The organism is Ureibacillus sp. MALMAid1270 (assembly GCF_049202975.1).
GTDB lineage: Bacteria > Bacillota > Bacilli > Bacillales_A > Planococcaceae > Ureibacillus.
The window spans coordinates 1-57671 of record NZ_JBMIRP010000030.1 but is presented as its reverse complement, the minus strand read 5'-3'; the positions used below and the strand labels follow the sequence as shown (position 1 = coordinate 57671).

General features: G+C 35.1%; 56 protein-coding genes, 2 other RNA genes, 2 pseudogenes and 1 riboswitch (1 of these 61 running past the window's edge). Of the genes and pseudogenes, 45 read left to right on the top strand and 15 right to left on the bottom strand.

From position 1 onward, the window contains the following. The 10 genes from ACOQFO_RS03395 to ACOQFO_RS03350 all read left to right on the top strand — a co-directional run. A protein-coding gene (locus tag ACOQFO_RS03395) for a hypothetical protein (RefSeq protein WP_421688298.1) crosses the window boundary here: on the top strand, positions 1 to 90 show its 3' portion. The gene continues 33 nt to the left of window position 1, outside the view; 90 of the gene's 123 nt are visible here — the last part of the coding sequence; its start codon lies off the left edge, out of view; it ends in the stop codon at positions 88 to 90. Positions 91 to 267: 177 nt separating this feature from the next. Continuing rightward, the gene (locus ACOQFO_RS03390; protein WP_421688341.1) at positions 268 to 456 is read left to right on the top strand and encodes a LysR family transcriptional regulator substrate-binding protein; all 189 of its coding nucleotides are present in this window, start codon (positions 268 to 270) and stop codon (positions 454 to 456) included. A 78-nt stretch (positions 457 to 534) separates the two neighbouring features. Continuing rightward, positions 535 to 1245 (top strand): S1 family peptidase, encoded by a 711-nt coding sequence (locus tag ACOQFO_RS03385; protein WP_421688297.1) that lies wholly within the window; start codon positions 535 to 537, stop codon positions 1243 to 1245. Between the two features lie 246 nt (positions 1246 to 1491). Beyond that, entirely contained in the window at positions 1492 to 2208 is a 717-nt protein-coding gene (locus ACOQFO_RS03380) for a TraX family protein (RefSeq protein WP_421688296.1), read from the top strand. Between the two features lie 13 nt (positions 2209 to 2221). Then, on the top strand, positions 2222 to 3415 hold the full coding sequence (locus ACOQFO_RS03375) for a M15 family metallopeptidase (RefSeq protein ID WP_421688295.1): 1194 nt from the start codon (positions 2222 to 2224) through the stop codon (positions 3413 to 3415). 163 nt (positions 3416 to 3578) lie between these two features. Then, positions 3579 to 3758, top strand: a riboswitch (cobalamin riboswitch). Positions 3759 to 3918: 160 nt separating this feature from the next. Continuing rightward, a complete protein-coding gene (gene metE / locus ACOQFO_RS03370) occupies positions 3919 to 6216 on the top strand; it encodes a 5-methyltetrahydropteroyltriglutamate--homocysteine S-methyltransferase (protein WP_421688294.1) in 2298 nt (765 codons plus the stop codon). 622 nt (positions 6217 to 6838) lie between these two features. After that, a complete protein-coding gene (locus tag ACOQFO_RS03365) occupies positions 6839 to 8020 on the top strand; it encodes a NupC/NupG family nucleoside CNT transporter (protein WP_421688293.1) in 1182 nt (393 codons plus the stop codon). Positions 8021 to 8206: 186 nt separating this feature from the next. Next, positions 8207 to 8374, top strand: coding sequence for an aspartyl-phosphate phosphatase Spo0E family protein (locus tag ACOQFO_RS03360; protein ID WP_421688292.1), 168 nt, complete (start codon positions 8207 to 8209; stop codon positions 8372 to 8374). Positions 8375 to 8551: 177 nt separating this feature from the next. Continuing rightward, positions 8552 to 9136 carry a YdcF family protein gene (locus ACOQFO_RS03355; RefSeq protein WP_421688291.1) on the top strand — a complete coding sequence of 195 codons (585 nt, stop codon included), beginning with the start codon at positions 8552 to 8554 and terminating at the stop codon, positions 9134 to 9136. 228 nt (positions 9137 to 9364) lie between these two features. Continuing rightward, positions 9365 to 9805, top strand: a complete 441-nt coding sequence (locus ACOQFO_RS03350; RefSeq protein WP_421688290.1) for a CoxG family protein — start codon at positions 9365 to 9367, stop codon at positions 9803 to 9805. Positions 9806 to 9912: 107 nt separating this feature from the next. On the opposite strand, the gene ACOQFO_RS03345 is transcribed toward ACOQFO_RS03350, so the two are convergent. Further along, complete coding sequence (locus ACOQFO_RS03345; RefSeq protein WP_421688289.1) at positions 9913 to 11106, bottom strand: MFS transporter; 1194 nt, start codon at positions 11104 to 11106, stop codon at positions 9913 to 9915. 229 nt (positions 11107 to 11335) lie between these two features. Between ACOQFO_RS03345 and ACOQFO_RS03340 the strand changes: the two genes are divergently transcribed. The 5 genes from ACOQFO_RS03340 to ACOQFO_RS03320 all read left to right on the top strand — a co-directional run bounded on the left by ACOQFO_RS03340 (position 11336) and on the right by ACOQFO_RS03320 (position 14141). Then, a complete protein-coding gene (locus tag ACOQFO_RS03340; RefSeq protein WP_421688288.1) occupies positions 11336 to 12538 on the top strand; it encodes an iron-containing alcohol dehydrogenase in 1203 nt (400 codons plus the stop codon). A gap of 130 nt (positions 12539 to 12668) precedes the next feature. Continuing rightward, entirely contained in the window at positions 12669 to 12881 is a 213-nt protein-coding gene (locus tag ACOQFO_RS03335; RefSeq protein WP_421688287.1) for a hypothetical protein, read from the top strand. Between the two features lie 57 nt (positions 12882 to 12938). Continuing rightward, positions 12939 to 13550 (top strand): cysteine peptidase family C39 domain-containing protein, encoded by a 612-nt coding sequence (locus tag ACOQFO_RS03330; protein ID WP_421688286.1) that lies wholly within the window; start codon positions 12939 to 12941, stop codon positions 13548 to 13550. Between the two features lie 41 nt (positions 13551 to 13591). Beyond that, positions 13592 to 13942, top strand: a complete 351-nt coding sequence (locus ACOQFO_RS03325) for a DUF1428 family protein (RefSeq protein ID WP_421688285.1) — start codon at positions 13592 to 13594, stop codon at positions 13940 to 13942. 70 nt (positions 13943 to 14012) lie between these two features. Further along, positions 14013 to 14141, top strand: coding sequence for a hypothetical protein (locus ACOQFO_RS03320; protein WP_421688284.1), 129 nt, complete (start codon positions 14013 to 14015; stop codon positions 14139 to 14141). A gap of 134 nt (positions 14142 to 14275) precedes the next feature. Here the strand turns inward: ACOQFO_RS03320 and ACOQFO_RS03315 are convergent, their stop codons facing one another. Next, positions 14276 to 15490 carry an MFS transporter gene (locus tag ACOQFO_RS03315; protein WP_421688283.1) on the bottom strand — a complete coding sequence of 405 codons (1215 nt, stop codon included), beginning with the start codon at positions 15488 to 15490 and terminating at the stop codon, positions 14276 to 14278. A gap of 216 nt (positions 15491 to 15706) precedes the next feature. Between ACOQFO_RS03315 and ACOQFO_RS03310 the strand changes: the two genes are divergently transcribed. The 4 genes and pseudogenes from ACOQFO_RS03310 to ACOQFO_RS03295 form a co-directional block, all read left to right on the top strand. Next, positions 15707 to 16222: an NUDIX domain-containing protein gene (locus ACOQFO_RS03310; RefSeq protein ID WP_421688282.1), complete on the top strand. Its 516-nt coding sequence runs from the start codon at positions 15707 to 15709 to the stop codon at positions 16220 to 16222. 142 nt (positions 16223 to 16364) lie between these two features. After that, positions 16365 to 18593, top strand: a complete 2229-nt coding sequence (locus ACOQFO_RS03305; protein WP_421688281.1) for a peptidoglycan D,D-transpeptidase FtsI family protein — start codon at positions 16365 to 16367, stop codon at positions 18591 to 18593. 81 nt (positions 18594 to 18674) lie between these two features. Continuing rightward, positions 18675 to 19025: a VOC family protein gene (locus ACOQFO_RS03300; protein WP_421688280.1), complete on the top strand. Its 351-nt coding sequence runs from the start codon at positions 18675 to 18677 to the stop codon at positions 19023 to 19025. 318 nt (positions 19026 to 19343) lie between these two features. Then, positions 19344 to 19587, top strand: a pseudogene (locus ACOQFO_RS03295) (DinB family protein); the annotation flags it as partial. Between the two features lie 53 nt (positions 19588 to 19640). Here ACOQFO_RS03295 and ACOQFO_RS03290 read toward each other — a convergent pair. Together ACOQFO_RS03290 and ACOQFO_RS03285 are read right to left on the bottom strand one after the other, a co-directional pair. After that, entirely contained in the window at positions 19641 to 20459 is an 819-nt protein-coding gene (locus tag ACOQFO_RS03290) for an endonuclease I family protein (RefSeq protein WP_421688279.1), read from the bottom strand. Then, the gene (locus ACOQFO_RS03285) at positions 20459 to 21421 is read right to left on the bottom strand and encodes a S8 family peptidase (RefSeq protein ID WP_421688278.1); all 963 of its coding nucleotides are present in this window, start codon (positions 21419 to 21421) and stop codon (positions 20459 to 20461) included. The genes ACOQFO_RS03290 and ACOQFO_RS03285 overlap by 1 nt, the downstream gene beginning before the upstream one ends. Before the next feature lie 256 nt (positions 21422 to 21677). Between ACOQFO_RS03285 and ACOQFO_RS03280 the strand changes: the two genes are divergently transcribed. The 8 genes from ACOQFO_RS03280 (at position 21678) to ACOQFO_RS03245 (ending at position 26506) form a co-directional block, all read left to right on the top strand. Next, positions 21678 to 22118 (top strand): GyrI-like domain-containing protein, encoded by a 441-nt coding sequence (locus ACOQFO_RS03280; RefSeq protein ID WP_421688277.1) that lies wholly within the window; start codon positions 21678 to 21680, stop codon positions 22116 to 22118. A gap of 181 nt (positions 22119 to 22299) precedes the next feature. Beyond that, complete coding sequence (locus tag ACOQFO_RS03275) at positions 22300 to 23010, top strand: dihydropteridine reductase (RefSeq protein ID WP_421688276.1); 711 nt, start codon at positions 22300 to 22302, stop codon at positions 23008 to 23010. A gap of 140 nt (positions 23011 to 23150) precedes the next feature. Next, positions 23151 to 23816 (top strand): HAD family hydrolase, encoded by a 666-nt coding sequence (locus ACOQFO_RS03270; protein WP_421688275.1) that lies wholly within the window; start codon positions 23151 to 23153, stop codon positions 23814 to 23816. 61 nt (positions 23817 to 23877) lie between these two features. Further along, complete coding sequence (locus ACOQFO_RS03265; RefSeq protein ID WP_421688274.1) at positions 23878 to 24321, top strand: DUF4871 domain-containing protein; 444 nt, start codon at positions 23878 to 23880, stop codon at positions 24319 to 24321. A 176-nt stretch (positions 24322 to 24497) separates the two neighbouring features. Further along, positions 24498 to 24737: a helix-turn-helix transcriptional regulator gene (locus ACOQFO_RS03260; RefSeq protein ID WP_421688273.1), complete on the top strand. Its 240-nt coding sequence runs from the start codon at positions 24498 to 24500 to the stop codon at positions 24735 to 24737. After that, entirely contained in the window at positions 24727 to 25077 is a 351-nt protein-coding gene (locus ACOQFO_RS03255; protein WP_421688340.1) for a DUF2178 domain-containing protein, read from the top strand. The genes ACOQFO_RS03260 and ACOQFO_RS03255 overlap by 11 nt, the downstream gene beginning before the upstream one ends. 226 nt (positions 25078 to 25303) lie before the next feature. After that, complete coding sequence (locus ACOQFO_RS03250) at positions 25304 to 25828, top strand: Pr6Pr family membrane protein (protein ID WP_421688272.1); 525 nt, start codon at positions 25304 to 25306, stop codon at positions 25826 to 25828. A gap of 174 nt (positions 25829 to 26002) precedes the next feature. Continuing rightward, positions 26003 to 26506, top strand: coding sequence for a PAS domain S-box protein (locus ACOQFO_RS03245; protein ID WP_421688271.1), 504 nt, complete (start codon positions 26003 to 26005; stop codon positions 26504 to 26506). A gap of 18 nt (positions 26507 to 26524) precedes the next feature. Here ACOQFO_RS03245 and ACOQFO_RS03240 read toward each other — a convergent pair whose 3' ends face one another. Further along, complete coding sequence (locus ACOQFO_RS03240) at positions 26525 to 26857, bottom strand: BRCT domain-containing protein (protein ID WP_421688270.1); 333 nt, start codon at positions 26855 to 26857, stop codon at positions 26525 to 26527. A gap of 244 nt (positions 26858 to 27101) precedes the next feature. On the opposite strand from ACOQFO_RS03240, the gene ACOQFO_RS03235 reads away from it, so the two are divergent. The 6 genes from ACOQFO_RS03235 (at position 27102) to ACOQFO_RS03210 (ending at position 31791) form a co-directional block, all read left to right on the top strand. Beyond that, complete coding sequence (locus ACOQFO_RS03235; protein WP_421688269.1) at positions 27102 to 27872, top strand: hypothetical protein; 771 nt, start codon at positions 27102 to 27104, stop codon at positions 27870 to 27872. Further along, a complete protein-coding gene (locus ACOQFO_RS03230; RefSeq protein WP_421688268.1) occupies positions 27869 to 28234 on the top strand; it encodes a GntR family transcriptional regulator in 366 nt (121 codons plus the stop codon). Before ACOQFO_RS03235 ends, ACOQFO_RS03230 begins: the two co-directional genes overlap by 4 nt. Position 28235: 1 nt before the next feature. Then, the gene (locus ACOQFO_RS03225) at positions 28236 to 28934 is read left to right on the top strand and encodes an ABC transporter ATP-binding protein (RefSeq protein ID WP_421688267.1); all 699 of its coding nucleotides are present in this window, start codon (positions 28236 to 28238) and stop codon (positions 28932 to 28934) included. Continuing rightward, positions 28935 to 29837, top strand: coding sequence for an ABC transporter ATP-binding protein (locus tag ACOQFO_RS03220; RefSeq protein ID WP_421688266.1), 903 nt, complete (start codon positions 28935 to 28937; stop codon positions 29835 to 29837). Next, the gene (locus tag ACOQFO_RS03215) at positions 29824 to 30762 is read left to right on the top strand and encodes an ABC transporter permease subunit (protein WP_421688265.1); all 939 of its coding nucleotides are present in this window, start codon (positions 29824 to 29826) and stop codon (positions 30760 to 30762) included. The genes ACOQFO_RS03220 and ACOQFO_RS03215 overlap by 14 nt, the downstream gene beginning before the upstream one ends. 750 nt (positions 30763 to 31512) lie before the next feature. Continuing rightward, positions 31513 to 31791 (top strand): EAL domain-containing protein, encoded by a 279-nt coding sequence (locus ACOQFO_RS03210; protein ID WP_421688264.1) that lies wholly within the window; start codon positions 31513 to 31515, stop codon positions 31789 to 31791. 238 nt (positions 31792 to 32029) lie between these two features. Here the strand turns inward: ACOQFO_RS03210 and brnQ are convergent, their stop codons facing one another. From brnQ to ACOQFO_RS03195, 3 genes are all read right to left on the bottom strand, one after another. After that, the gene (gene brnQ / locus ACOQFO_RS03205) at positions 32030 to 33346 is read right to left on the bottom strand and encodes a branched-chain amino acid transport system II carrier protein (protein ID WP_421688263.1); all 1317 of its coding nucleotides are present in this window, start codon (positions 33344 to 33346) and stop codon (positions 32030 to 32032) included. Positions 33347 to 33457: 111 nt separating this feature from the next. Then, a complete protein-coding gene (locus ACOQFO_RS03200; RefSeq protein WP_421688262.1) occupies positions 33458 to 33709 on the bottom strand; it encodes a hypothetical protein in 252 nt (83 codons plus the stop codon). Between the two features lie 68 nt (positions 33710 to 33777). Further along, a complete protein-coding gene (locus ACOQFO_RS03195) occupies positions 33778 to 34092 on the bottom strand; it encodes a hypothetical protein (RefSeq protein ID WP_421688261.1) in 315 nt (104 codons plus the stop codon). Between the two features lie 241 nt (positions 34093 to 34333). Here ACOQFO_RS03195 and ssrS (ACOQFO_RS03190) point away from each other — a divergent pair. Next, a non-coding RNA gene (gene ssrS, locus ACOQFO_RS03190) (6S RNA) lies at positions 34334 to 34525 on the top strand. 210 nt (positions 34526 to 34735) lie between these two features. Here the strand turns inward: ssrS (ACOQFO_RS03190) and ACOQFO_RS03185 are convergent. Then, on the bottom strand, positions 34736 to 36145 hold the full coding sequence (locus tag ACOQFO_RS03185) for a peptide MFS transporter (protein ID WP_421688260.1): 1410 nt from the start codon (positions 36143 to 36145) through the stop codon (positions 34736 to 34738). Between the two features lie 441 nt (positions 36146 to 36586). Here ACOQFO_RS03185 and ssrS (ACOQFO_RS03180) point away from each other — a divergent pair. The 3 genes from ssrS (ACOQFO_RS03180) to ACOQFO_RS03170 all read left to right on the top strand — a co-directional run bounded on the left by ssrS (ACOQFO_RS03180) (position 36587) and on the right by ACOQFO_RS03170 (position 40433). Further along, a non-coding RNA gene (gene ssrS / locus ACOQFO_RS03180) (6S RNA) lies at positions 36587 to 36777 on the top strand. Positions 36778 to 36907: 130 nt separating this feature from the next. Beyond that, on the top strand, positions 36908 to 37549 hold the full coding sequence (ytaF, locus tag ACOQFO_RS03175; RefSeq protein ID WP_421688259.1) for a sporulation membrane protein YtaF: 642 nt from the start codon (positions 36908 to 36910) through the stop codon (positions 37547 to 37549). Between the two features lie 286 nt (positions 37550 to 37835). Beyond that, entirely contained in the window at positions 37836 to 40433 is a 2598-nt protein-coding gene (locus ACOQFO_RS03170; protein ID WP_421688258.1) for a cation-translocating P-type ATPase, read from the top strand. Between the two features lie 71 nt (positions 40434 to 40504). Here ACOQFO_RS03170 and ACOQFO_RS03165 read toward each other — a convergent pair whose 3' ends face one another. Continuing rightward, positions 40505 to 41080 (bottom strand): GNAT family N-acetyltransferase, encoded by a 576-nt coding sequence (locus ACOQFO_RS03165; protein ID WP_421688257.1) that lies wholly within the window; start codon positions 41078 to 41080, stop codon positions 40505 to 40507. 94 nt (positions 41081 to 41174) lie between these two features. On the opposite strand from ACOQFO_RS03165, the gene ACOQFO_RS03160 reads away from it, so the two are divergent. Beyond that, on the top strand, positions 41175 to 42530 hold the full coding sequence (locus ACOQFO_RS03160) for a PLP-dependent aminotransferase family protein (protein ID WP_421688256.1): 1356 nt from the start codon (positions 41175 to 41177) through the stop codon (positions 42528 to 42530). A gap of 376 nt (positions 42531 to 42906) precedes the next feature. Next, positions 42907 to 43671 carry a metallophosphoesterase family protein gene (locus tag ACOQFO_RS03155; protein ID WP_421688255.1) on the top strand — a complete coding sequence of 255 codons (765 nt, stop codon included), beginning with the start codon at positions 42907 to 42909 and terminating at the stop codon, positions 43669 to 43671. A 52-nt stretch (positions 43672 to 43723) separates the two neighbouring features. Here ACOQFO_RS03155 and ACOQFO_RS03150 read toward each other — a convergent pair whose 3' ends face one another. Both ACOQFO_RS03150 and ACOQFO_RS03145 read right to left on the bottom strand, forming a co-directional pair. Next, positions 43724 to 44836 (bottom strand): hypothetical protein, encoded by a 1113-nt coding sequence (locus ACOQFO_RS03150; protein WP_421688254.1) that lies wholly within the window; start codon positions 44834 to 44836, stop codon positions 43724 to 43726. Between the two features lie 15 nt (positions 44837 to 44851). Beyond that, on the bottom strand, positions 44852 to 46198 hold the full coding sequence (locus tag ACOQFO_RS03145) for an SPFH domain-containing protein (RefSeq protein WP_421688253.1): 1347 nt from the start codon (positions 46196 to 46198) through the stop codon (positions 44852 to 44854). A gap of 395 nt (positions 46199 to 46593) precedes the next feature. Between ACOQFO_RS03145 and ACOQFO_RS03140 the strand changes: the two genes are divergently transcribed. Beyond that, entirely contained in the window at positions 46594 to 47310 is a 717-nt protein-coding gene (locus ACOQFO_RS03140; RefSeq protein WP_421688252.1) for a hypothetical protein, read from the top strand. A gap of 231 nt (positions 47311 to 47541) precedes the next feature. Beyond that, entirely contained in the window at positions 47542 to 48429 is an 888-nt protein-coding gene (locus ACOQFO_RS03135) for a 5'-3' exonuclease (RefSeq protein ID WP_421688251.1), read from the top strand. 568 nt (positions 48430 to 48997) lie between these two features. On the opposite strand, the gene ACOQFO_RS03130 is transcribed toward ACOQFO_RS03135, so the two are convergent. After that, positions 48998 to 49516: a C39 family peptidase gene (locus tag ACOQFO_RS03130; RefSeq protein WP_421688250.1), complete on the bottom strand. Its 519-nt coding sequence runs from the start codon at positions 49514 to 49516 to the stop codon at positions 48998 to 49000. Between the two features lie 120 nt (positions 49517 to 49636). Here ACOQFO_RS03130 and ACOQFO_RS03125 point away from each other — a divergent pair. After that, positions 49637 to 50338: pseudogene (locus ACOQFO_RS03125) on the top strand (YjjG family noncanonical pyrimidine nucleotidase). Between the two features lie 206 nt (positions 50339 to 50544). On the opposite strand, the gene ACOQFO_RS03120 reads toward ACOQFO_RS03125, so the two are convergent. Both ACOQFO_RS03120 and ACOQFO_RS03115 read right to left on the bottom strand, forming a co-directional pair. Beyond that, on the bottom strand, positions 50545 to 50748 hold the full coding sequence (locus ACOQFO_RS03120; protein WP_421688249.1) for a 2-hydroxymuconate tautomerase family protein: 204 nt from the start codon (positions 50746 to 50748) through the stop codon (positions 50545 to 50547). Between the two features lie 187 nt (positions 50749 to 50935). Continuing rightward, positions 50936 to 51250, bottom strand: coding sequence for a thioredoxin family protein (locus ACOQFO_RS03115; protein WP_421688248.1), 315 nt, complete (start codon positions 51248 to 51250; stop codon positions 50936 to 50938). 443 nt (positions 51251 to 51693) lie between these two features. On the opposite strand from ACOQFO_RS03115, the gene ACOQFO_RS03110 reads away from it, so the two are divergent. The 3 genes from ACOQFO_RS03110 (at position 51694) to ACOQFO_RS03100 (ending at position 57323) form a co-directional block, all read left to right on the top strand. Then, the gene (locus ACOQFO_RS03110) at positions 51694 to 54078 is read left to right on the top strand and encodes a 3-hydroxyacyl-CoA dehydrogenase/enoyl-CoA hydratase family protein (protein WP_421688247.1); all 2385 of its coding nucleotides are present in this window, start codon (positions 51694 to 51696) and stop codon (positions 54076 to 54078) included. 67 nt (positions 54079 to 54145) lie between these two features. Further along, the gene (locus ACOQFO_RS03105) at positions 54146 to 55318 is read left to right on the top strand and encodes an acetyl-CoA C-acetyltransferase (RefSeq protein ID WP_421688246.1); all 1173 of its coding nucleotides are present in this window, start codon (positions 54146 to 54148) and stop codon (positions 55316 to 55318) included. 223 nt (positions 55319 to 55541) lie between these two features. Next, positions 55542 to 57323 carry an acyl-CoA dehydrogenase family protein gene (locus ACOQFO_RS03100; RefSeq protein ID WP_421688245.1) on the top strand — a complete coding sequence of 594 codons (1782 nt, stop codon included), beginning with the start codon at positions 55542 to 55544 and terminating at the stop codon, positions 57321 to 57323. Positions 57324 to 57671: the final 348 nt, after the last annotated feature.

Here is a 57671-nt window from a genome sequence, read left to right as displayed (position 1 = left end):
AAGAAAATCAATTGGGATGAAGAGTTTAAAAATGTAAAGATTATACCTAATGTTGAGGTTGAGATTGTTAAAGCAGGTAGTATCTATTAAGAGATACCGCCTGTTTTTATTAAGTAGTTTGTTCATATGTTCTCATTAGATTTTTAGTTGTGCTTTAGAACCATCCGCTGTTTGATGAAAACTTTTCCTCATAAGAATTTTCTTAAAATTAAACTGTGCAGCCAAGACACCTATTAAAATAAGAATTGCTCCTAAGAAGAACCTTTCATCAAATCGAAAAAAGGGAGTGATAATGACCTTATACGAGTATTAAAAGAAACCCATATTACCCCTAATATTAAATTTGAACTGTCAGATGACCAAGCTATTATTTCAATGGTGGAGAATGGGATGGGAATTAGTATCCTTCCAGAAATGGTTTTCCTCACAATAGGAAGGCGGTTTTTTTATATATAGGTGAACGATTTACGAGAGACGTACATACTTTCATATACTACAAAATCAGGAGGAGATGATAACCGAGGGGGATTACCGATGGATTTTTCAAAACAATTCGATAAGATCAAGGACTCAGTGGTAAATATCTGTGTTCTTAATAATACAGAAGAGAAGAAAATAGTATCGTCTGGAACAGGTGTATTGATTGGTGATGGTACTAAAATCATAACATGTGCTCATTGCATTAAGCCTAAACTTGTAAATACAGCAAGATTTTCAGGTCAAGGTAATGCTCAAAAATGTAATGTTATTTTCAATGATTCCAAAACAGATATTGCAATTTTGGAAGTTAGTAAGTCCCTTGGTAAAGGGGTTGATATAAGAGATTCATCAACGGTGAAGATTGGGCAGGAGGCATTTGTAGTTGGATTTCCTTTGAATATAAAAAAGATCACTGCACTTTCAGCCAATATTGCAGGATTTGAACCGTTGAATGATTTTAAATTAATTCGACTTGATTCATCTATTAACTTCGGAAATTCTGGTGGTCCATTATTTAATGCGGATGGAGAATTAGTTGGCATAGTAAATGCCAAACATGGACCGCTTTCTTATATGTTAACAGAACTGAAACAGGCTAAGCCAAAAGTTGAATTATTGGATCATGATAACCTTGTTGGTCTTATCCTATATTTAATCAATCAAATGGAAAGAAATTTGAATCTTGGTATTGGGTATGCGATTCCTATCAATACAGTTGGCGAGCGTGTGGAAATAGTCAATTCACTGATAAAAAGGGGTAAATGATTTTAATTTCTTCGTCCTAGTATTGTGCAGTAACTCTTGATAACCATAATGAAAACCCCTGCTGATTAGGGGTTTTTAATTTTGGTTTTATTTTGTGAGGAAATAAAAAAATAACCCAACGAAAAGTAAACATTAGGTAACAAAAATAATTTTTCATAATAATTTTTAGAGTCTCATAAAAGAGGCCACACTAATAAAAAATCTTATCGTTATAAAAAAGTATTTAGAGAAGTTAGGGAGATTCAAATGCTACTCACAAACACAACTGTCATACAAAGAGAAATGACTTCAAACCAACTAAAATATATCGCAATTATCCTTATGTTTTTTGATCATATGTTTGCGATGTTTCTTGATCAGAGTAGTTTGGAAGGGGCACTATCTCGCATACCAGGAAGAGTTGTAGCACCGATTATGTGTTATTTAATTGCTGAAGGATATTTTTACACTTCGAATGTACATAAATACATTAAAAGGTTACTGATTTTCGCTGCAATATCACATTTTCCATACGTTATCTATTTCCATATCACATGGTGGCGCGGAACGAGTGTCTTTTGGTCGTTAGCTTTAGGGTTAATCGCATTAACAATTGCGAAAAACGAAAAGTATCCACTTTATTTAAGAGTACTTGGAATAATTGCTTGCTGTATTCTAGCTGTTCCTGCTGATTGGTATTATATCGGGGTACTATGGATATTGTTCTTTGGATTATTTAGGGGAGATATCGGTAAGCAATTGCTTAGTTTTTCGGTTATAGGTGTGCTTCATGTTGCTCATTCCATTTATGATTATGGTTGGTTGTGGGCAAATCAATTAGCAATATTTTTAGCGATCCCTTTACTACTATTGTATAAAGGAAAACAAGGTAAGAAATCCAAAATTTTAAAATGGGGATTCTATATCTTTTATCCGTTGCATCTATTATTATTATATTATATCTATATAATGATTTTTGCTTAACGGAGGAGGATATATGACAAGATTATTTAGTAGAAAATATTCTATTTTTTTCCCACTTCTGTTGGCATTTATTTTTCTACTATCAGCCTGTTCAGCTTCGTCTTCTAGCAATGAAGTAGAAGATAATGAAGATTTAAATAATGAAATAGCAACTCCTGAAGAAAAAATTCCGACTGTTGTACAACCTCCCACTCCTAAACCAGAACTATACGAGGGAGATCTGGAATTGCCAGTAATCGGTGCAACAGGATTTACTTCTGTTCAGTTAGAGTTAAAAGAATCTGCAAGTCAAGATTCTAAAACTGTTCAGCTACTTGAACCAGGTACTGCTTTTGAAATCATCCAAGAGGATGGTGATTGGTGGTTCATACAAAATGAAACTTCAAATGGATGGGTATTGCATAAGTATTGTTTTATTAATTTGCCAGATGTAATCCCGTCCATTATTTATGATAATACCAATACGTATTCTGCTAAATATGTATCTTCAGGAAAGTCAATTCCTAATATTACAGGACAACCTCTTTACCAAGGTAAAACTTTCAATAAGAGACTTGGAAAAGAAGAATTCATAGTCCCTGTATTATATTCCATGTCTAAAAAGATTCATCTCGCACAGCAATACGCATTAGCGGATGGGAACTCTTTGCTTATCTACGAAGGATATCGACCTTATGCTGCTCAACAAGCCATTGTAAATGAATTATCTAAACTAGCTACGATTGATTTTGAGGTTGCTGCTGGAATTAGTACGGCTCCATGGTCGATCAATTGGTTTATTGCAACAAATGTTTCGAATCATCAAGTTGGTTATGCAATCGATGTAAGCTTAGCAAAGGTAAACTCAATTGAGTCGGTTGTGATTGGAAATTATGCAGTTAATGAAATCACTAACTATACAGAGTATACAATGCCGACACCAATTCACGAGTTGAGCTTCGCCTCAGCTACATTCAAATACCCTGTTTCAGCCATTTCTCCAACAGCTTGGAAAAATGTTAAGTTATCTGACAAAATGAACGAAGCAGCCATCAATCTTCAAACTTATAATACAAAAGCCGGGCTTACACCGTTAGCATCTGAATGGTGGCATTTTAATGATTTAGATGCGTTGAATGAAGTGAAGGATAATAGTAGCGATGGAGGATATGTTTTAACGGAAATTTATAGTGAAATTCCGTCTACTAATCAAAATTCGAAGGAATAGATTTAGCTCATATCTTAATGAAAAGAAACCAATTTGAAATTTGGTTTCTTTTTTATATACCAGTTGTAAAATGCCAAAATCCTTCAAGAATTATTTACAATACTAGAAAAAATAATAAGAATTAATTGAACATTTCAATTTTTTATGTATAATGAAATGAATTACATAACGTGTCGAAATAGGTGCTTATGAAAATAAGCTTAAAAGGGAAGCTTGGTGAAAATCCAACACTGTCCCGCAACTGTAAATTCGGAGCAATTCAAAAGAAGCCACTGTGAGAATGGGAAGGCATTGAATTGCGTTGATGAAAAGTCAGGAGACCTGCCTATTTAAGTGCACACCAAATACCTACGAGGAAATAGGTGGTGTCTGTGCGAGTGGAGACGTAAAAATAATTTTTTTACGCTTTTTACAATTGTGCATAGATAAGTCCAAGGCTATTTCTGAAGTTCAGAAATAGCTTTTTTATTTGGGTTATGTAATACAAAAGGAGGCTTATCGAAATGGAAGTAATTAGTACAGTGGTTGGTTACCCATATATTGGGGAACAACGACAATGGAAAAAAATTGTAGAAAGTTTTTGGAAAGGTGACCTTTCAGAAGTTCAGTTTCATCAGCAAATGAAGGAACTACGATTACACAATCTGAAACGTCAGCAAGAATTAGGAATCGATTATATTACGGTTGGTGATTTTACACTATATGATCGTATGCTCGACTTAGCTTTTATGTTTGGTATTATTCCTGAGCGATATCAATCATTAAATAATGAAACAGCACTAACTCGTTATTATGCAATGGCACGTGGCGCAAAAAATGTAGTCGCTTGTGAAATGACAAAATGGTTTAATACAAATTATCACTATATCGTTCCTGAATTTGATGGAAAACAATTGAAACTAAAAGAAAATATATTACTAGAATATTTTTTAGAAGCGAAAAATGAACTAAATATTATTGCGAAGCCTACTTTAATAGGCCCTTATACATTTATGGATTTATCAAAAGGTTATGATGATCAAACTAAAGCAATCTTTATTCTACAATTACTGCCACTTTATGCAGAAGTGATACAACAATTAGTAGATGCGGGTGCTGAGTGGATTCAACTTGAAGAGCCTTCTTTAACAAAATCCCTTCCAGATGATGAGGTTCGATTAGTTGAGCAAATCTATAGTAAACTAGCAGAGAGTGTTCCATCTGCAAAAATTATGCTACAAACTTATTTCGAAGCATTGACATCCTATGAACGATTATCAAATTTACCAGTTGCAGGAATTGGTTTAGATTTTGTCCACGGGAAAAAAGAAAATAAGGAAGCGATTCGGAAACATGGGTTTCCAAATAACAAAGTATTAGCAATCGGTTGTATAAATGGTCGTGATATTTGGTCTAGTAATCTGGCAGAAGTCGTGTCAGAGATTGAAAGTGTAGTGTATTTAAGCAAGGCGCAATCAGTTTGGATTGAATCGTCATGTAGCTTACAACATGTACCAATTACTACTAGAAATGAGCAAAAGTTAGAACCTGTTTTATTAAATGCTCTTTCATTTGCGGATGAGAAAATAAGTGAGATTGTTCATGTAACTCACTACATTAAACATGGTAAATGGATCAAAGAAAAGGCTGTTTCTGAAAGTATGGAGATTATTGAAGCACTTGCAACGCATCCAATCAGAAACAATAAACGAGTGCAAGAAATAATGCAATCTATTACGGCGAATGATTTTTCAAGAGCACTACCATACGATCAACGCAGATTGATTCAACAACAGGTATTAGGTTTACCACTTTTTCCTACCACGACAATTGGTAGTTTCCCACAATCATCTGAAGTGAAAAAAACACGTGCAGCTTGGCGTAAAAAGCAAATTTCAGATACGGAATATGAGGCATTTATTGAAAAGGAAACAGCCCGTTGGATTAAATTACAAGAAGAAATTGGGCTAGATATTTTTGTACATGGCGAATTTGAACGTACTGATATGGTAGAGTTCTTCGGCGAGAAATTAACAGGTTTTGCTTTTACACAAAATGCATGGGTCGTTTCGTATGGTTCTCGATGTGTAAAGCCTCCTATCATTTACGGAGATGTTGAATGGACAAGCCCTATGACCTTAAAAGAAGTACTCTTTGCTCAAAAACTAACAGATGCTCACGTTAAAGGTATGTTAACAGGACCTGTAACTATTTTAAACTGGTCATTTGTTAGAAATGATGTGCCAAGAGAAGTTGTTGCAAATCAAATTGCCATAGCATTACGTCAAGAAATTTTAGAATTAGAACGTTCTGGGATTGCAATTATTCAAGTAGATGAACCTGCACTTCGAGAAGGCCTGCCGCTTCGTAAAGAAAATTGGTCGGACTATTTAACGTGGGCGGTTAATGCATTTAAGTTAGCGACATCTAGCGTAAAAAATGAAACACAAATTCATACACATATGTGTTATGTGGAGTTTAATGATTTTATTGAACCGATTGAATCCCTTGATGCAGATGTCATCTCATTAGAAACATCAAGAAGTCATGGCGAATTGATCTATTCCCTTCAACAACATCCTTATGAATTAGGCATTGGTTTAGGAGTATACGATATTCATAGTCCACGTGTACCGGATGTTTCTGAAATGATGGAAATATTAAATGCAAGTTTACAAGTTATTCCAAAAGAGCGATTTTGGATTAATCCAGATTGTGGGTTAAAAACACGTCAAGAGCCTGAAACAGTCGCTGCTTTAACGAACATGGTCAAGGCTGCAAAATTACTACGCCATGAAGTTTTGAGTAATAATGTAAATTAAATTGCACTCTCTTTTTCAACAAATAGGTTAATTAATTGATATTGCCTAGTATTTTCTAATAACATTAATAGGCGTCACGAAATGGTAATCTTCATTAGTCTTTCGGACGCCATTCTTTATTTAACTAGAATATTCAGAAATGAGGAACATCACAGCTCGAAGGAGAAATATTTCCATTCGATGGTATCACTGGTGGGAAAACAGGATTGACGGAAAAATTATTATTTTAATTATCGTATTATTAGCTTCTGTTGGTATTGTCTAGCAATTGAATAGGAAATATGGTTTAAGTTAACCCTTTTACTATAAATGCTTAGTTAATCTGTATAGATTCAATTAAGCATTTTTTATTTTCCCAAATCGAGAAAACGCATTAGTGAATCCATGAAATTCTAGTGAGGTTATTAGTTTTTAATAAAACAAATTTGGGCGTAAGATTCTATTTTATGGTTAAACTTCAAAATAGAAATATTCTTTTGAATAAACTGTTTATTTGTTTTCCGCTAATATTCGCAAAATATTCATTGCAATTGTAGTGAAAAGAGGTTACTATGCGTAAGCGGTATGTTAGTAGTAACTTCCATTGTAAGCGCGCACATATTAATTCATCAGGAGGTTACATATGCAATATGTTATATCAATTTTAGGAATTTTAGTTGTATTATTTTTAGCTTGGATCGCTAGTTCCGATCGAAAAAAGATAAAAATTAAACCAGTTATAATAATGATTATCATTCAAATCCTGTTATCATTGTTATTATTAAATACAGAAATTGGTTTATTAATAACGAAAGGAATTGCAGCTGTTTTCTCTAAGCTTCTCGAATTAGCAGCTGAAGGGGTTAATTTCGTATTTGGTGGTATTGCAAATGAAGGCGAAAGTCCATTCTTCTTAAATGTATTGCTTCCAATTGTTTTTATTTCTGCATTAATTGGCATTCTTCAATATATCAAAGTACTACCGTTTCTTATGAAGTGGATTGGTTATATTTTAAGTAAAGTGAATGGAATGGGAAAACTTGAATCTTATAATGCAGTTGCTTCGCTAATGGTCGGTCAATCAGAAGTTTTCATCACGTTGAAAAAACAACTTGGTCACCTTTCGAAACAACGTTTGTATACTTTATGCGCTTCAGCAATGTCAACTGTATCAATGTCCATCGTTGGTGCGTATATGACAATGCTAGAACCAAAATATATTGTTACCGCTTTAGTGTTAAACCTATTTGGCGGATTTATCATCGCTACACTTATTAATCCGTACGATGTAGGTGCTAAAGAAGATATATTAGAAATTGAAGAACATGAAAAGCAATCCTTCTTTGAAATGCTCGGTGAGTATATCATGGACGGATTTAAGGTTGCCATTGTCGTAGGTGCAATGTTAATCGGTTATACAGCTTTAATTGCAGGTTTCAACTATGTCTTCGAGTTAGTGTTAAATATTTCTTTCCAAGAGCTTTTAGGTTATATTTTTGCTCCAATTGCTTTCATTATGGGGATTCCAATGTCTGAGGCAGTGAGTGCCGGAGGAATTATGGCTACTAAATTAGTGACAAATGAATTTGTTGCCATGTTGGATTTATCTGGAGGAAATTATGAATTTAGCGAACGAACACTGGGCATACTTTCTGTATTCTTAGTTTCCTTTGCCAACTTCGCATCGATTGGTATTATAGCTGGAGCAGTCAAAGGTCTTAATGAAAAGCAAGGGAACATAGTCGCGCGTTTTGGATTGAAACTACTATATGGTGCCACTCTTGTAAGTGTATTATCATCGATTATTGTAAGTTTAGTTATTTAATTTAAGGACCACTAAAACGTTTTATTAAAACGATTTTGGTGGTCTTTTTATTTATAGTTAACTCTCTATATTAAATAGGAGCACCTTCCTATCAAGTATGTAAAAAATAGGAAGGGTAGGTGATACATTACTATTTTGCTTTTCATTAATATGAAATTACATTAATTAGATAGGTTGGTGTAATTCATGACAAGATTAAAATTTGATATAGAATTATTAAAAGACATAGAATCAACAAGAAAATCAATGATCCAAGTTGGAGCAGCCTTTGGTTTAACACACCCAGAAACAATCAAATTAAGTCAGCAATTAGATCAATTACTGAATAGATTAGATAATGATAGAATGTTTTAATAATACGAATAGACGATAGAAATAGATTTGATATAAAAACATTTATATTTGTGCATGAAGACTCCAAGATATTAGAAATGTTCCCATACCTCTTTCAAAGGAATTTTGAACCAAATAATGTAAATATTACGAACCCTTTCCACTTTGTTTGCGTTACAATAGTGAAGAGGTGAGTTTATGAAAAGGTTAATGAAATTCTGGTTAACTGGCATAATTCTAATTGTTGTCATAAGCGTTTTCCTATATTACTGGCTAGGTACTGAAATAGAAAAAGGAGGATCACCTATAGCGGATGGGTCGAATGATTATTTAATAATACTGGGAGCCAAAGTGAAACCAAATGGGGATCCATCACTCTCTCTAAAAAGTCGGTTAGATGTCGCGAGTGATTACTTGAAGAAACATAAACATGTTCAAGTGATTGTATCAGGTGGACAAGGGGGCGACGAGCCAGCAACTGAAGCTTCTGTGATGGCCAGTTATTTAATGGCTGCAGGAATAGATCCATTGCGTATTCAGCTTGAGGAAAAATCCACTTCTACATATGAGAACTTGCTATATTCAAAGGAATTTCTTCCTGAAGGTGTAACCAAAGTGACCATTATTTCTAACGATTTTCATCTCACTCGAGCGAAATATTTAGCAAATGTTGTCGGTTTGAAAGTCGATGTATTAGGTGCACCGACACCGAAAAGCGTGAGGACTAAATCTCTAATTCGTGAACGACTTGCTTTGTTGAAGACTTACATATTTGGAAAATGATGTAATGAAGATGTAAATATCAAGATTTAGTGAAGCGACCAAATCAAAACTTTGGTCGTTTTTTATTTAGAGTTAATTAGTATTGAATCGAAATCAATTCATTTGAATATTAATATAAAAATTGCTTATTTGCATATTTAGAGTGATAAATCTATGAAAATCTCTCCATTTTATGCAATAATAATATCCTATAGAATTTATTGTTATTGCTTTGAAAGTAGGGATATTATGGCGACAGGGACGCATACGGTAGAAATTCCAGTAGAAGTACAAGCAGTTTGGGATTATGTGAGTGATCTTGAGAAATGGGCAACGGCAGTGCCAGCTTATAAAGAACATGAAATTATTAATGACAAGCAGTCGATTTGGACATTTGAAGGTAATGTGAAAGGGATTAAGAAAACAATCCAAGCTCAAGTAGACATTACTGAATGGAACGAACCTTCTAATATTAAATTTGAGTTAAAGGGAATATCTGATAACTTTACAGGTAGTGGTCAGTTTACTGCTGAAGAAGTAAATGGAAAAACAACAATGACTTGTACAGTAGAAGTTAATGCAGGCGGTATTTCGGGAGCATTATTAACACCAGTTATTAAATGGGCTGTTCCAAAAGTTGCATCTCGCTTAACAGAATCCATTGCACGTAAAATCTTGGTATTTTCATAGTAGTTTAGAAAAAAGAAGAGTAGCTATCCAATTTTGGACGGCTACTTTTTTAGTTATGAGAAAGATTTAGAATCTATTTTTCATTCAGTATTTATTCATTTTCTGAATTATCCTCTATTTATTTCATACCCTTTATATTTCAACATAGCAATAATCCCTAAAATAGGACCAATCGCAAGAATTGTAAATACCCACTCCCATCCAATGATACTTTGAAGGAAAGGTACTAGATTGATAGAGGCAATGGTGATGAGGAAGCCAATGCACATTTGGAAAGTTAGCGCGGTACCTACATATTCTTCATCGGCAATTTCTGAAACGGCTGCAGAAAATTGCGCGGAATCAGAGATGATCGACATTCCCCAAATCATTGCAACCGCTAATGTTAGCAAAATCGAATGACCAAATGTAAAACCGATCCCAATTGCACAACTAGCGCTTATAAACATTGAAAGAATTGTTGAATTAGCTCTACCCATTTTATCTGAAATGAAACCACCAATTACACATCCAATCGCTCCTGCAATTCCAATTGCGACAAATGAAGACAGGGTAATGTGCCAATAGGGAGTTTCTGGTGAAGAGGTTTTGAAACTCGCTGCTAAAAAGACAGGGAGCCATGTCCACATCGCATACAATTCCCACATATGGCCGAAGTAGCCGTAGTTCGCAAGCATGACTGGTTTATTTGAAATGACTTCTTTTATTAATTTAAATGAGAAAGGTAGTTTTTTTAATTGTACTGGCGCATCTTTTACGCAAAAAGTAATGATGAGTGCGGACAATAAAGCGAGTAGTGAACTACATATAATCACCATTTTCCAATCTAATGAAGAAACGAGCGTCACTACAACATGTGGAAATGCGGAACCTATCGTTATGGCCGCAATTAAGATTCCCATTGCAAAACCACGTTGTTTCGGAAACCAATGTGATAACATCTTGACCCCAATAGGATAAACACCTGCAAGTGTGAATCCAGTGAGAATTCTAAGAAGAATCCCTAGTAATGCAGTATCAATAAAAATTAGCAAAATATTAAATACTGCACCGAGAAAAGCTGAAAATGCTAATATTCTTCGTGGATTAAACCGATCGGCAATTCCGAGAGAAGAACTTACTAATGCACCAATAACAAAGCCAATTGGAACTGAAGCAGATAGCCAACCTTCTGCACTTGGACTAAGGTTCCAAATAATTCGTAACTCAGGAGCAATAAACGAAGCACTAAACCACAAACATAATGCGAGTAATTCTGCTAAACCAATCCAACTTAACGCTCTCCATGAACCTTGCATCATCCGATCCCCGCCTCAACGAAACTGAATTTGTATATTATACCGAATAGATGAAAAGAAAAGACTAAGTATTTAATGTAGTTTGGGTAGTGAAATTTCTATTGGTATCCCTGAAATCTCTAATAAAAAAGTTGAATCATAATATATTAACGAGATTAATATATTAGAAAATGAAGGTCTGTCCATAAATCCAAATTAATTCATCTTAAACAAGAGAAGTGAGGGGAACTCTATGAAAACCTATTCTGAATTTAGTATACCGAATTCTGTTTTTTACGGTCAAAATTCATTATCTCAGCTTGGGGAACAAGCGAAGTCTTATGGAAAGAAAGTGCTTTTAATTAGTGACCGTGTTATTGAGAAAATTGGTCATGTTAAGACATGCCAGAACACTTTAGAAGATTTAGATCTTGCTTACGTTTCTTATCTAGATGTGAACACAGAACCTACTGATGAACATGTAGGCGAAGCTCTTCAACTTTGTTTACAAGAGCAGTGCGATGTGATTGTGGCCATTGGTGGAGGAAGTTGTATTGATGCTGCTAAGGCGGTGGCTGTGCTAGCTACGAATGGTGGATATATTGGAGATTATATGGGTGGGAAAACCCCAATTCAACATGCACCAATTCCACTTATTGCTATCCCAACCACAGCTGGAACTGGATCTGAAGTTACGAACGTAACCGTCATTACAAACACGAGTGAAGATATCAAAATGATGATTAAACATAATGCATTTTTGCCAAAAGTAGCCATCGTAGATCCAATGCTTACGACTTCATCACCAAAGTCAGTTACTGCAGCAACAGGAATCGATGCACTTTGCCATGCTATTGAAGCTTATATATCACGCAGGTCACAACCACTTACAGATACACTGGCTCTTTCCGCAATTGAAGCAATCCTAAAAAATCTAAGGGTTGTATATGAAGATGGGGAAAATATCAAAGCTAGAGAGAAAATGGCGATAGCTTCTATGCAGGCTGGGATTGCCTTCAGTAATGCTTCCGTCACACTCGTTCACGGAATGTCCAGACCAATTGGGGCTCTGTTCCATGTACCTCACGGAATATCCAATGCCATGTTGCTTCCAGGAGTACTTGAATTTACAAAAGAATCTGCAATTGAAAAATTAGCAACAATCGGACTTATCATTTCACCAGATTCCTCCTCACTACCTAACACAGAATTAGCACAAATCGCAATTGATGGAATCAAACAGCTCTGCAGTGATCTAAATATCCCTAACTTGAAAATTTGGGGAATACACGAAGAAAAATTCCAACAAGTAATTGATAAAATGGCAACCGATGCAATTGCAAGTGGTAGCCCTGGAAACAATCCCAAAGTGCCAACGAAACAAGAAATTATTGATTTATACAACTATTGTTATCATTACGATTTCACAACACAAGCAAGTTCGCTTATAAACTAAATGAAACTCGTTAAAAATAGAGTAAACAGGTAATCTGTATTACTCTTTTTTAATTCCAAAGGATTTTCGTGGCCAATATAGAATCTATTAAATTAACGAACAAGTTTCTGAAAATGGGAGAAGATGTCAATTGGATCCTAAAAAAGTGAAAAGACAGCTCATTATTGGGTGTATAACGACAGGGGCCATGATAATTTTAGCAAGTATTCAAGCCATCTTTGCACCATATATCTTTATAAGAGCAATGTCAGTATTAGTTATCATTGTTAATTCAGCAGCTCTTGGTGCATTTATAAGGGAAATGTTTATTATTAAAGAGAAAAAAATGAAAAGCTCTGAATAGTTTTGGAGGATCAACAAAGTAAATAAGTGTTCAGCCCGGACTAAGAGGGGGAATAGTATGGTAATAGTAAATACGGTCATTTTATTTCTTATTATATCAACTATTGTCAATGCTTATTTAATGACATTACCTATACCTGTATTAAGAAAAAGAGAGTATCCTGAGAGCTATTTTATACAACAAAAGAATCGAATTGATTTTCAAGACAAATTGGAATGTGCAGCATTTTCAACTGCGTATCTGTTACGGCATTTTGGCATAGAGGCAGAGGGAGAAGCGTTATATAAGCATTTTCCTAGTAAAACGAAAAAAGGGACTGTATATCCAAAAGGGATCCGTACGTTGTTAAGAGAAAAGGGATTTAAAACACACTATTATAAAGGGAATATCGATACATTAAAGTATGAAGTGAGTAAAGGAACCCCAGTAATTGTTTTTATTAAAGTACAAGAGGAGGATCATGATTTACATTTTGTCCCTGTCGTAGGTTATGACGAGGAGTATATTTACCTTTCAGAATCATTAAGGCATTTAGTAAATTGTGAAGATGATCAAGGATATAATCGAAAAGTTCCAATCCCTGAATTTAAGAAACTATGGAATATAAAAAATATTCATATGATTCTTTATAGCAATACTTACATAGCCGTTGAAGCAACAAAGAGCTAGTATTAGTAACGAACTTTATTAAAAGAAGGCGGGAGAATGTTATGTACAATGTATTATTTTTATACCCAGTACTAAAACAGAATAAGGATCGGTTTGTGGAGATTAACAAAAAGGCTTCGTTTATTTACAAAGAATATGGTGCTATTGAAGATGAAACTTTCCAAAGTACTTTCATTCATGCTATCTATGGTTGTAAAGGTATGGATACTTCAGTTGAGCTGCAAGAAAATGAAACGTTGATGTGCTCAGTTTCTACATTTAATGATAAACATCATCACGATATTGTTATGGAAAAAGTGGACTCAGACCATCGTATTGAAGAATTATTTAATGAAATGATTAAAGTGATTGATATTAGTCGAGTCGTTCGGGGTGAATTTGAAAAGGTTTAATATGAATAGCATCTTAACGGATGCTTTTTTATGACCAAATTTGGATGGTAACTAAGTCCGGGGGAGTGAATTGGCTGATAACAGAGTAGAGTTGGCTGAAAACTCAGTCCGAGAGAGTGAGTTGGCTGAAAACAGATCTAATTTGGCTGATAATAGAGCAGAATTGGCTGATAACCAGCCGAAGTTGGCTGATATCTGAGTCCGAGAGAGTGACTTGGCTGATAATAGATCTAATTTGGCTGATAACAGAGCAGAATTGGCTGATAACTCAAACCCAAAAATAAAGGTAAGTTAATGCAACGAACATTAACCTACCTTTTTTGTCATTCTTACTTAAGATAATTTTTCATACATAGTTTTGTTCAATCCATTTTTCCAAGATATAAACACTGTAAATGCAGCTACAACCATAATTCCGCTTAAAATAAGAAAGCAAATGATAATCAAATCTGAAGAAATCATTTTCGTAAAAAGCGCAAGGGCAAGGATCCTCAATAATAATCCTACTGTTCTAAACAAACCATCTACCCTACCTATGATTTCGTTTGGAATATGGTCCATCATGAATGAATTTCTGGCAACTCGAGTTCCACTATTTCCAAGTGCAAAAAAGAACATTAGAGATAAATAGATTGGTAGAGAAACAAAGACAATCAATGAAATGGCAAGAGAAAATAAAATGACCCCTATAATCACCGTTAATTCATTTCCGAATTTTTGAGCTACTACTGGAATAGCTAACCCTGCCGTAATTGCACCAATAGCATATATCATACTTTCAATCGCGTATATTTCTCCCGAAACTTTCAATACATCTGATAAATAAACTGGAAACAAATAATTTGTAATCATCACTCCGAGAAAGGGAAATGTAGAAAATAGAAGGAAAATGAACAATGCTGGATGATCCTTCATATACGAAATGCCTTCCCATCCACCTTTACGAGTATTGATTTTATTCGTATTGTTGGTTTTCTTGTAAGGAAGACGTGCATAAAAATAAGCTGCTGCTGCGTATGAGAACACGTTCAGTAGTAAAATTGACTGTAACTCCCAATGAACAAGCAGGTAACTTGCCACCGCCCCAGCAATCATACTTGAGAGTTGTCCCTGAACCTCCATCGTCCCGTTCAACGATTTGTATTGATTTCTGTTAAAGATTTCTTGATTTATAGCAAACATAGTTGGGTAAAAAATTGTGTAATAAAGACTCCCAATCACATAAATAGCCGTGTAGTGCCAGATCGTATACGTTAGTCCTACAAATCCTAATATAGAAAATAATAAGATGGCCACAAGACAAATAATTTCACTAGTTAATAATAAATTCTTTCGAGAAACACGATCAACTAAAGTTCCAATATAAGGTGTGACGATAAAATTGATTAATGTCATACCAATTGTAATAAAACCAAATAAAACATTGCCGTTCTCACTTGTTACTAACAGCCAAGGAATGGCAATCATCGTAATGCCGGAACCGATGGATGAAGCAATGTTCGCCATCAGGATTAATCGGAAACGCGAATCTGTTATTATTTCTTTCATAATCGAAATCCTTTCTACATGTTTAATGTAACGTGCTTTTCTACTAACAGAATTGTATCGCACCACATGTAGAAAGGGCTCAGTCAGAAGTAGGAACATCACTTCGTAAAAAAGACTGAGGTATTTATATAATGTTGAAAGCATGAGATTGGAAGTCATCATATAATTTGGAGAGTTAGGGTTGAGGAATTGGAATAATGGAGATGAAATCAATTTATGCAGACCATTTATGTTGACTGGGGTGGAAAGGTGAAACTTACTTGGATGCCTCGATTAGAATTAAGAGAGTCTTTAATTGTGACAAGTGTTCATGCTGTGTGCATTAAAGATGGAAAAGTATTATTAGTACAAATAAAAGATCGAGGGTTTAATTATCCGGGTGGGCATGTTGAGGCTGGAGAAAGCATGGAAGAAGCTATATTACGAGAAACATATGAAGAAGGTTATGTTAAGGGAACAGTTCAATACATAGGATCAATAGAAGTGAGCCATGTAGAAAATCTTTCCTTTAATCCAAAAGGAAAGTATCCATTAATTGCATATCAGGCCTTTTTTAGAATGGATGTTACAGAATGCTTACCATTTCTCAGTGAAAATGAATCATCGTCTCGAATTTGGCTAGATCCCTCTGAAGTACCATTTATCATTAACGACCATGAACTCGCAAAGTTAATCTTATCCGAGGCATTAACCTTAAATTCATCTGAAACCTTAGGGTCCACGTCTAAATAACTAATTTTAGAAAAAAAGGGTACCTATTTGGAAAATATAGTTATAATGTGAAATAATATACTTAAATTAATAAGACAGATTAATAGACTTCGAAGTAAACGATTAAGAAAAGTATGACTTTAGTGAAGGGGAAAGGGTTTAGATGACAAAGTTATCAAAAAATAATCGTGCTTCAAGTGTGAAGGCAAAATATCGTTCCAATTTATCTTTTCGTATGAATGTCTTGTTTTTTTCCATCTTTGTTTTATTCTCTTTATTAATATTCCGATTAGGATACCTACAAATCGTTAAAGGTGAGCATTATGTTAGAGAGCTTGCAAAAACAGAAGAAGTCTCAGTAAATACGAGTGTTGCGAGAGGTAGAATTTATGATCGCTATGGCAGGATTCTTGTTGATAACGAACCAGTGAATGCAATTACGTATACAAAAATGCCGAGTATTACAACGAACGAAATGTTACTAATCGCAGAACAGTTAGCGATGTTAATAGAACAACCGATAGATCGGATTACATATCGTGACAAATTAGATTTTTGGATTTTACGAAATAAAGATGAAGCATACGCAAAAGTGTCAAAAGAGGAAGAAGATGCACTTAATGCAAATGAAGAGCTTGATAAAAAGCAAAAACAGACTGAGATAGACCGATTAGTTCGCGAACGTATTACGGATGAAGAATTAGAGCAATTAACTGTACACGATTTAGAAGTGTTAGCCATTTTTCGTGAAATGACGTCTGGCTATTATTTATCTCCACAAATTATTAAGAATGAGAATGTAACTGCTGAAGAATTTGCGCGGGTTTCTGAACGTTTACCTGATTTACCAGGAGTCAATACGACAACGGATTGGAAACGAGTAAAGTTAACTTCTCTTTCAATACTAGGAAGAACAACGGTACCTAGTAAAGGGATCCCATTTTCTAAATTTGATTATTTCTTAGCAAGAGATTATTCACGCAATGACCGTGTAGGTGAAAGTTATTTTGAGGCACAATACGAGGAATTATTGCAAGGTAAAAAGTCGGTCGTTAAAAATATAACAAATAAACAAGGTATAGTTGTCGATACGGTTACAACCTACAAAGGAGAGCCAGGTAATGACTTGGTGACAACGATTGATATTGAGCTTCAACTAGAGGCGGAACGAATCGTTGAAGAGAAATTACTAGAATTAAAAGCTTTAAATGGTTCGCATTTATTAGATCGAGCTTTCTACATTATGATGAATCCAAATACAGGCGAGATTTTAGCAATGGTCGGGAAGAAAATCGAAACTGATCCCAATACAGGTGAAGATTATATAGTAGATTACTCATATGGAACATTTACTACAGCATATGAAGCGGGCTCTACAGTGAAAGCAGCTACTTTATTAATGGGGTATAAAGAAGGGGTCATTACTCCAGGTACTAGACTCGTTGACCAACCAATAAAACTATTAAATACAGAGCAAAAAAGTTCCATTTTCAACCGTTCTGGAAGAATTCCTATGGATGACATTCGTGCGTTAGAACAATCTTCAAACTCATACATGTTCCAAGTGGCAATGTTTATGGGTGGTACAAACTATACTTACGACATGCCGTTAATCATTAGAGATGATACATTACTTCGAATGCGTAATGGTTATGCTGAGTTTGGACTTGGTGTAAATACTGGAATTGATCTGCCTGGTGAAGTTTCGGGGGTTAAAGGTGTCCCAGATAATGCTGGGGTTGTTTTAAACCAAGCAATCGGACAGTATGATACTTATACCACTTTACAATTAGCACAATATATTTCAACAATTGCAAATGGTGGTTACCGTATACAGCCAAGGATGTTGAAAGAGGTGCGAGAGCCTTCTAAAGATGGAGAAAAACTAGGACCAATAATAGAAGAAGTTACACCGAATGTTTTGAATCGGATTTCCAACAGTCATGAGCAAATTCAACATGTAAAAGAAGGTCTTCGAAAAGTTTATGTAGGTTCCTACGGTTCTGCACGCGGCCAATTTTCAAATACTCCCTATACTGCAGCTGGTAAAACTGGAACTGCAGAGGTGGTTTACTACGGTCCTATAAGAGAAGAGTGGAAAACAGAAACTTTGAATTTTACACACATCGGGTTTGCACCGTTGGAAAATCCAGAAGTCGCTTATGCTGTAATGATCCCGTGGGCCACAACGAATTTTAAGGATCCATTATATAAGAACAATGAAATAGCTAGAGAAGTTTTAGATTATTATTTTGAGCTTAAAAATAAATATAATGAAAATGGCTTATCATCCAGTAGTGTCGATCAACATATTCTACCGCCACCAACAGATGATAAAATTGATGAAGAAACAGAAGAACAAGTTGCGGAAGAGCAAGTGGGAAATGAATAGAGTTATTTCAACTTAACAAGATGGGAAGGATTAAGAATACATGACAAACATAGACTATATAGTAAAATTTGGAGGTATTGTATGAACCCATTACTAAATCAAATTGGTACGGTATTTATTCCGGTACGCAATATTGAAGAAGCTCGTGACTGGTATTGTAACATTCTAGGTTTACCAGCAGATGGAGAAATATTGTTTGGTCATTTATATATCGTACCTATGAACGGAACTGGTATTGTACTAGATAGTAAGATTTATTCAGAGGAAAATATGTTCAAAACTCCTCCTTTTCATTTAAATACGAACAATATTGTAGAAGCATATGAGTATATGAAAAATAAGAATGTTGAACTAACAACAGAAATTGAGCATAATCACTGGTTTAATTTCAAAGACCCTGATGGGAACCATTTAATGATTTGTCAATGTTAAGTTTAATTCAGTAAGAGTTTCTGTGATATCATTTTTGAGTTGAATACTACACAAGGAATTATAAATATGAGCAAAATGAAAAATATAATAAACTCCTATTTTCTTATGGTACCAGCTATATTAATAAAGGAAGAAATGTAAGCAAAGGGAATTTGCCACTTTCCATAGTTTTAATTGTTTTATTGGTACTGCCATTTTTGTCTATTGGTTTGGAGGGTGTTCATCGATGGTTGACAGTAGGACCTCTTAACATCTACATAGCCAGTTTGATTTTACCTTTGTTCAGCATTCAAATTTGGAATTTAGCGTCAAACAAACGCATTAAGAATACAAAATATTAGTAAACTTATAGCTCTTATTGAACCTGAAATTCACCTTGAGTTGGAGGGTTCATCCTGCATTTGGAACAGTTAAGGTAAGAGAATTGCTTTCAACTTGGGTTGTTCATGACTTTACACACATTGCTCAAATTGTAAGGGTAATGGCTGAGAGATATAGGGAAGACGTGGGACCTTGGAAAGAATACTTAGGAATTTTGAAAAGACAGGTTAATAAACAATAGTTATCAAATGAAAAACCGGTATCCGATTGTGATGAATCGAAAACCGGTTGTTTTTATTTGATTTCTATGGTCATGATTTTTTCCGCCATTTTTGGAAAATCAATAAAAGGATTCCGATTGCCTTGAAGTTCATGAATCGCAAGGTTACGATGTTTTTCATAGGTGGAAACCGGAAATGTTTCGTGCCATTTGAGCATTAAAGAAACGTCGGCTAACTCCTTTTCTATTAAATTCGGATAGCGAATGAGGAAATAAAGTGTAGCTCTAGCCACGATCCCTTTGCCGTATTCTGGTTCGAACTTCCGATCTTCAGACTTACCACAGCCATCCTTAATTCCCAAAATGGAACTTTCAGGGTGATAATCGCTGAAATCGTAGTAAGGATAGTTGTTGCGACTACTATTACAAGTCGGTTCACAGGCAAATAGATGATGCAAATCCCCTCTCATAGGTGCTTTTTGATCGAACCATGATTGAGGTACGACATGTTCACAGTTAAATTGTGCGTCCGATAATATGCTGACTACCCCTTTTGCCTGCATTTCATAGAGCCGTACATCTTCTTCTATGACAGAAAGTGGATCCATCCCTTTTCCAGAATAGAGACTCTTTAATGTACCATTTTCCTGTAAATCAACCCATGGGTATACATAAAGGTGTGGGCTATAGGCTAATTGTTTTGTATGAGTTTTTTCAAGCAGAGTGTGAAGGCGAATGAAAAGATTAGGATCATTGAATGAAAGACTTTGATAGTAATTATCCTTCATTTCTTTATCTCTCTTTTCGTCATAATAGGGTCGATTAGCCTTAAACTTTAAAAAGTCAGATTTGGCCATTTCCCATTCACTGTAAAGCAAATCTAAATTTTTCATTAACTATTCAAAACCTGTGCAGATATTCTTTCGTTAAATACTTCCGATAAGTATTCCTCGACTGTTAAGTAAAGTAATCCGTTGCCTTCGAGTTTAGGAGAGTTGCCTAAAGGAAGGGTTCTCTTAATTAGTTGTGCATATAATTCCGTTTCAGTTAGTTCACGCTCAAAGTTTTTGTTGGCAATGTCTTTGATGAGGGCAAGTGCACCGGTTACATGTGGTGTTGCCATTGATGTTCCACTTAGGTTTGCATACTTTCCATTTAAATAAGTTGATAGAATTTCTTCTCCAGGAGCTACTAAATCAATTTCATTATTCGAATTTGAAAAATTCGAAGATCGTCTTTGTAGATTAATTGACCCTACACTAATCACTTCATTGTAGCTACCAGGATAGGACAATTCATCTGAAGAACTTTGTCCATCTCCTTCATTACCAGCAGCACAAACGACTAAAACACCATTAGCGATAGCATTTTGAATTGCTTGATGTAGCTCGGGTACATCTGTAGGACCGCCGAGACTCATGGAAATAATATCAACCTTTTGTTCCACTGCAAAGTTAATCCCTTTGATGATCCAGTCATATTGCCCTGATCCATTTCTATCAAGAACTTTTACAATCAGTAAATTTGCTTCAGGTGCAACACCAACGACTCCAGTACCGTTATGAATTGCCGCAATTGTCCCAGCTACATGGGTTCCATGACCATTATAGTCAGTGTACACATCTGGATCTCCATTATCATCGCGGGTGAAATTCCGTCCCCCGATAATACGCCCACTTAAATCAGGATGGGTAACGTCGCATCCAGTGTCCAATATCGCAACTGTGATTCCATTTCCTTTAGAATTCTCCCAGACTTTTGGGGCAGCTATAAGCTCTACACCTTTGGGTACCTCAGACACCACTTCAATCACTGCATTCACTTCATAAGGTAGTAAACGTAACTTTTGCTCCATTTGAGTCCCTCCTGATAGGATTAAGTTTCAAGTATATTCTTGGAAGTTATTAATAGTTTAACAATTCAGAAAATGTATGAACAGTTACGATAGATGGGCTACTTATGGACTAACAGAGGGATAATAGAAATGGAATTAGTATTTAATCGATAGTTTTTAGGGAAATTAAATTATCAATCTTACAAATTCATGCAGGGCAATAAGAAGTTTTGTTGAATATAATATAGGTATGTAATTTGATAAGGGGTGGGGTAGTATGTTCGAGATGGTAAAAAAAGATTTTAAGTTGGTTGGATTAAAAGGTAGTGGGGAATTTATTAACTTTGGAAATGAAGTACCTCTGCTTGCAAGGGAACTGCTTAGTAGATCAAAGGAAATTCAAAACCGAACTGAAACAGAAATTGCTCTATTTGAGCCTAAAAGGGACGCAGACCATGCTATTGGTCATTATTATGTAGGGTTAATGGTGAATGAGAAATTAACAGAAGTGCCATCTGGTATGGATTATATTGAAACAAATAATAGCTACATAACTACAAGAGGTAATATAAATAGCTTGGATCAACTTCATTTGAACTTATTGAAATGGGGCAATGAGCAAGGCTATCAAAGAGATCTAGATTCCTATATTATCGAAACATACCATCCTATAGATGATGGTGAAGAGGTACAGATTTACTTACCAATACATGCTTAAGAATATTAAATATTGGCGCAATCCTAAACAAAGGGTTTGCGCCAATATTTTTTTTTAGCGAACTGAAAAATCTAGAACGTTAACAATTTCCTCAGCAAGAGGCATTTTTTAATTGAGAATTATTATCAATTAGTTTATATTAGATTATGAAGCTACCTATTTTTTAAAAGGGGATTACACTATGCAAATTTATTGGACGAAAATAAATAAAATTATTAATGTAACACCTGAAGTGAAAACATATATGCTTGACGTTCCAGAAGGTTTTACATGGGAGGAAGGTTCCCATACCCACTTAGCTCTAGAAGGATTTAATGCAGGAGATAAACCAAACAAAAGCCTAGTCCGCCATATGTCGATCTCTACTTTGCCACACGAAAATGTGATTGCGATTACAACACGTATTAAAGAACTATGCTCTGAGTATAAATCGATTTTAAGAAAGCATAAAGTCGGCGATCAAGTTGCACTTTTTAAAATTCATTCGAATGTACCTTTAAAAAGAGAAAACAAAAATGTTTACTTACTATCATCAGGTGTTGGATTGGCAACTTTCAGACCGATCGTACTCGAATATTTCAACCGTGCTGACAACGTCAATCAAATGCATTCATTAAACATTGATTCAACAAAGGATTACTTATTTATAGATGTATTTAAATCTGAACCTGACAAAAAGTTCACTGCGCAGTATGTTGATAATCGCAATGACTATTATGAAGAAGTGAAAAAACTAGCTGCTGACAAGGACGGAATTTACTATATTGTTGGTAGCGATGAGTTTCTAAAACAAAACATTGAAGTACTGTTTGAGCAAGGAATCAAGCCAGAACAAATTATGCTCGATAAACGAGAAAGTAAGAGATCTGAGTTTCTATCCGTTGAATCGTAAATTTAATAGATTACAATTTCCACAAGTGATGCGACTGTTCAATATGAGCAGTCGTTTTTTAATTCATTGATTTAGAAGGACATTGTATTAACTATCAAGAAGATAACATAATATCCTAAAGCAGAGAGTGTGAATTAAAAATGATTAAAGCTGTTTTGTTTGATCTAGATGGAACTTTATTAAATAGAGACGAGTCGGTAAAGCTGTTTGTTCAGAATCAATATGACAGGTTAATAGAGTTTTTAAGTCATATTCCAAAAGAGAAGTATGTATCGAGATTTATTGAATTAGATAGCCGAGGGTATGTATGGAAAGATAAAGTTTATGAGCAACTAGTTGATGAATTTAAAATAACTGAAATAACATGGGAAAAGTTACTCCAAGATTATTTGAGTGAGTTTAAAAATAACTGTGTTCCTTTTCCAAATCTTATTAATATGTTGGAAGAGTTAAAAAGTAACAATCTTGTCTTAGGAATGATCACAAATGGATATGGGCAGTTTCAGATGGATAATATTAAGGCTTTAGTTATAGATAAATATTTTGAGACAATTTTGATATCCGAATGGGAAGGGATTAAAAAGCCAAGCCCACAAATATTCATTAGAGCAATAGAAAAACTGAATGTTTTACCGAAAGAAAGCCTATTTGTAGGTGACCATCCAGTAAATGATGTAAAAGCTGCTCAAAATGTTGGTATGAAAGGTGTTTGGAAACGTGATACACAATGGGATGATGTAGAAGTAGATTTCACCATCAATGATTTGTCGGAAATACCGTTAATCATAAATAAATTAAACAAATAAAACGATTAGCCTTGTTTCTAAGATAAAATTGCAAGAATAATAAAAATTAATGGAGGAGTTTATGAGAAATAGCCTATTCATTGTGTATTTATTTACACTGTTTATTGTTTTAGTTGCTTGTAATCCAAACGAGACCACCAAAGAAGTATGGGAAGATAATAGTCCTACTTTTACTCATGAATATGGAGAAATGTTTGGAAAAGAGGGAAGCATTGGAATTATTGGTCCTAAAACTGTTACTGAAAATGGCCAAAAGTGGATGTGGCACTTTTGGGGAAATGAAGATATTTCCTATAAAAAGTGGGAAGTGAAAGCATATAAACAAGGGGAAGATGAGATCAATCCAATCATATTTAAAGATGAACAATTAACTCCACGTGGTGATGAAATAAACGGACACGCACGTTCATCAGTATTGTTTACTTCATCAGGACTATGGAAGTTGAAGGTTTATATTGACGGAGAATTTTTTGATGAAATTATAGTAGATATTATTCAAGAATGATAAACAAGTTTAATTAAATAGATATGTGAACCTGACGGAAACATCCATTTCGTCAGGTTTTTTATTTGGTTGATAAAAGTTTTTTGTTAAAAAATAAATAAAATTTTTAATTTAGTATAAGTTTGATTTACTTTTTGGTAAATTCAGTTTACAATTCAATTCAAGAGGTGAAGTTTATGAAGAAAGATTTTGGAGATTCGATATCAAATAAGGTGTATGAATATCGTGTGCTTGCCAGAATGTCACAGCAAGAATTAGCGGAAAAAGTAGGGGTTTCCAAACAAACCATCTTCGTAATGGAAAAAGGAAATTATGTTCCGACTTTGCTGTTAGCTTTTCGAATTGCAGATTTTTTTAAAGTTGATGTAAACGAAATTTTCACTTACGAGAAAGGGAATGATGAAAATGGAAATTAAGTCGATCTCAGATATACCTAATGCAATATTTTACCCTTTAAAGACATGGGCTGAACACTCTTCGGGGAATTGGAATATTCTTGTTGGAGTTGGTGGGTTACTGCTTCTAGGCAGTATTATTTTTACCTTTGTATTTTATAAGATGATTGGGCAAGAAGACGAACGGACAAATAAAATCTATTTAAGAAGCGCTTATTGCGTGCTGTGGGCCATCATTTTATGTGACATCATTTTTCCTAAAGACTATATGTGGAACATCTTTTTCATGTTTAAATATTCTCTTGCATTTTTAGCTGGTGGAATTTACCTTGCTATTCAATATAAAAAGGATTTTTCATAAGGAAAGGTCGTATAAAGGATACCTACTATTATTGGAATAGGAGTAACGTGATGATGGCCAGTATGAATGGGAAGAAAATGAGGCTCAAATTTAAGTTAGCTTTTCATATATTAATCGCATTAATAGGTTTTATCAGTGTTATTTTACATGTCGTTTATTCCCCTGATCCATTGGTTTCTTTAACTAAATTTACAATTCATTCTAATCTATTAGTTTCCATAACATCATGTTTAGTAGTTTTGCTATCTTATCAAGAAGAGATCGGAATTCAATTTTAGAATACTTTAAAAATTGCTCAATTATCTATATGTCTATATGTATACTAACTTATCATTTTCTTCTCTCAAGTGGTGGAGAATATACTGGAACCCGGATTATCACGAACTTTACTCTCCATTACTTAATACCGATACTTGTATTTATTAATTGGTTCGTATTTGAGATTAAAGAAAAATATTCTTTAAATTTCATCTTTTATTGGATGATTTATCCCTTCTTATATAGCGTTGTTTCATTGGTAAGAGGGTTGATTGATGGTTTTTATCCTTATTTCTTTTTGAATCCTAATGGCGAAATTCCAGTAGGTGTAGGTAGTTATACAAATGTCGTATTGTTCATAATCGCGTATTTATGTGTCTACTTCATTTTGGGCTTTTTATTAATCACATTAAATGGCGTATTTCTTAAAATCAAAAATAATATCGATACTACATCTAAACATGTTGTAGAAAGAGCAGAAGTGCAAAATTGAATGATTATAGGTAAAAAGATGTCCAATTATTACATGTTTACGTATGTTACTATAAGGTTTGGTATAAGCTTCAATTAAGTAAGGTAAATCTTAAAAAAGAAACGTCATAGTAACGATTTGTACAAGATAAATAAATAGATTTTTTACCAAACTAAAATTTTCTGAGGTCGCAAAATGTTAAATTTTATTAATAGATTCGAGCAAGCTTTTCATTATTCACCTATTGGAATGGCGATCCTTTCGTTAGAAGGAAAATGGTTAAAAGTAAACCCTGCTTTAACCGATATGACTGGCTATGCAGAAGAGGAACTGTTATCCATTAATTTTCAAGCCATTACTCATCCGGATGATTTGGAAGAAGATATGAAACCTTTACATGAGCTAATTGAAGGCGAAAAAGCAGCTTACGAAATGGAAAAAAGATATATCCACAAAAATGGGAATATCGTTTGGATACTCCTATCTGTTTCAGTAGTTCGTGAAGGGGACCAACCATTATTCCTAATCTCCCAAATTCAAAATATAACGGTAAGAAAGCAATTAGAATGTGAATTAGTTGAAAGTGAAGAAAGGTTTCGGAATCTGATAACGAATTTGCCTGATCCAGTGGTGGTGCATGATGGAGAAGTCATTTTGTTCTGGATCCTAAGTGGTGTCATATCACTTAGGATTTTTTAGTTTCAGAAATGGTCCCATTTAAATACTCTCGTTTTGTATCGATAAAATCCAAAGAAAATCATCCTCTATTAGAATTTGTATGTCATATCCGTGGCTAATTAATTGTTTGGCTTTTAAATGTTTTGAACTAATTCCATGTCGTTTATCCCCCAGAATCACAAAATCCGTTTCCTTTGTAACAGCCCCTTGCAAAATCCCTCCTAAAGCATTCACTCTTTTTGCAGCTTCTGATCGAGTCATAGAGGAAAGGGCACCAGTAAAGACGATTCTTTTATTGTTAAAGGGATGTTCCAAATGTTGTGTTGGATCAGATAGAAGGATTACTTCTGTAGTGTCATGATCTTGTTTCATGTTGCTTCACCTTGACTGATTTAGAATTTAATAATAGCAGAAAGACAATATTTCCACGGTTTCAATTCTAGCAGAAAAAGTTTGATGCCGAAACGAAAATTGAAGCTACTAACCTCCCACTGAAACTCCATAAAAAGGCGGGCAGCTTTTATTTAGCCATTAAAGAAATTTTTTCCTTTTTTTGTTGCACTCCTTAAAAATATAGTGTACTATTTCACTAGAACACTATTACTGGAGGTTCGGTATGAATAAATTTTTCGGATTAGTCATTCAGGAACATCGTTATTACACAATGTCAAACTTGGTGATGGCTGGGCTTGTTGGGATTTTTATCTTTTTAGGACCACTAGCGATTATACAGATATTTCCTAATACTGGTCATTACGATGTCAACAATATACGAATGATCTTTACTATGATTGCAGGATCACTTGTATGGATTTTTTCAATTGCTATGTTCTCAAGTAGTTTAAACCGTGATATTAAAACAAAAGAACTTTGGCTTCATAACAGCCAATCAATTTATTCATTAATTGGAGCGAAAGTAATCTATCATTGCATAAGCATGATTGCTTTAAGTATTGTTGCTTTTACCGGTTTCTTTTTTGTAGGGGATTTGATTGTTGGTACACTAATGCAATATTTAGTCTTTGGTATTGCTTGTTTCATTTTAGTGGTCGCTTTTTATCTATTCTTTATTGTCGTTATTTTATTTGTAACAGCTTTGAACAATCAATTAGCCCGTTATATTGGGAAGTTAAGTTATGTTGTCATGTTAATTACAGTCATGCTTATTTTAGAGATTATTAATCGTCTACCAAACTTCACATTGGTGCAATTCGGAAAAGTAGAGTCATCCTTTTTTAATCAATACTTACCAACATTTTCAGAAAGTTCGATGAATGTGAATCTCTATTTTGACTTTTATATTGTTGAAGAAATTGTCATGACCATGGTACTTATATTGTTTTACGTGGTGTCATGTAAGTGGATAGAGAGGGTGAGCGCTCGATGACAATGGATTTCGCAAAAGACCGCCCAATTTACTTACAGCTTGTTGAAATAATTTGCGGGGATGTTATTAAGGGAAAGCTTAAACCAGGAGATAAGTTAGCATCGGTTCGTGAGTTTGCCCTTGAGTCAGGCGTTAATGTCAATACAGTGCAACGCGTTTATAAGGAGTTGGAAATGATGGAGCTAACTGAAACAAAACGAGGGCAGGGGACATTTATCACGACAAACGATGCAGTCATTTATACAATTCGTGAACAAATGAAAGAGCAAGTCGCATTGCAATTTATCTCATCCATTGAGTCTTTTGGCTTTACACTAGATGAAATGTTCGAAGTACTGAAAAATAAGAAAGGAGGCAATTAATATGGAGGTAAAGCAATTGTCTTTTCAATATAAACGAAAAACGATTTTAGAACGGTTATCCTTCTCCATACCACAAGGCCAAATTATCGGCTTAATTGGCGAAAACGGTAGCGGTAAATCGACTCTTTTAAAACTAATGGCTGGAATATTAACTCCCACTTCAGGAACAATTGAATTTAACGGTAAAAAGATAACACGTCGACATACAAATAAAGTCGCTTACCTCCCTGATATCGACCTGTTTTATGAAAAGCTAACAGGTGATGAAGTATTTGCCTTCTATCAAAGTCAGTTCGATGACTTTTCAAGGGATAAAGCCTATGAAGTAACGTCTTTTTTACAGGTCCCAACAAATGTGAAGCTCGGGAATTTATCAAAGGGGAATCGTGCAAGAGTAAAATTGGCCACACTATTAGCACGGAATGTGGAGATTTATTTACTAGATGAGCCATTTGCGGGACTAGATCCACTAGCAAGAGAAAGTCTATTAAAAGCGATTATTAAATTTATCGATACAGAGAATTGTTCCGTTGTTTTATCTACCCATGAAGTGAATGAAGTAGAACCAATTTTAGATCAAGTTATGTTGCTGAAAGACGGTCATCTTTGTGCAATGGATCATGTAGAAGATATCCGTCTTGAGCGCGGTGAAGATGCAGTTGATTGGATGAAAAATTTATATGGAAAGCGGGTGCGTTAATTGACGACGCCGATTGTGCAAGTAAAAAATTTAAACAAAACGATTAAAGGAAAGCATATTATTAAAAATGTTAATTTAGACTTTTATCCGGGGCAAATTACTGGATTCCTTGGTCCAAATGGGGCTGGGAAAACAACGACGATCCGTATGATGACAGGTCTTATGCATCCATCAAGTGGTGAGGTCATCATTAATGGAACATCACTTCAGAAAAACTTCGAGCAAGCCATTAGAAATGTAGGTGTTATCGTAGAAAACCCAGAAATGTATAAATATATGAGCGGGTATAAAAACTTAGAGCATTTCGCACGCATGCATAAAGTTCCGAAATCAAGAATTGATGAGGTTGTAGCACAAGTTGGTTTACAAAATCGTATTCATGAAAAGGTAAAAACATATTCACTTGGAATGCGTCAAAGACTTGGCCTTGCTCAAGCAATGCTCCACAGTCCAAAATTTTTAATATTAGATGAGCCAACAAATGGACTTGACCCTGCCGGTATTCGTGAGTTTCGTATGTATTTAAGGAAGATTGCAAAGGAAGAAAATGTGTCGATCGTCGTGTCGAGCCATTTATTATCTGAAATTGAATTAATGGTCGATCGTATTGCAGTCATTCAAAACGGTGCAATCATCGACATTCGTGAGCTAACTGAAGAAATTGTAAGTGAATATTACTTCGAAGTTGAACAAAAGGAACAATTTGCAGCCTTAGCAGGAAAACAAGCAAAAACACAAAATGGTGGATTTGTTGTAACAATTATGAAAGAAGAAGTGCCAAATTTTGTGCGTAAGTTGGTAGAAGCGAAGATCGACATCTATACAATTCAACCAAATGCAAAACGTTTAGAAGATCAATTTATCGAAATGACTGGTGGAGGTGCTATAGATGCGATTCGTTAAAAATGAGTGGATAAAAATTTGGGCACAAAAAAATGCATGGATCATGTTAATTTTAGTCCTTTTAGGAGTAGCTGCAATTCTAGGTATAAGCAAATATTATGCAATAGATCAGAGTACTCCAGAACTTCGCGAAGAAGCAAATAAAAAATGGCTTGCTGATTATAATGCGCAGTTGAGTATACCGGAATTAAGTGAACAAGATTTACAATATCTAAATGATGAGATTTTGATGACTGAATACCGGATTGCCAATGATTTACCAGCAATCGATGCGATGGGCTTCCATGATGTGTTTGATATTTTGTTAACGTTTATCTTAACGGTTGTTGGAATATTTACAATGGTTGTTGCAGCGTCTATTGTTTCGAATGAATTTGGAACAGGGACTATTAAAATGTTATTAACACGACCAGCAGCACGTTGGAAGATTTTATTGTCAAAACTTGTGGCGTCACTACTATATGGACTCGCACTCTTTGCTGTAAGTGTTGTAGTTGCCCTTGCTGGTAGTTACATCTTATTTAATACTGGTGAGGCAGTTACACTTTCTGTTGTAAACGGGCAAGTTGTTGAGCAAGTAGTGGAAACACACTTTGTGAAAACGATCGTGTTAAACGCTGCATCGATATTTATGACAACATTATTTGCCTTTATGCTCGGAACAATATTTGGTTCAAGTACATTAGCAGTGAGTTTATCACTTGTATTATTATTAATGGGCTCAACAGTGACAATGTTCCTTGCAAAATATGAATTTGCCAAATACATTTGGTTTGCAAATGATCTAACGCAATTCCAATCAGGTATGATGGCTGTCATTCCAGATTTAACATTAAACTTTGCGATTGTAGTTAATATTGTTTATGCAATAATTTTCTTAGCAGTGAGCTTTACGTACTTTATTCGAAGAGATGTTACGGCTTAGAGTTAGGTTTGTGACTTTTGATGGAAGTAGAAAATGTCTATTCGACCTTTTGTAAGAAAGGGAGGATGGGCATTTTTGTTTTGGACTGGGGGATTTGGTGATTGGTGGTAGCAATGAGACATTTCATTATCGATTTCGGTTAGAAATGTCTCATAACTGGCTTGAATGAGACATTTTATTATCGATTTCGGATTAAAATGTCTCATACCCAGCATATATGGGACATTTCACCATCGATTACGATTAGAAATGTCTAATAACCGGCTTCAATGGGACATTTCACCATCGATTTCGGATTAAAATGTCTCATACCCGGCTTCAATGGGACATTTCACCATCGATTAAGGTTAGAAATGTCTAATACCCGGCTTCAATGGGACATTTCATCATCGATTTCGGATTAAAATGTCTCATACCCGGCTTCAATGAGACATTTCACCATCGATTACGATTAGAAATGTCTAATAACCGGTTGATATGGGACATTTCATCATCGATTTCGGATTAAAATGTCTCATACCCGGCTTCAATGGGACATTTCATCATCGATTAAGGTTTGAAATGTCTCATAACCGGCTTCAATGGGACATTTCATCATCGATTTCGGATTAAAATGTCTCAAAACCCCCTCCTACGATACATTTCACTATTGATATCAACATCAAATGTCCCGAAACTGACTTAACAAAACATTTCACCATCGATTTCCGTAGTATACAGTCATTCAAAAACTTTAGTATTGGTCGAGACTTGAAAAAGGAAATTGAAGACAGGGAATTTACTATTTACTATCAACCTCGTGTTGATGCAAAATCAAACAAAATTATTAGTGAAGAAGCGCTGATCCGTTGGAATCATCCGGAATGGGGTATCGTATCACCGGCTGAATTTTTATCATTTGCTGAAGAGAATGGGTTAATTTCTGAAATAGATGATTGGGTATTCAGTGATGTGTGTCATCAGATTAAAAAATGGAAAGATGCTAGTATTCCTGTTGTACAATTAATATATCCGCCATGCATTTTTTAAAGCAAGACTGGCCAAGAAAAGTGGCTTCTATTATTCGAGGGGCAGGGATTCATCCCTCTGATATTGAATTTGAAATTACAGAGAGTACCATTTTAAATCATTCGAATAAGACGAACTACTAGCTGTTGCAAAAATTCATCTGTTGACTGCTTTTGATTATTAAGAAAATGGTTAAGATGTTCCTTACTTCCAAAAAAAGAGTACCCCGTCAGCATTGAACGTGGTACTCTTTATCAAATTATTTCATCGCTACTTCTTTTCCAGATTTCCCTTTTGCCACGACTGTACCAATTATTATACCGACAATCGCTGGCAATACCCAACCTACACCTTGGTCATAAAGTGGAATGTAGCTTAGTGTATCTGCTAATGACTTTTTTAAGAAAGTTACATTAATTGTGTCAATGATACTAAATACCGCAGTGAAAATCATTGTAATAAGATAAATATAATGATTTGTTAGTCGGGCAAATATTCCTAAAACAATAAGGACAATCGCCATTGGGTAAATCATTCCTAATATAGGTACAGAGATGGCTAATATTTGATTTAGCCCTAGGTTTGCAATTGTAAAACTAACTAGAGCAGTAATCGTTGCCCATACTTTATATGAGAAAAATGGCATTAGTTTTGAGAAGTATTCTCCACATGAGATGACTAAACTGATTGACACACATAAACAAGCTACAGTAAATAATAATCCTAAAATGACAATTCCAGCTTGTCCAAATAGTTCGTTCATCACTAGCGTTAATACTTCCGCTCCATTTGTAAGTTGTGACTTTGAAGAAATTGAAGAACCTAAATACGTTAGTATTCCGTAAATAACTGCTAATAAAGCCCCAGCACCTAAGCCAGCAAATAACATATATTTCGAAAGCGCTGCGTTATCATTGATGCCTTTTGCTCGAATTGTATTTACTACGACGATTCCATAAACTAATGCTGCAAGTGCATCCATTGTTAAATACCCATCTAAAAATCCTTGGAAAAATCCATTTGTAGAATATAAATCTGTCGGTTTAGCGTATGAATTTACTGGCGTGAAAATTGCTTTTACAAAAATTATTGCAATAAGTATTAATAAGGTTGGTGTTAATAATTTTCCAAAGCGATCTACTAATTTCGATGGTGATAAGCTTAACCAGAAAACAATGACAAAAAATATAATTGTATAAATGAGTAACATCATTGGATGATCTGATAGATTCTCAGGTAAAAAAGGTTTAATACTCATTTCAAAAGCAACAGTACCGGCTCTTGGAATAGCTAAACCTGGTCCAATCGATAGATAGATTAATATCGGAAAAATAATAGCAAACAAAGGATGAACACGGGTAGCTAATGTATTTAAGCTACCAGATTTGCCGATTGCAATTACCCCTAAAATCGGTAAACCAACTGCAGTTATGACAAATCCAATGAGTGCTATCCACATTTCTACACCAGCTGAGTTTCCTAAAAATGCTGGAAAGATTAGGTTACCCGCTCCAAAAAACATGGAAAATAACATAAAGATGATTAAGATTAACTCTTGGTTTGTAAGTCTAGACATATGTTTCTCCTAAAAAAATATTTGAAGTTAATGATCGAGCATGGTGGAGGAGGCAACCATAAATAAAATTAAGCCGCGCAGCTTCTTATTTTCCAGTCATTACTACTTTAATTAATCAATCGTTGTCTTATATTCTTTTCGACCAGAATCGAAGTTTTCGATTGTAATCAGTATGTTTCGAATGGTTTTTTCAGAGAGCGGAATTTTCCCGTCAGTTTGCACTTCCTTCCATAGCTTTATGTTAGTACGATACAACTTCTCTGAAAGTCTATATATATCAGCCTTCATTTTCAAGCCTTCTTTGTAAGTTGTCATAATTTCTTCACTTACAATTTTTTTAACTGTTTTTCGAATATCATCCATCGATACAGTGTCTGTATAACTATTTAAAGATACTGTTGCGTTTTATATTATCTTTCCTTAAGACATTTTCAGTGACAATAAAAAAGACAAATGACCCCAATAGACTTCCTCGTCAATTGAATGGTAAATTTCAAAAATTGCTTCGGTAAAGGTTTTACCTTTTCAGAATTCACTTCTGCTTGAACAACATCTTGATTCACTTGTTCAGGTTTAGCTACATTTGCAAAACTAATGAGTTGAAGATATAACTCGTACATACCATCCTTATAATCAACTCCAACACCGTGCACATAAAACATGCGTGTATTCTCTCTTAAATCCCAGCATCCTGATAGCAAGCTAGTTACTAAAAGTAGACAAACAATGTTTTTTATCTTTTTCATTTACTTTCCTTATTATGCATTTTATCTTTTAGATTTACCATGTGTGGTCTTTGATTGTATTTAGAAGTAGAAGGTCTAAAAAATGTCTTTTTAAAGTTATCCGAGCTTATATCTTCAGATAAGTTCAAATACATATTCAATCTATCTCGTTAGGATATCCTTGATTACCAATAAAATATGATTGACTATTTTCTTGAAAAATACTTACTTGCAAGAGGATTTATAATATCTTAATATAACATTAAAGTTGCGTTGTACGTACGAATATTAAGTTTTAACCTTTAAGCTGTAAAAGGGAGTTTTAGATCGAAGTTGGAATGGCAAGCGTCACCCGAAAGTGAATGACGATATACAGGAAAACTTTTGCGAACACCCACTTTGAGGAGTGGTGGTTTAAAACTTTCTATCAATATTACGGCAAGGCAGCTTACCTTATTTTCTAATAATGCATGACTTTCCAAGCACTCTGATTTATGTTAGGGTGCTTTTATTGTTGTTTGATGGATAGGGAAGGGGAATGGGAATGGTGGTGGGACAGAAAGACTGTCCCCAATGTCCCAGTGCATGTGTAGTGGGACAGAAAGACTGTCCCCGATGTCCCAAAAAAGGGCAACCAGATTGAGTCTGGTTGCCCTTTTTAATATTAGTTTGTTTTTACTGTAGTTTGATCTTCGTTTTCGTCGTCGCCTAACATCTTCACTAGTTTTTTCGATAGTGAGATAAGAACGAATCCAAGAACGATTACTGCAGCACCGATTACTGCAAATACTTCGAAGTAACCTAATTTAGAAGTGAATGCCCCTAATTGGCCTGCAACGATATTTGCTACGAATGAACTTGCCATCCAAACGGCCATTAATAATGAAGCGCATTTAATCGGAGCATATTTACTTACGAAGGATAATCCAACAGGAGATAAGAACAATTCACCAACTGTATGGAAGAAGTAAGTAAATATGATAAACATGATGTTAGCTTTTGTTAGAATGTTGTTTTCATCGCTACCAGTTTGCATAACTGCTAATAATAAGACGATAAACCCGACACCTAACAGAATCATACCAATCCCCATTTTCGTTGGAACTGGAAGATCCCCACGTTTTGAATTGGATAATTTCACCCAAAGCATAGAGACAAGTGGAGCTAAAAGAATGATGAATAATGGGTTAACAGATTGGAACCAAGCAGTTGGTACTTCCCAACCAAACACGGAACGGTCAATAAATTTATCTGTATAGATACTTAATGCGCCACCAGCTTGTTCGAATCCTGCCCAGAAGAACACAACAAAAGCTGCTAAAATAAAAATAACTTTTGTTCTATTTTTCTCTTTTTTCGTTAATTTTTGCTTTTCAACAATACCTGAACTTGAAACTTGTGCTTTACCTAATGGTTTTTTACCAATATCACCTAAGAATCGGTTAGCTAAAGTATTAAACAAGATTTGTCCAATAATCATCCCGATTGCAGATGCTAGGAATCCATATTTATAACCATATTCGATTAAGTTATTACCAAGATTTACTGCAAACCATTTATCAGTAATAGCACCGATTACAAGTGGTGCGAAGAATCCACCAGTGTTGATCCCCATGTAGAAAATCGTAAATGCAGCATCTCGACGTTTGTCAGTAGGGCCGTATAATTCACCTACGATAGTCGAGATATTTGGTTTAAAGAAACCGTTACCAATAATGATTAGACCTAGACCGATGTATACTGCAGCAAAACTTTGATTAGCGAATAAGGCAATGTTCCCTAACGCCATCGTAATACCACCAATGGTAATCGCAAGTCGTTGTCCTAAAAATCTATCCGCAAGATATCCACCAATAAGTGGTGTAAAATAAACTGCTCCTGTAAAGAAACCGTAAAGCATAAGAGCGGTCCCTTGATCCATTGCTAGTCCACCTTCAATTAATGACTTTGTAAGGTAGAGAATAAGGATTGCTCGCATTCCGTAATAACTAAAACGCTCCCACATTTCTGTCATAAATAACAAATATAATCCAGGAGGGTGCTTCTTAGTCTGTCGATCAATGGTATTTTCCATTGTTTTGTCCCCCAATTTAGAATTAACTATTTTAGTATAATTTATCTTAATTTATTCACAATTCAATAGTCAATAAAAACTATAAAAGAAGTAATATTGCGAAAAATACTAATATAATAAATATTCTAGCTATATAGGAGTGATGGTTGGTAATATTGGGTTTTGTATTTTTAACTTTGAAAATAGAATGCGGAATAACCACAAATCGCTTTTTTAGAATAATGAATGGATTTTATGTTCTAAAGGAGAAAGATGGGACAGAAGGACTGTCCCCGTTGTCCCACATGAAAAATGGGACAGAAAGACTGTCCCCAATGTCCCATATATCTATCTGTGTAATTAGATTTGGATGTTGAATCCATCATTTCCATCAATAGTTTGTTGACAATTTTTAAAAAAAATACTTACTTGCACATAGAAATGGAATCTCGTAATATAGCATTAAAGTTGCGTTGTACGTACGAATATTAAGTTTTAACCTTTATGCTGTAAAAGGGAGTTTTAGATCGAAGATGGAATGGCGGGCATCACCCAATACGCGTGATGATATACTGGATATCTTTTGCGAACACCCACTTCGAGGAGTGGTGGTTTAAAACTTTCTATAATAATTACGGCAAAGCGGCTTCCTACATAGTAGATTATCAAAGCACTCTGAAATGATTCAGGGTGCTTTTTTTGTATTTTGTAGTTTTAATTAAATGTCATTATGTAACCCTCGTTCATAACATATGGAGGTAGCTCGTTTGAAAGGAGTAAATAATGAGTGATTTAATTGCTTTGTTTCTCTTAGGATTTGCAGTAAGTCTCGATAGTTTTACTGTCGGTTTAACTTATGGAATGCGTAAAATTAGAATTCCAATGAAATCGCTAATTATTATTTCTTCATGTACCTTTATCTTATTGTTATTAGCAATGGGATTTGGTTCAGTTATTGAATTATTTATTTCCTATGAAGCTGGGGAAACAATTGGTGGGATCATCCTTATTGGAATTGGGATATGGGTTCTTTATCAATTTTTCACATCACAAATTGAAAAACCTACTAATGAAAATAAAAAAGATGTCAAAATCATTGAAATTGAATTAAGATCAATATCTGTTGTGATAAAAATATTAAAACGGCCGATGGAAGCTGATTTTGATCAATCTGGGGTTATTAGTGGGAAAGAAGCGCTTTTTTTAGGGCTTGCTCTATCATTAGATTCTTTCGGTGCAGGTATAGGTGCTGCACTAATTGACTTGCCACCCCTCTTATTTTCAATTATCATAACTGTTTCTAGTACTTTATTTGTAATAGCTGGCATTAATATTGGGAGGATATTTAGAAATGTTCACTGGATGAAAAGTCTAACGTTTTTACCGGGAATCGTTTTAATATTAATAGGTTTAATTAAAATTTAATATACAAATCAAGGACGTTAATCCACTATTAAGATTAACGTTTTTTTGATGGGGAAATGAATGTTCTATAACAGTAACTTCTCCCTCCTCACGATTCCATATTTACTTTTCCCTCTATCAAATGTGAACTTAATATTAAATTAAATCTATTTTTTATAAATTATCATCATTTAATTAGTATATTTCTCAGATTTCAACCATAAATTTCTTTATATTGAATGATCATCTTGTGAGATAGCTCCATCGCTTAAACTAATATCTTTCAATAGAATAGGAGGGGTAGCAATTGAATGCAACAGAATATTACCGAGAATCTGTACAAGAGGTTATGAAAGAATTGGATGTAACTGACCATGGATTAACAGATTATGAGGTTCGAATGAGGCAGAGAAAGTACGGATATAACGAATTAAAAGAAGGAAAAAAGAAAAATGCAGCCCAAATATTCTTAGAGCAGTTCAATGACTTTTTAGTCATCATCTTAATTGTGGCGGCTATTATATCAATGTTTCTTGGAGACATAGATAGCTCAATCGTTATTATAGTCGTCATTACTTTAAATGCTATTCTAGGTACAGTTCAACATATAAAAGCGGAAAAATCATTAAATAGTTTAAAAGAATTAGCAGCACCGATCTCAAAAGTATTAAGAGAAGGACGAGTCGTTGAAATTCCATCAAAAGAGGTTGTTGTTGGAGATATTCTTATTTTAGAGGCCGGGGATTTTATTAGTGCAGATGGTCGAGTGACTGAAAGCTACAATCTACAAATTAACGAAAGTTCACTTACGGGCGAATCACTCGCAATTCATAAAATGGTAAGTTCCATTCAGGAAGAAGAATTAGCACTTGGTGATCGAAAAAACATGGTATTTTCAGGTAGTTTTGTTACAAATGGTCGAGGACAAGCTATCGTTACATCTATTGGTATGAACACTGAGATTGGTAAAATTGCTAGTTTACTAGATAGTGCGAAAGAGAAAAAAACACCCCTTCAAGTGAGTCTTGAACAGTTTGGAAAACGACTAGCAATTGGGATTATTATCCTTTGTATTATCATATTTGCACTGGACCTAATTCGCGGTCGTGAGCTTATTGATTCATTTATGTTTGCTGTATCTTTGGCTGTAGCAGCAATTCCAGAAGCATTAAGTTCTATTGTAACGATTGTTCTAGCCTTTGGAACACAAAATATGGCGAAAGAAAATGCCATCATGCGTAAATTACACGCAGTTGAGAGTTTAGGTAGCGTTTCAATTATCTGTTCAGATAAAACAGGAACACTCACTCAAAATAAAATGACGGTTCAAAAGTTACTTTTAGGCAATGAAATTTTGTCGCATGATCAGTTGCATCTAAACAATCTGCTTCATCGAAAATTAGTTAATATGGCTCTATTATGTAATGATGCAATCATTGCGGAAGGTAAACAAATAGGAGACCCGACCGAATTAGCCCTTGTAAATTTAGGGCAGGAATATCAATTGAATGAGCAAATTGTGCGCGGCCTTCATAGTCGAGTAGGTGAAATACCATTTGATTCAACACGTAAATTAATGAGTACGGTTAATAAAATGGGCAATCGCTACGTCATGATTACAAAAGGTGCGGTAGATATACTTTTACCTCACATTAGCAAAGTTGAAACACCTAATGGTAGCGTAGCTATTAGAAAACAACATATTGATAAAATTCAAGATGCAACCTATAGTTTTTCAAATGAAGGACTCCGAGTACTAGCCATTGCTTATAAAGATGTATCTTCACCAAAAATAAGTGTACATGACGAGAATAATTTTACCTTTGTTGGTTTAGTTGCAATGATGGACCCACCTCGCGAGGAATCTGCTCAGGCAGTGTCGGATTGTATTGATGCTGGCATTAAACCTGTCATGATTACAGGAGATCATAAGATTACTGCAACAGCTATTGCTAAACAAATTGGTATTTTAAAAGATCCTTCTGAAGCAATCGAAGGAAAAGAAATTGAAAAATTATCAGATAAAGAATTACGAGATAAAGTTGAAAACATTTCTGTGTATGCTCGTGTATCGCCAGAACATAAAATTCGGATTGTTAAGGCTTGGCAAGAAAAAGGTCATGTTGTAGCAATGACGGGCGATGGGGTAAATGATGCCCCAGCCTTAAAACAATCAGATATTGGAGTAGCAATGGGAAAAACAGGAACAGAAGTAGCAAAAGATGCATCCTCAATGATCTTAACCGATGATAATTTCTTAACGATTGTAAAAGCAATCTCCAACGGGAGAAGCATTTACGCTAATATTAAAAATTCAATTATGTTCTTATTATCTGGAAATGCAGGAGCTATATTTGTAGTTCTTTTTGCAACAATATTTGCATTGCCTGTACCATTTGCACCTGAGCATCTATTGTTTATAAATTTATTGACAGATAGTTTACCAGCGATTGCAATTGGTTTAGAGCCACACAATAGAAAAATCATGAAGGAAAAACCGCGGGATATTCATGAACCGCTGTTAAATAAAAAATTTGTCTCTCAAGTAGCATTCGAGGGGACTGTCATTGGGGTAGTTACCGTCATTGCATTCCAAATCGGATTATCGACCGGTGATCCAGTTGTAGGTACTACAATGGCTTTTGCAACGCTATGTTTATCGAGATTATTCCATGGATTTAACTGCCGTTCAGAACAATCTATTTTTAAAATTGGTATTTTCTCAAACTTAACTGTTTGGATCGCTTTCTTAATCGGTTTTACACTGTTAAATTTAGTACTTATTACAGGTTTGTTTGAATCAGCAGTGTTAAACCATTTACAATTATTAACGGTATATGGATTAGCGATTATTCCATTGATTGTCATTCAACTTGATAAACTATTCTTTAGAAGAAGTGAATAGAACGCAGAAAAAGGTCAACCTGGTTTGTTATCAGGCTGACCTTTTACCATTAAGCAAAAATTTAATAGAATTTATGACTTTAATAAAACTTTCTCAAATCGTTCCTTCACTTCATCCCACTCTTCAACAATGATACTATACATAACCGTATGTCGGATGATGCCTTCTTTTCGGATTATGTGATTGCGTAATATGCCTTCTTTTACTGCGCCAATTCGTTCGATTGCTTTTTGAGAACGGATATTTTCGTGACCTGTTTTGATTTGTATACGATTGAGGCCTAGCTGCTCAAAACCATATTTTAATAGAAGGTACTTGCAGTTCGTATTGATCTTTGTTCGCCAGACTGAAGGGTTTAACCAAGTAGAGCCGATTTCTAATCGCTTATGCTGAAAGGAAATATCCATATAGGATGTAGCCCCGACGATCTCACCTGTACTCTGATCAATAATGACAAAAACAAAATCGGTTTGTGCTTCCCGTTTTTTTATACCATCTTCAACATACTTAATGACATTTTCCATTCTTAGTAACTCCACTGACATATGCTCCCAAATACGAGGGTCTGCTGCAGCTTTGAATATTCCTTCTATATGACTACTGTCTATCGGCACAAGTTTAACCACTTCATTTTGTAAAATTTCCATAAATAATCACTCCTTGTAGTAAATATTTAACATTAACTTTGATATGATAGAAATAACCAAAAGGATAATTTTTAACAATACCAAGGAGAAAGTGATGGAACTACAAATCTTTTTATCAAATGAAGAAATAAAATATATTTCAATTTATAAACAAATTAAACAAATGGTATTAACGAAACAATTGTTGGCTCATGAAAAGTTACCACCAAAGCGCATTTTAGCAGACCAACTAAATGTGAGTGTGCAAACAGTTCAAACAGCATATGAACAACTTTTGAGTGAGGGGTATATTTATTCAATTGAGCGAAATGGTTATTTTGTTTCTGAAGTAGAGTATCCATATTCTTTTGAGGAACAGTTCGAACCACTAGAAGAAATTCAAAACGATATAAATAAGAAGATAAGTTTTCAAAATGGGCAAGTAGATGGCACACTTTTTCCTTTTAATATTTGGTCGAGGTATGGAAAAGAATATTTTCAGCCTAGCATCGTACGAAATGCAAAGTGGCAAGGGGAGGCCATTTTAAGAAATCAAATTGCGCGCTACATTCGTAAAGCAAAAGGTATCGACTGTCAACCGAGACAAATATTTATCTTTGATGGAACTCAACAACAGCTTAAAATGTTAGTTCAATTTTTGAATCCTAAAAATGTAGGAATTGAAAATCCAGGCTTTCATAGAATTTATCATACGTTCAAACAGTTACAGCTTGAACCGAAATTTGTAAAAATTGATGAAGAAGGTTGTATCGTTCCGAAAGTTCTAATTGAATTGCTTTATACAACACCAGCTCATCAATTTCCAACAGGTAGTATTATGTCGATTTCAAGAAAAACTGAATTATTAAAATGGGCAACGAATAATCAAAGCTACATTATTGAAGATGATTATGATGCAGAATTCCGTTATAAAGGTAGCCCTATCCCACCAATAGCTCAACTAGATTATGATGGTCGAGTTATTTACTTTGGTTCTTTCTCTAAAACACTGATTCCTTCACTACGAATAAGTTACATGATTCTACCACATCATTTAATTGAATCATTTGAACAATTTATGCAATACGAAAAATCAACCGTTTCAAGATTAGATCAAATCATTCTTGCGCATTTCATGAAAGATGGACATTTTGAAAAACATATCTCAAAAATGCGGAAGGTTTATAGTGAAAAAAGAAAACATTTAATTGAAGAAATTGAAAAGAATTTGGGAGATAAATTTAAGATTACGGGAGATGACGCAGGATTACATATAGTTTTACAATTACCAAATGAATTAACAGAAAGTAAAGCTATTGAGAAAGCAAATTTAGCCAATGTGCATATTGATTCTTTTTCACAATTTGACCGATCAGATCATACTTCCAATAAAGTTATCCTTGGATATGGCTCCTTATCCCTTGAAGAAATCACTTGTGGGATTAAAACTCTATCAGAGGTTTGGTTTTGAAAGGAAGGAGACTGATAGAATAAATAAAACTTGCAGTATTACGTGCTCATAAAACACAAATGAATGATTTAGCAGATGTATACGAAGAGAAATTAGCTGCAGGCGATGATACTGTGCTAGCCTATGAAACTTTTTATATCATTAAATTTGATGAATAAGAGTAAATGAAATACTTCTATAAATGAAATACTTCTATAAATGATTTTGTAATAATAAATATAATAATAAATTTAGTGAAGATTTCGTCTTTATAGATGGGGTTTAGTTACAATTCTTTTTTGAATTGTATTATAATAGAGATAGAAACGATAGTGATAAGCTAACGTAATGGTTATGTAAAAATAACTACGATCAATTATTTTAGGATGTGTGTCGAATGGATAAGGTTTTCGCAATTGGTGATATACATGGGAACTATCAATTATTAGAAAACATATTGGAGAAATGGAATCCCAAAGAAGAACTACTAGTTTTCTTAGGTGATTATATTGATCGTGGTCCGGATAGTTTAGAAGTTTTACGCAAGGTAATGGATCTTACACAAAATCACGGGGCAGTTGCGTTAAGTGGAAATCATGAACAGTTACTACTTTATTGGCTCATGTATACAGAAAAATCTTCTGAATTTTATTTTCAAGAAAAAGTCGGCGGCATAGCGACAATACATAGTTTTTTTCCTGATATGAAAGAAAATATCATATTTAGTGATGTAAATGTATTAGAGTTAGCGACGAAATTTAAGGAACAATATTCTAAAGAAATTGAATTCATTCAACAGTTAAAACTTTACTATCAATGGAATTCCTATGTGTTCGTTCATGCTGGTATTGATGTTCAATTTGAAGATTTCAAACAAACTAAAGAAGAGACTTTCTATTGGATTCGTGAAGAATTTCACGGCACACCACATCAGGCGAAAGAAACGATAGTCTTTGGCCATACACCAACTTTAAATTTAAATGAAGATAAGGGCAATCAAGTATGGGTTTCCCCTTGCCGAAAGAAAGTAGGCATTGATGGTGGAGTTATCAATGAGAACGGCCAACTTCACGGTGTGGTATTTACAAAAGATTCGAACGAATTAACGGTATATGCTGCACAGAGAGAGAAAGATGTATTTTCATATAAAGTAACATTATAAAAGGCACTTCTATTTTTGAAAGAGAAGTGCCTTTTTTGATTGATTGATAAGATTATCCTATATATCCTTCTTGGTAAAGATAATAAACAATACCAGCAGCAATAAGTCCAAGTAATACCGCGAAGGCAACTTTAATAGGAGATATAGGTGACTCCCCACCGACCTTACCGGTTTGACCATTCACCATAAACTGATAAATTTTATCTTTGTATTTAAACGAAGAGAGCCATAATGGGAGCATTATATATTTATATTTTACTTTTGAGTGTACAGTAGAAAATTGAAGATTCGATACTTTATCCGCATGGTGTCGATTTCGAATATGTCGGTCGATTTCGCGTCTTAGTTGATTGTGAATTTCACCCTTTGCTTGTTCCCAACCTTCTTTTAAACCAACACTGTATCTCTCTGCAACATAACCATGAAGAAAATCTTTGTTAAACGTCAGCGATTGATTCGTTCCAAATGGTTCCACCTGTTTTAGGATTTTATCGTTATATCGTTTCGATGCGCGTACTAAATGGTCATCGATAAATCTTTCGTAAGTTCTACTTGTAAAATACCAATCTGTTTCTGTACGCGTTTTCCCATCCTTATCAGTCACAGTACGGTTTTTCCCGTATCTCGCTGTATAATTCGATTTTGTTTTCGAATCAAACGTCCAATAAGGTAAATAGACTCCAGAAAAAGCATCTGCTTTAGCGGATCTTTTTGCTTCGTTCGGAGCAAACCATTTTCTTTTAATCCATTGTCTGAAATTACTATTTGCTTGTTCTTTTGTTACAGTAAAGGGAATGATTCCGTTCGGTTCTAAGGAGTTTTCAGCAGCTGCTTCCATTACATGGTTGGAACCACAATAAGGGCATACATTTGCTACTTCAAGTACATCGTAAATCATTTCAGCCGCACAGGCATCACAAATTACAACTTTTTTATCTTTCCCCCATTCAAAACTCTTTCGTGCTTCTGCTTGATTAAAGTCCAATTCCTCTGCAAATAGTTCTTCAGGAGAAGCTGGTTTAACGACTTCCTCTTCATGTCCACAGTATGGACAAGATAATTTCCCTGAAGCTGGATTGAACTGAATGGAAGCGCCACAGGAAGGACATTTTGCATCGTGCTCATCGACTTCTTTTAAATATTCTTCTTGTCTTTCATAAGACATGCAAAAACGCCCCCCTTATTTTTGGTCAAGTTCGTTAATGACATCGCCACATTCCGGACAGAACTTTGGAGTAAGTGTTGGGTCTTGTGGTTTCCAGCCACATTTGTCACAGACGATTTGTTTATTGGATGGTTTAGGAGTTCCACAATCCATGCAGAATTTTCCTTTATTAACAGTACCACATTGACAAGTCCAAGTGTCATCTACAGTTTTTTTCGAACCGCATTCAGAACAGAAATTTCCAGTGTTCTCTTTCCCACAAGAACATTTCCATGTATTTGCAGTTGGTGCACTTTGAGTTGGTTGAGCTACTTGTTGTTGCTGTTGTTGAAGTTGTTGTTTTTGTTGCTCTTGTTGCGCACCCATTGCAAATAAGCTATTAGCATTGAAGCCACCCGCTTGTTGGGCCATATTTAGCCCAGCAAAACCAAATAAAGCACCGCCTTCATTTTTTGCTGCATTTCGCATTGCTTCACTTTGCGCATCGACTAACGTTGCTCCTGCCATATTTGGATTACGGAATACGGCACTTCTTTGAAGCTGCTTAATCATATCTTCATCTTCTTCTGAGGCTTTTACTGAATTGATACCGAATGATACAATTTCAATTCCTCTAATTTGGCCCCATTTTTCAGAAAGGACTTCATTGAGAAGTTTAGATAGTTCTAATGTATGACCTGGTAATTCACTATAACGGATTCCACTTGCAGAAATTTTAGCAAAAGCTGGCTGTAGGGCAGTTAATAATTCAGAACGCAGCTGACCTTCAATTGTAATACGTTTAAAGTCATCTTCTACATTTCCAGAAACATTTGTGTAGAAAAGAATAGGATCGATAATTTTATACGAATATTCGCCATGGCAGCGAATGGATATATCGATATCTAAACCAATATTGCGGTCTATTACTCGGAAGGGAATAGGTGTTGGCGTACCGTATTTATTGCCAGGGATTTCTTTCTTATTGAAGAAATAAACGCGTTGATCTTTACCTGGCTCTCCACCAAATGTGAAACGTTGGCCTAGTGACTCAAAACTTCTTTTAACGGATTCACCTAAATCCCCGTAGAAAATACTTGGTTCTGTTGAAGTGTCGTAAACGAATTCACCTGACTCTGAACAAAACTCAACAATTTTCCCCTGCTCAACGATAATCATACATTGACCTTCATTAACCGCGATGATGGAACCGTTCGAAATAATATTGTCACTACCTTTTTTATTGGAGCTACGTTTTCCAGTTCGTTTTTGACCTTTTGTAATTAGTACATCAGCAGGCATTGAGTCGCAATAGAAATAATCTCTCCATTGGTCAGCGAGAACACCTGATAATGCGCCGATCCCAGCTTTTAATAATCCCATCGTTAAATCCCTCCAAAGTCTTATTTCTAAACTCATTATACTATGTTTCTACCTTGAAAATTTACAAAATATGCATAAACTTTCAAGCTATTCAATTTATTTCATAAATTACATAAAGATATTCTTTTAATTATTAATGAATTGGAACTAGAAACTATCAAATTTGTTCTAAATAGAAAAATTGTGAATATATTCTTTAGAGAGAACAATAAAATACTTTCAATATAGTACTAGTAAATAATATATACAGTTGGTAGGAATATTTTTGTAGGCTACATTTTTATGTTTGAAAATGTGCTTATTAGTATTACCTGGGAAATGGAAAATAGATTTCGAGTGCTATGGTTTAGGGGAAAAATGGATCACAATATATTAATAATGGAGGGATAATACACATGCTGCAGATTAATAGAAACTTTCTTACAATACCAACAAATGATATTTATTTTGAAAATAAAGGAGGGAAAAGTAGATATAAAGCTAAATTATCTTGCTACACACATCGTTTAAGACCAAGTCGTCAATTGCAAAGTAAACAGACGATTCATATAAATCTGCAACAAAATGAAGAAATGTTAATAAATAACCTCTCCACTGAGACAAAAGAAATGTTATTTCAAAATAACAACAATGCATTTAAACTCTCTTCACATTCTGATCTCTCCTTTGACCAATTAAGAGAGTTTCAACGTTTTTATAATGAGAATATTCATATAGGTATGGACAAGCTAAATCGTTCTAAATTTCAATCGCTGTTACTTCTACGTGATCAAGGAGCACTAATTCTTACGAAAATTGAAAATGCTGACAATGAAGTATTGAGCTATCGAATTTATGTAGTGGATGGTGAAAACGCACTACTTTTATATGTTTCAAGCGCAATCTTTGAAAAAGACAATTCTTATAAAGCGAATTTGTTGCTATGTTGGGAAAACATGAATATGTTCCGAAAGCTTGGATATAGTGTTTATGATTTTGGTGGTATCGATCGTGAAGTTCATTTACGCGGAAGTCAACTATTTGGTGGAAGTGAAGTAACTGTATTTTCGGGATATATTGCAAAATCATTCGTATCAAAAATGATAGCAAAAGTGAATCAATGGAGAGAATAGTACGAACAATTTAAGCCCCCGCTTGTTTCCAGAGTTTCTGGAGAAAGTGGGGTTTTGAGCATATTTGCAGTGAATTCTATTTCCTTCTAAAAATGAATTAATGGGGACAAGATAGGATGGATTTTAAGAATATACTACTTGAGTGTCAATATATTACCAGCTCAACTTTCCAACTTTATCGTTCATAATTTGTTATAATGATAGAACTACATGTTAAGAGAGGGTTTTATGATGACAAACAAACCACATCTATTAGTCGTGGATGGTATGGCCTTATTATTCCGATCCTTTTTTGCCTCAAGTGCAATGGGACAATATATTCGATTAGCTGATGGCACACCAACGAATGGTGTACAAGGTTTTGCAAGACATGTACTGACTGCACAAAATCTTATGAAACCAACACATCTTGCTGTTTGTTGGGATATGGGTGCCCACACATTCCGTAATGAATTGTTTGATGGATATAAAGCTAACCGTCCTGCTCCGCCAGAAGAAATGCTTCCGCAATTTGATATGGCAAAAGAAATCTCTGAGCTTATTGGTTGGAAAAACTTCGGTAAAGAGGGAATGGAAGCAGATGATGCAATTGGCTCTATGATTGAAAAATGGAAAGATGAAGTGAATATCACCGTTATTAGTGGTGATAAAGATTTACTTCAATTGTTAAACCCTTCAACTAGAATTGCATTTACGAAAAAAGGATATACAGAGTATGACGTATATACTGAAGAACGTTTTAAAGAGGAATACCAAATTGAACCTCACCAATTTGCGTACGTGAAAGCCTTTATGGGTGACACAAGTGACGGGTATCCTGGAGTGAAGGGGATTGGACCAAAAACAGCACTACAACTTATCCAAAACTATGGTTCAATCGACCGTGTCATTGAAAATCTAGATAAATTAAAGCCTGCTCAACGTACAAAAATTGCGGATAATTTGGATATGCTTAAGCTTTCACATCAGCTAGCGACAATTGAACGAAACATGGAAATTGACGCAGAACTAGATGAGCTTGCATTAGATGACTATTCAACTGAACGCTTTGATGAATTAGAAAATAGAGGTTTCCGACTGATCGTGAAGCATGCGAAATCTTTGTATTCAATAGCTTAAAATGAAAAGGGGTGTTTGTCGTGAAATTTCAGCTTCAGACAAACACCTTTTTTTATTTATGAAAAATTAGTTATTAGTGGAGTAGACGTAATCTATGGGACATTTCATCTGGATATTGGGAGAGAAATGTCTCATAGAAGGTTCCAATGAGACATTTTAACCGGAAAATAGAGGAGAAATGTCTCATAAACGGCTCCAATGAGACATTTTATCCGGAAATTGGGAGAGAAATGTCTCATAACCCGCTGCAATGGGACATTTCATTGGAAAAATGGGTAAGAAATGTCTCATATCCCGCTTCAATGAGACCTTTCAACCGGAAAATAGAGGAGAAATGTCTCATAAACGGCTCCAATGAGACATTTTATCCGGAAATTGGGAGAGAAATGTCTCATAAACAGCTACAATGAGACATTTCAGCCGGAAAATAGATGGGAAATGTCTCATAACCGGCACCAATGGGACATTTCAACCGGAAAATAGAAGGGAAATGTCCCGTAACCGGCACCAATGAGACATTTCATCCGGAAAATAGTTCTGAAATGTCTCGTAGACACTGCCCACAAACCTATTTTGAGTTCGGTTCAATTTTCACAAATGACAATACTTGATAATTATCCAAATAACGTACTTTGCGAATTTGACTTTCTCGATTTCTCCCACCGTTATCATGTAAAATTAAGAACAGTTCATCATTCTTTATTTCATAACCGATTAACGGAACCCAGTGATATTTAAAGTTTGGCTTTGTCTTCCATTTAAATGAAAAATATTGATCAAATTTCATTGCAACTGGTCGACCTTCTTTTATTTCAATTAAAGCATCGTGAAGGGTACATTCTGCAACATTCCAACCAGTTCCTAAGAATCGGCGAAGTTTATAAATTAAGCGCCATTTAAATAGACCGATTTTCGTTCCGCCAAGTATTCCGTAAAAATCGTTAACTTCCTTTAATAATGAGGGATCTTTTAATAGATAGCGCAAAATAACATAAATTGTCGTTGGTCCGCATGCGGAAGATCTGTATTTTAATTGTATGGAATCGTCATACTGGGAAAACCCTTCGACGTTCAGTTGAAGTTTCATGATTCATCACCTTTTTACATAGTAAAAGATAAAATGACTTAGAAGAATGATTATATCATAATGAGACATTCTGCGGTATTTGCTGGAGTCTCTTAAATTTTGTTCTCGGAGGAAGCTACAATGAAACAATATCAAACACTACTATTTGACTTAGATGATACACTACTTGATTTTAATGAAGCTGAAAATCAAGCATTAGAAAAACTATTTTCCGAATTGGAATTACCTTTAACAGAAGATATGAAAGAAACTTATAAAATGTTCAATACTGGTTTATGGCAAGCTCATGAAGAAGGGAAAATTGGACGCGAAGAATTAGTCAACACAAGATTTGCTATCTTTTTCGAGCATTATGGGAAAGTGGTAGATGGTCCAGAGTACGAAAGAAAATATCGAAGTTACTTAGACGAAGGTCATCAATTAATTGATGGAGAATGGAATTGATTTTAGGATCTTGCTTCTAAATATGAACTTTATGTTGTAACAAACGGTGTCTTCACTACACAGGAAAAGCGATTAAAAGAATCGGGCCTTGAACCATACTTTCGCAAGGTATTTGTATCAGAAGTCATCGGTTACCAAAAACCGAAGAAAGAGTTCTTTGACTACGTGTTTCAATCATTAGGGAATGTGGACTTCGAAAAAACATTAATCATTGGTGATTCATTAACTTCTGATATTAAAGGTGGAGAAGTGGCTGGGATAGATACTTGTTGGTTTAACCCATTTGGCAAAAAGAACAATATTGACGTGCAGCCAACTTACGAGATTAGGAAGTTAGAGGAATTGAAAGGTTTATTGGATAAAGGAAGTATTGTCTAAAAGCGATATGACTGGCTTCTCAGTGACCGAACGAAGCAAAAATGAAGCTGAAAGGTAACATAGAGCCCCTCTATGTGCCCAACCCACCCCAAATAAAGAAAGAATGGTAACATAGAATCGCTCTATGTTACCATCCACATCAAAACCATAACGCAAGGTAACATAGAATCTCCCATCACCTTGTATAACCGAACAATTCAAAAATCCTATTTCCCTGCTTTTCTTCTTTCCGTTACAGTTTCTCCACCGATACCCCAGTTATCTGTATCTACTTCATCAATTACGACAACAGTTGTGGCAGGATTTTTTCCTAATACATCAACTAATAATTGTGTAGCACCTGCAATAAGCTGTGCTTTCTTTTCTGGTGTTACATTTTCATTGGTAATTTTAATGTTTACGTATGGCATATGATAAAAACCCCTTTCCTATAATTACTTTTATTGTAATCGATTGACACTTACATTTGTATCTAATAATGAATAATTCAATAAAAGAAGGCGCGGAGTTTATTCCCTACAAGTCGAGAAAACTCCAATCAAAAAAGCCATCTCCATAATCCTTCGAAAAGAATTTGAAGATAGCTTATCGTCAATTTTATTGAGCTTGTAAAAATCCAATTACATCTTCTGGAGATTTTGCATTGGCACTGTGTAAATGAGCTAATTTTTCTCCGTTTTTGTAAATTAATAAACTTGGGATCCCCATAACTTGATATTTTTCAGCTAGTTCAGGGAATTCGTCGCGATTGATTTCGTACCATGTATATTGAGAATATTCTTCGATAATTGGGTCAATAAACATGTTCAGACGTGTACAATCTGGACACCAACCAGCATAAAATTTAACAATTACAGGTTGTTCTGAAGCAATAATTTCATTAAATTGTTCAACTGAAGTAATTTCTTTCATTTTCTTCACGCTCCTTAAGAGTAGTGTACACATTTTATATATGGGCGAAAAGTAATTTGCTTAGAGTGGAATATATTCAACCAATCAATAAATATCTTAATCTCTTCTAATTTTTCGAAAATTCAAAAGAAAGGGATTGATAAATTTAACAAAATATTCTACACTAAGAAGAGAAATAAGTTGTTTTTAACTTCATTTTCAAAATTCAATGGTTAAATTAGAAGTAACGGCAAAAAGTGTATTGTTTATTTAAGGTTTTAAACTTTAATGAATGAAGTTAAAAGCTTCAGGCGGATGCCACAGATTTTTAAAAGAATTTATCGAGCAAGATCGATAAAATCTGGGCTGCAAATGCGCTAAAGTGTATTTGATTAACAGCTTTTATTTTTTACACAAAAAATGAATGAGTATTCATTCAAAGGGTGACGAAAGGGGATGTACTCGTGACTTACAAAATTCAGAAAGCAGCCGTTCTTGGCTCAGGGGTAATGGGTTCTGGTATTGCAGCACATTTAGCAAATATCGGGATACCTACATTAATACTAGATATCGTTCCAAAAGAATTAACAAAAGAAGAGGAAGCAAAAGGATTATCAACTGATAGCCCAGCTTTCCGAAATCGCTTTGCATTATCAGCATTGCAAAAGCTACAAAAACAAAAACCAGCTCCATTAACATCGAAAAAAAGCTTAGATCTTTTAACAGTTGGAAATTTTGAAGACGATTTAGAAAAGTTAAAAGATGTTGATTGGATTATTGAAGTTGTTGTTGAAAACTTAGAAGTGAAGAAGAATTTATTTGAACGAGTTGATGCAGTACGTAAAGAAGGTACCATCATTAGTTCAAATACTTCAGGTATTAGTGTTAATGCAATGGCTGAAGGTCGTTCAGAAGATTTTAAAAAGCATTTCTTAGGAACACATTTCTTTAATCCACCAAGATATTTAAAGCTATTAGAAATTATCCCAACTGAATACACAGATACTGCTGTAGTTCAGTTTATGAAAACTTTTGCGGAAGATGTATTAGGAAAAGGTGTTGTTATCGGAAAAGATACACCGAATTTCGTTGCCAACCGCATAGGGACATATGGTTTATTAATCACTTTACGAGAAATGATCGAACGTGGGTACACTGTTGGGGAAGTTGATTCTGTAACTGGTCCACTAATCGGTCGTCCAAAATCAGCGACTTTCAGAACGTTAGACGTTGTTGGATTAGATACATTCTTACATGTAGCAAAAACGGTTTACGATAAAACTACAGGTGAAGAACAACAAGTATTCGACGTTCCTGAAGTGATGAAAAAAATGGTAGAAAACGGATGGCTAGGTGCGAAATCCGGGCAAGGTTTCTTTGTAAAACAAGGTAAAGAAATCCTTGAAATTGATATTAATACACTTGAATATGGGCCAGTGAAAAAACTGCAAACGCCTTCAATCGAAATGGCGAAGCAAGCAAAAGGTTTAGCAAACAAAGTAAAAACACTTGTATATGCAAAAGACCGTACAGGTGAATTACTATGGAATATTTTCGCTCCAACATTAATTTATTCTGCAGAACTAACTGGTGAGATTGCAGATAATATCGTTGAGATCGACAACGCATTAAAATGGGGCTTCGGCTGGTCACAAGGGCCATTTGAAATGTGGGATGCAATTGGTGTAAAACAATCCGTTGAAAGAATGGAGCAAGAAGGGCGTACAGTACCTTCATTTGTAAAAGAAATGCTTTCAAATGGATTCGAATCATTCTACACAGAAATCGATGGCGATTTAGCATTCTACAATGGAACAGAATATGAAAAAATTCCGGTAAATGAGAAAGTAATCGACTTAAAACGATACAAGAAAAAACACGGGGTTATTAAATCAAATTCTGGTGCTAGTTTAATAGATTTAGGTGACGGAATTGCTTTACTTGAATTCCATTCAAAATCAAACGCAATCGGCCTTGATATTGTTCAAATGATTAACTTTGCAATTGATGAAGTGGAAGCGAACTACAAAGGGCTTGTTATCGGGAACCAAGGGAAAAACTTCTGCGTTGGTGCAAACCTTGGCATGATTTTAATGGAAGCACAGGATGATAACATCTTTGAACTAGACTTTGTCATTCGTTCCTTCCAAAAAGCAATGCGTCGTATCAAATATAGTAAAAAACCAGTAGTAGCAGCACCGTTCGGAATGACTCTTGGTGGTGGTTCAGAAGTGTGCTTACCAGCAACTCACATTCAAGCTTCAGCTGAAACATATATGGGACTTGTTGAAGTTGGTGTAGGTTTAATCCCTGGTGGTGGCGGAAATATCGCACTTTATGAAAAATTCCTTAAAGGGTTACCAAATGGAGTGGAAATTGACTACCAAGCAATTGCAACAAAAGTATTTGAAACGATTGCGATGGCGAAAGTCTCTACATCTGGGGAAGAAGCAAGAGAAAACAACTTCTTAAGCTTTGCAGATGGAATCTCGGTTAACCCAGATCACTTAATTTACGATGCGAAACAAGCGGCTTTAGCAATCTATGAAGCTGGCTATGTTCCTCCTGTTCCAAAGAAAGTAAAAGTAGTGGGTGCACCTGGTTACGCAACGTTACTTCTTGGTGCTCAAGGTATGTACCAATCTGGTTATATTAGTGACCATGACCTAAAAATTGCTAAAAAACTAGCTTATGTAATTGCTGGTGGACTTGTACCATATGGAACAGAAGTTACAGAAGACTATCTATTGAATTTAGAACGTGAAGCATTTTTACAACTTGTTGCCGATCCAAAATCGCAAGCAAGAATGCAACATATGCTTGTGAAGGGTAAGCCACTTCGTAACTAAAATGATGTAATGGGAAATAAACGATTCATTATTCTGAACAAAGTTAGGTAAAGGGGGATACAAACCTATGCGCGAAGCCGTAATAGTAGCAGGTGCGCGAACACCGATCGGGAAAGCGAAAAAGGGTTCTCTTGCAGCAATGCGTCCAGATGATTTTGGTGCACTTGTAGTGAAAGAGACGTTAAATAGAGCGGGTTATGAAGGCCCAATTGACGATTTAATTATAGGTTGTGCAATGCCAGAAGCAGAGCAAGGAATGAATGTTGCTCGTAATATTGGTGCTTTAGCTGGCTTACCAGACACGACACCGGCAATTACAGTAAATCGTTTTTGTTCATCTGGTCTTCAATCAATCGCGTATGCAGCAGAACGAATTATGTTAGGACACTCAAAAGCAATTATTGCTGGTGGTGTTGAATCCATGAGCATGATTCCAATGGCGGGTAACACAATTCGTCTAAATCCTAAATTAGCCGAAGAAGCACCTCAGTATTATATGAGCATGGGCCATACAGCAGAGGAAGTGGCAAATCGTTATAACGTTAGCCGTGAAGATCAAGATGCCTTTGCCGTTCGTTCTCATGAATTAGCACTAAAAGCAATTCAAGAAGGTAAATTCAAGGATGAAATCGTTCCAGTTGAAGTAGTGCAGCATTATGTTGATTCCAACAATAAACTGCAAAAGAAAACATTCATCTTTGATACAGATGAAGGCGTGAGACCAGATACTTCAATGGAGGGCTTAGCAAAATTAAGACCTGCATTCCATGTAAAAGGTTCTGTTACTGCAGGAAATTCTTCTCAAACATCAGATGGTGCTGCAGCAGTACTGGTGATGGATCGTGAAGAAGCAGAAGCACAAGGCCTAACTCCTATGGCAAAGTTTTTAGGATTTGCTGTAGGTGGAGTTCCACCAGAAGTGATGGGGATTGGGCCAATTGAAGCTGTTCCAAAAGCTTTAAAAATTGCAGGACTTTCAAAAGATGACATAGACTTATGGGAGTTAAATGAAGCCTTCGCTTCTCAATCTGTTCAAGTAATTAGATCACTTGAAATTGATATGGATAAAGTAAATGTGAATGGTGGAGCGATTGCACTAGGGCATCCTCTTGGAGCAACTGGAGCTATTCTTACATTAAAACTTATCAATGAGTTAAAACGACAAGGGAAGAAATATGGTGTCGTAACAATGTGTATCGGCGGCGGTATGGGAGCTGCTGGGGTATTTGAAGTACTGTAACTTCATTCAATAGGGGGATCGAGCTAGCTAGATACAATTTATGCGGCGAAATTCGCCAAGGTAAATTTGATTTTAAGGGGTTAGATCAGCTTATGGTGCACTGCTCACCGTTGCCTCCGAGCAGTCTCCTAGCTTTTCTATATAGGTTCTGTAAAAGACCAAGTAAATCGCAAACTGTGCCAGGGTTATTCCTGGCACACAAAATAAGGGGAGGAAATTTGTTATGGTTCAAACAACTAACATTATTAAAGGTGGAAGTTTTTTAATAGAAGATGTTGATGTAAGTCGTGTAGTAACACCAGAGGATTTTACAGATGAGCAAATAATGATCGCAAAAACGACAGAAGATTTTGTTGCTAATGAAGTGCTACCACTAGTTGAAAAGCTGGAAAATCATGAATTTGAACATTCATTAGAATTGATGAACAAAGCAGGAGAACTAGGCCTACTAGCAGCAGATGTTCCTGAAGAATATGATGGTCTTGGTTTAGATAAAATTTCATCTGCATTAATCGGTGAAAAAATGTCCCTAGCAGGTGGTTTCTCTTTAACTCACGGAGCTCACGTAGGGATTGGGTCTCTTCCAATCGTATTATTCGGTAATGAAGATCAAAAGAAAAAATATTTACCTAAATTAGCAAGTGGTGAAATGATTGCAGCATATGCATTAACAGAGCCAGGTTCAGGGTCTGACGCACTTGGAGCTAAAACAGTAGCAAAATTAAATGAAGCTGGAACTCACTATGTGTTAAATGGTGAAAAACAATGGATTACAAATGCTGGTTTTGCCAATGTATTTGTTGTCTATGCAAAAATTGATGGTGAACATTTCACTGCGTTCATCGTAGAGCGTGACTATCCCGGCGTTTCTGTAGGTGCAGAAGAAAAGAAAATGGGGATTAAATCTTCATCCACTCGTACATTAATTTTACAAGATGTTCATGTACCTGTAGAAAATCTACTTGGTGAAGTAGGTAGAGGACACGTAATTGCGTTCAATATTTTAAATATTGGTCGTTATAAATTAGGAGTTGGAACAGTTGGAGGTTCAAAACGTGCTTTAGAACTTGCAATTCAATATACAAACCAACGCCAACAATTCAAAACAAAACTATCAAGCTTCAATTTAACAAAAGAAAAATTAGCTACAATGGCTGCAACTCTATATGCTTCTGAATCTTTAAACTATCGAACAGTTGGTTATTATGATGAAGTTATGAGTAGTCTTGGTACAGAAGGGCAAAAAGATCCAAAAGCAATCGCGCAAGCAGTTGCTGAATATGCAATCGAGTGTTCTATTGCAAAAGTATTCGGTTCCGAAACATTGGATTATATTGCTGATGAAGCAGTTCAATTACATGGTGGATATGGATTCATGTCTGAATACGAAGTAGAGCGTATTTATCGTGATTCTCGTATTAACCGTATCTTTGAAGGAACAAACGAAATTAACCGTTTAATCGTTCCAGGTACATTTATGAAAAAAGCGCTAAAAGGTGAATTACCACTTCTTAAAGTAGCTCAAGATTTACAAGAAGAGTTATTAATGATGATGCCTGAAGAAATCGGTGAAGAAGCATTATCACAAGAAAAATATCTTGTGAAAAACGCGAAGAAAATCGGTATCTTAGCAGCTGGTATTGCAGCACAACGCTTTGGTGCAAAACTAGAACAAGAACAAGAAATTCTTGTGAATATTGCCAACATCGCAAACCAAATTTACGCAATGGAGTCTGTAGTTCTTCGTACTGCTAAAGCTATCGATCGTGACGGTTTAGAGAAATCAAAACAAAAAATTCTTTACACTGAAATCTTCTGCCAAGAAGCGTTTGCTGAAATCGAAAAAGAAGCAAAAGAAACAATTCTTGCTTCAGCTGATGGCGACATGGGCCGCATGATGTTGTCTGCTTTACGCAAATTAACAAGATTCAACCCTTATAATTTAATCTTGAAAAAACGTGAAGCATCAGTAAAATTAATCGAAGCTGAAAAGTATGTAGTTTAATGTATTGCTAAATAATAATGGTGTCTCGTAACTTTGGTTACGGGACACTTTTTGATATATTTACTGATTTTTGTCCAGTAAATTGGTTTTACTAGACACTTTTCAGCTTACCCACTGAATTTTGTCCAGTAAATCGTTTTTACTAGATACTTTTCGGCTTACACCTTGTATTTTGTCTAGTAAATTGGTTTTACTAGACAGTTTTCATGTAAGCCCGAAATAAAAAATATCGCACGTCTTCTGGTACGCACGACGAATAGCCTTCAATCCAATGTTTTTTTGGATTGAAGGCTATTATTTTGCACAAGCTACTTGAATCGATTTTGACCAAGGCATATAGTCTTGTAA

Excerpts from the sequence above, each read along its gene's own strand:
- ACOQFO_RS03385 (WP_421688297.1), top strand. The coding sequence starts at position 535 with ATGGATTTTTCAAAACAATTCGATAAGATCAAGGACTCAGTGGTAAAT.
- ACOQFO_RS03380 (WP_421688296.1), top strand. The coding sequence starts at position 1,492 with ATGCTACTCACAAACACAACTGTCATACAAAGAGAAATGACTTCAAAC.
- ACOQFO_RS03375 (WP_421688295.1), top strand. The coding sequence starts at position 2,222 with ATGACAAGATTATTTAGTAGAAAATATTCTATTTTTTTCCCACTTCTG.
- metE (WP_421688294.1), top strand. The coding sequence starts at position 3,919 with ATGGAAGTAATTAGTACAGTGGTTGGTTACCCATATATTGGGGAACAA.
- ACOQFO_RS03365 (WP_421688293.1), top strand. The coding sequence starts at position 6,839 with ATGCAATATGTTATATCAATTTTAGGAATTTTAGTTGTATTATTTTTA.
- ACOQFO_RS03360 (WP_421688292.1), top strand. The coding sequence starts at position 8,207 with ATGACAAGATTAAAATTTGATATAGAATTATTAAAAGACATAGAATCA.
- ACOQFO_RS03355 (WP_421688291.1), top strand. The coding sequence starts at position 8,552 with ATGAAAAGGTTAATGAAATTCTGGTTAACTGGCATAATTCTAATTGTT.
- ACOQFO_RS03350 (WP_421688290.1), top strand. The coding sequence starts at position 9,365 with ATGGCGACAGGGACGCATACGGTAGAAATTCCAGTAGAAGTACAAGCA.
- ACOQFO_RS03345 (WP_421688289.1), bottom strand. The coding sequence starts at position 11,106 with ATGATGCAAGGTTCATGGAGAGCGTTAAGTTGGATTGGTTTAGCAGAA.
- ACOQFO_RS03340 (WP_421688288.1), top strand. The coding sequence starts at position 11,336 with ATGAAAACCTATTCTGAATTTAGTATACCGAATTCTGTTTTTTACGGT.
- ACOQFO_RS03330 (WP_421688286.1), top strand. The coding sequence starts at position 12,939 with ATGGTAATAGTAAATACGGTCATTTTATTTCTTATTATATCAACTATT.
- ACOQFO_RS03325 (WP_421688285.1), top strand. The coding sequence starts at position 13,592 with ATGTACAATGTATTATTTTTATACCCAGTACTAAAACAGAATAAGGAT.
- ACOQFO_RS03315 (WP_421688283.1), bottom strand. The coding sequence starts at position 15,490 with ATGAAAGAAATAATAACAGATTCGCGTTTCCGATTAATCCTGATGGCG.
- ACOQFO_RS03310 (WP_421688282.1), top strand. The coding sequence starts at position 15,707 with ATGCAGACCATTTATGTTGACTGGGGTGGAAAGGTGAAACTTACTTGG.
- ACOQFO_RS03305 (WP_421688281.1), top strand. The coding sequence starts at position 16,365 with ATGACAAAGTTATCAAAAAATAATCGTGCTTCAAGTGTGAAGGCAAAA.
- ACOQFO_RS03300 (WP_421688280.1), top strand. The coding sequence starts at position 18,675 with ATGAACCCATTACTAAATCAAATTGGTACGGTATTTATTCCGGTACGC.
- ACOQFO_RS03290 (WP_421688279.1), bottom strand. The coding sequence starts at position 20,459 with ATGAAAAATTTAGATTTGCTTTACAGTGAATGGGAAATGGCCAAATCT.
- ACOQFO_RS03285 (WP_421688278.1), bottom strand. The coding sequence starts at position 21,421 with ATGGAGCAAAAGTTACGTTTACTACCTTATGAAGTGAATGCAGTGATT.
- ACOQFO_RS03280 (WP_421688277.1), top strand. The coding sequence starts at position 21,678 with ATGTTCGAGATGGTAAAAAAAGATTTTAAGTTGGTTGGATTAAAAGGT.
- ACOQFO_RS03275 (WP_421688276.1), top strand. The coding sequence starts at position 22,300 with ATGCAAATTTATTGGACGAAAATAAATAAAATTATTAATGTAACACCT.
- ACOQFO_RS03270 (WP_421688275.1), top strand. The coding sequence starts at position 23,151 with ATGATTAAAGCTGTTTTGTTTGATCTAGATGGAACTTTATTAAATAGA.
- ACOQFO_RS03265 (WP_421688274.1), top strand. The coding sequence starts at position 23,878 with ATGAGAAATAGCCTATTCATTGTGTATTTATTTACACTGTTTATTGTT.
- ACOQFO_RS03260 (WP_421688273.1), top strand. The coding sequence starts at position 24,498 with ATGAAGAAAGATTTTGGAGATTCGATATCAAATAAGGTGTATGAATAT.
- ACOQFO_RS03255 (WP_421688340.1), top strand. The coding sequence starts at position 24,727 with ATGGAAATTAAGTCGATCTCAGATATACCTAATGCAATATTTTACCCT.
- ACOQFO_RS03250 (WP_421688272.1), top strand. The coding sequence starts at position 25,304 with ATGTTTAGTAGTTTTGCTATCTTATCAAGAAGAGATCGGAATTCAATT.
- ACOQFO_RS03245 (WP_421688271.1), top strand. The coding sequence starts at position 26,003 with ATGTTAAATTTTATTAATAGATTCGAGCAAGCTTTTCATTATTCACCT.
- ACOQFO_RS03240 (WP_421688270.1), bottom strand. The coding sequence starts at position 26,857 with ATGAAACAAGATCATGACACTACAGAAGTAATCCTTCTATCTGATCCA.
- ACOQFO_RS03235 (WP_421688269.1), top strand. The coding sequence starts at position 27,102 with ATGAATAAATTTTTCGGATTAGTCATTCAGGAACATCGTTATTACACA.
- ACOQFO_RS03230 (WP_421688268.1), top strand. The coding sequence starts at position 27,869 with ATGACAATGGATTTCGCAAAAGACCGCCCAATTTACTTACAGCTTGTT.
- ACOQFO_RS03225 (WP_421688267.1), top strand. The coding sequence starts at position 28,236 with ATGGAGGTAAAGCAATTGTCTTTTCAATATAAACGAAAAACGATTTTA.
- ACOQFO_RS03215 (WP_421688265.1), top strand. The coding sequence starts at position 29,824 with ATGCGATTCGTTAAAAATGAGTGGATAAAAATTTGGGCACAAAAAAAT.
- brnQ (WP_421688263.1), bottom strand. The coding sequence starts at position 33,346 with ATGTCTAGACTTACAAACCAAGAGTTAATCTTAATCATCTTTATGTTA.
- ACOQFO_RS03200 (WP_421688262.1), bottom strand. The coding sequence starts at position 33,709 with ATGGATGATATTCGAAAAACAGTTAAAAAAATTGTAAGTGAAGAAATT.
- ACOQFO_RS03195 (WP_421688261.1), bottom strand. The coding sequence starts at position 34,092 with ATGAAAAAGATAAAAAACATTGTTTGTCTACTTTTAGTAACTAGCTTG.
- ACOQFO_RS03185 (WP_421688260.1), bottom strand. The coding sequence starts at position 36,145 with ATGGAAAATACCATTGATCGACAGACTAAGAAGCACCCTCCTGGATTA.
- ytaF (WP_421688259.1), top strand. The coding sequence starts at position 36,908 with ATGAGTGATTTAATTGCTTTGTTTCTCTTAGGATTTGCAGTAAGTCTC.
- ACOQFO_RS03165 (WP_421688257.1), bottom strand. The coding sequence starts at position 41,080 with ATGGAAATTTTACAAAATGAAGTGGTTAAACTTGTGCCGATAGACAGT.
- ACOQFO_RS03160 (WP_421688256.1), top strand. The coding sequence starts at position 41,175 with ATGGAACTACAAATCTTTTTATCAAATGAAGAAATAAAATATATTTCA.
- ACOQFO_RS03155 (WP_421688255.1), top strand. The coding sequence starts at position 42,907 with ATGGATAAGGTTTTCGCAATTGGTGATATACATGGGAACTATCAATTA.
- ACOQFO_RS03150 (WP_421688254.1), bottom strand. The coding sequence starts at position 44,836 with ATGTCTTATGAAAGACAAGAAGAATATTTAAAAGAAGTCGATGAGCAC.
- ACOQFO_RS03145 (WP_421688253.1), bottom strand. The coding sequence starts at position 46,198 with ATGGGATTATTAAAAGCTGGGATCGGCGCATTATCAGGTGTTCTCGCT.
- ACOQFO_RS03140 (WP_421688252.1), top strand. The coding sequence starts at position 46,594 with ATGCTGCAGATTAATAGAAACTTTCTTACAATACCAACAAATGATATT.
- ACOQFO_RS03135 (WP_421688251.1), top strand. The coding sequence starts at position 47,542 with ATGACAAACAAACCACATCTATTAGTCGTGGATGGTATGGCCTTATTA.
- ACOQFO_RS03130 (WP_421688250.1), bottom strand. The coding sequence starts at position 49,516 with ATGAAACTTCAACTGAACGTCGAAGGGTTTTCCCAGTATGACGATTCC.
- ACOQFO_RS03120 (WP_421688249.1), bottom strand. The coding sequence starts at position 50,748 with ATGCCATACGTAAACATTAAAATTACCAATGAAAATGTAACACCAGAA.
- ACOQFO_RS03115 (WP_421688248.1), bottom strand. The coding sequence starts at position 51,250 with ATGAAAGAAATTACTTCAGTTGAACAATTTAATGAAATTATTGCTTCA.
- ACOQFO_RS03105 (WP_421688246.1), top strand. The coding sequence starts at position 54,146 with ATGCGCGAAGCCGTAATAGTAGCAGGTGCGCGAACACCGATCGGGAAA.
- ACOQFO_RS03100 (WP_421688245.1), top strand. The coding sequence starts at position 55,542 with ATGGTTCAAACAACTAACATTATTAAAGGTGGAAGTTTTTTAATAGAA.